At 60.0% G+C, this 42105-nt stretch carries 43 protein-coding genes (1 of these 43 only partly in view); 17 read left to right on the forward strand and 26 right to left on the reverse strand.

All coding sequences use genetic code 11. The features are described 5' to 3' along the window. Window positions 1-122, forward strand: the 3' portion of a protein-coding gene (locus tag D8U82_RS27010; RefSeq protein WP_125926184.1) for a DUF2269 domain-containing protein. 376 nt of this gene lie to the left of the window's left edge; only the last 122 of its 498 coding nucleotides appear in the window; its start codon lies off the left edge, out of view; the stop codon is at window positions 120-122. On the opposite strand, the gene D8U82_RS27015 is transcribed toward D8U82_RS27010, so the two are convergent. Beyond that, window positions 105-557: a thiol-disulfide oxidoreductase DCC family protein gene (locus tag D8U82_RS27015; protein ID WP_125926094.1), complete on the reverse strand. Its 453-nt coding sequence runs from the start codon at window positions 555-557 to the stop codon at window positions 105-107. The two genes, D8U82_RS27010 and D8U82_RS27015, sit on opposite strands and share 18 nt — an antisense overlap. Before the next feature lie 51 nt (window positions 558-608). Continuing rightward, complete coding sequence (locus tag D8U82_RS27020; protein ID WP_241668084.1) at window positions 609-1529, reverse strand: AraC family transcriptional regulator; 921 nt, start codon at window positions 1527-1529, stop codon at window positions 609-611. An 87-nt stretch (window positions 1530-1616) separates the two neighbouring features. Between D8U82_RS27020 and D8U82_RS27025 the strand changes: the two genes are divergently transcribed. Next, window positions 1617-2585 (forward strand): oxidoreductase, encoded by a 969-nt coding sequence (locus tag D8U82_RS27025; RefSeq protein WP_125926095.1) that lies wholly within the window; start codon window positions 1617-1619, stop codon window positions 2583-2585. Window positions 2586-2767: 182 nt separating this feature from the next. On the opposite strand, the gene D8U82_RS27030 is transcribed toward D8U82_RS27025, so the two are convergent. Beyond that, on the reverse strand, window positions 2768-3643 hold the full coding sequence (locus D8U82_RS27030; protein ID WP_130888058.1) for a LysR family transcriptional regulator: 876 nt from the start codon (window positions 3641-3643) through the stop codon (window positions 2768-2770). Window positions 3644-3741: 98 nt separating this feature from the next. On the opposite strand from D8U82_RS27030, the gene D8U82_RS27035 reads away from it, so the two are divergent. From D8U82_RS27035 to D8U82_RS27050, 4 genes are all read left to right on the forward strand, one after another. Then, a complete protein-coding gene (locus tag D8U82_RS27035) occupies window positions 3742-4911 on the forward strand; it encodes a mandelate racemase/muconate lactonizing enzyme family protein (RefSeq protein WP_125926097.1) in 1170 nt (389 codons plus the stop codon). Window positions 4912-5014: 103 nt separating this feature from the next. Next, the gene (dctA, locus tag D8U82_RS27040) at window positions 5015-6322 is read left to right on the forward strand and encodes a C4-dicarboxylate transporter DctA (RefSeq protein ID WP_016774313.1); all 1308 of its coding nucleotides are present in this window, start codon (window positions 5015-5017) and stop codon (window positions 6320-6322) included. Window positions 6323-6462: 140 nt separating this feature from the next. Then, entirely contained in the window at window positions 6463-6894 is a 432-nt protein-coding gene (locus D8U82_RS27045) for a MarR family transcriptional regulator (protein WP_016774314.1), read from the forward strand. Continuing rightward, complete coding sequence (locus D8U82_RS27050; RefSeq protein WP_277751233.1) at window positions 6891-7691, forward strand: NAD(P)-binding domain-containing protein; 801 nt, start codon at window positions 6891-6893, stop codon at window positions 7689-7691. The genes D8U82_RS27045 and D8U82_RS27050 overlap by 4 nt, the downstream gene beginning before the upstream one ends. Here the strand turns inward: D8U82_RS27050 and D8U82_RS27055 are convergent, their stop codons facing one another. The 7 genes from D8U82_RS27055 to D8U82_RS27085 all read right to left on the reverse strand — a co-directional run bounded on the left by D8U82_RS27055 (window position 7692) and on the right by D8U82_RS27085 (window position 14745). After that, entirely contained in the window at window positions 7692-8117 is a 426-nt protein-coding gene (locus D8U82_RS27055; protein WP_130903308.1) for a DUF1850 domain-containing protein, read from the reverse strand. Then, complete coding sequence (locus tag D8U82_RS27060; protein WP_130903309.1) at window positions 8114-10141, reverse strand: TRAP transporter permease; 2028 nt, start codon at window positions 10139-10141, stop codon at window positions 8114-8116. The genes D8U82_RS27055 and D8U82_RS27060 overlap by 4 nt, the downstream gene beginning before the upstream one ends. Before the next feature lie 68 nt (window positions 10142-10209). Continuing rightward, window positions 10210-11160 carry a TAXI family TRAP transporter solute-binding subunit gene (locus D8U82_RS27065; protein ID WP_130903310.1) on the reverse strand — a complete coding sequence of 317 codons (951 nt, stop codon included), beginning with the start codon at window positions 11158-11160 and terminating at the stop codon, window positions 10210-10212. Window positions 11161-11243: 83 nt separating this feature from the next. Further along, the gene (gene dctM / locus D8U82_RS27070; protein WP_016774319.1) at window positions 11244-12527 is read right to left on the reverse strand and encodes a C4-dicarboxylate TRAP transporter large permease protein DctM; all 1284 of its coding nucleotides are present in this window, start codon (window positions 12525-12527) and stop codon (window positions 11244-11246) included. After that, the gene (locus tag D8U82_RS27075) at window positions 12524-13156 is read right to left on the reverse strand and encodes a TRAP transporter small permease (protein WP_110599141.1); all 633 of its coding nucleotides are present in this window, start codon (window positions 13154-13156) and stop codon (window positions 12524-12526) included. Before D8U82_RS27075 ends, dctM begins: the two co-directional genes overlap by 4 nt. 62 nt (window positions 13157-13218) lie before the next feature. Beyond that, the gene (gene dctP / locus D8U82_RS27080) at window positions 13219-14163 is read right to left on the reverse strand and encodes a C4-dicarboxylate TRAP substrate-binding protein DctP (protein WP_224789932.1); all 945 of its coding nucleotides are present in this window, start codon (window positions 14161-14163) and stop codon (window positions 13219-13221) included. Window positions 14164-14487: 324 nt separating this feature from the next. Then, window positions 14488-14745 (reverse strand): DUF6555 family protein, encoded by a 258-nt coding sequence (locus tag D8U82_RS27085; RefSeq protein WP_039758965.1) that lies wholly within the window; start codon window positions 14743-14745, stop codon window positions 14488-14490. Window positions 14746-15190: 445 nt separating this feature from the next. Between D8U82_RS27085 and D8U82_RS27090 the strand changes: the two genes are divergently transcribed. After that, window positions 15191-15409 (forward strand): hypothetical protein, encoded by a 219-nt coding sequence (locus D8U82_RS27090; RefSeq protein ID WP_125916003.1) that lies wholly within the window; start codon window positions 15191-15193, stop codon window positions 15407-15409. Between the two features lie 272 nt (window positions 15410-15681). Here the strand turns inward: D8U82_RS27090 and D8U82_RS27095 are convergent, their stop codons facing one another. From D8U82_RS27095 to xylA, 6 genes are all read right to left on the reverse strand, one after another. Continuing rightward, a complete protein-coding gene (locus tag D8U82_RS27095; protein WP_130903311.1) occupies window positions 15682-17043 on the reverse strand; it encodes a cytosine permease in 1362 nt (453 codons plus the stop codon). A gap of 13 nt (window positions 17044-17056) precedes the next feature. After that, window positions 17057-17731, reverse strand: coding sequence for an isochorismatase family cysteine hydrolase (locus D8U82_RS27100; RefSeq protein WP_024012592.1), 675 nt, complete (start codon window positions 17729-17731; stop codon window positions 17057-17059). Between the two features lie 524 nt (window positions 17732-18255). After that, window positions 18256-19392 (reverse strand): sugar ABC transporter permease, encoded by a 1137-nt coding sequence (locus D8U82_RS27110; protein ID WP_024012594.1) that lies wholly within the window; start codon window positions 19390-19392, stop codon window positions 18256-18258. Beyond that, window positions 19393-20949, reverse strand: a complete 1557-nt coding sequence (xylG, locus tag D8U82_RS27115) for a D-xylose ABC transporter ATP-binding protein (RefSeq protein ID WP_130903312.1) — start codon at window positions 20947-20949, stop codon at window positions 19393-19395. 157 nt (window positions 20950-21106) lie between these two features. Further along, a complete protein-coding gene (gene xylF, locus D8U82_RS27120) occupies window positions 21107-22108 on the reverse strand; it encodes a D-xylose ABC transporter substrate-binding protein (protein ID WP_016774327.1) in 1002 nt (333 codons plus the stop codon). A 147-nt stretch (window positions 22109-22255) separates the two neighbouring features. Beyond that, entirely contained in the window at window positions 22256-23572 is a 1317-nt protein-coding gene (gene xylA, locus D8U82_RS27125; RefSeq protein ID WP_041480538.1) for a xylose isomerase, read from the reverse strand. A gap of 284 nt (window positions 23573-23856) precedes the next feature. Here xylA and D8U82_RS27130 point away from each other — a divergent pair, with 284 nt between their 5' ends. Then, window positions 23857-25032: a DNA-binding transcriptional regulator gene (locus D8U82_RS27130; RefSeq protein WP_016774329.1), complete on the forward strand. Its 1176-nt coding sequence runs from the start codon at window positions 23857-23859 to the stop codon at window positions 25030-25032. 12 nt (window positions 25033-25044) lie between these two features. Here D8U82_RS27130 and D8U82_RS27135 read toward each other — a convergent pair whose 3' ends face one another. Continuing rightward, the gene (locus tag D8U82_RS27135) at window positions 25045-26211 is read right to left on the reverse strand and encodes an MFS transporter (RefSeq protein ID WP_016774330.1); all 1167 of its coding nucleotides are present in this window, start codon (window positions 26209-26211) and stop codon (window positions 25045-25047) included. A gap of 95 nt (window positions 26212-26306) precedes the next feature. Between D8U82_RS27135 and D8U82_RS27140 the strand changes: the two genes are divergently transcribed. After that, the gene (locus tag D8U82_RS27140) at window positions 26307-27200 is read left to right on the forward strand and encodes a LysR family transcriptional regulator (RefSeq protein WP_122746499.1); all 894 of its coding nucleotides are present in this window, start codon (window positions 26307-26309) and stop codon (window positions 27198-27200) included. Between the two features lie 48 nt (window positions 27201-27248). Here D8U82_RS27140 and D8U82_RS27145 read toward each other — a convergent pair whose 3' ends face one another. Further along, window positions 27249-28025 (reverse strand): SDR family oxidoreductase, encoded by a 777-nt coding sequence (locus tag D8U82_RS27145; protein WP_130903313.1) that lies wholly within the window; start codon window positions 28023-28025, stop codon window positions 27249-27251. A gap of 208 nt (window positions 28026-28233) precedes the next feature. Here D8U82_RS27145 and D8U82_RS27150 point away from each other — a divergent pair, with 208 nt between their 5' ends. Continuing rightward, complete coding sequence (locus D8U82_RS27150; protein WP_130903314.1) at window positions 28234-29142, forward strand: LysR family transcriptional regulator; 909 nt, start codon at window positions 28234-28236, stop codon at window positions 29140-29142. 10 nt (window positions 29143-29152) lie between these two features. On the opposite strand, the gene D8U82_RS27155 is transcribed toward D8U82_RS27150, so the two are convergent. Continuing rightward, on the reverse strand, window positions 29153-30592 hold the full coding sequence (locus tag D8U82_RS27155) for an HD domain-containing phosphohydrolase (RefSeq protein ID WP_130903315.1): 1440 nt from the start codon (window positions 30590-30592) through the stop codon (window positions 29153-29155). Between the two features lie 88 nt (window positions 30593-30680). Between D8U82_RS27155 and D8U82_RS27160 the strand changes: the two genes are divergently transcribed. Together D8U82_RS27160 and D8U82_RS27165 are read left to right on the forward strand one after the other, a co-directional pair. After that, window positions 30681-31454, forward strand: a complete 774-nt coding sequence (locus D8U82_RS27160) for an alpha/beta hydrolase (protein ID WP_130903316.1) — start codon at window positions 30681-30683, stop codon at window positions 31452-31454. Between the two features lie 26 nt (window positions 31455-31480). Next, window positions 31481-33025, forward strand: a complete 1545-nt coding sequence (locus D8U82_RS27165; RefSeq protein ID WP_130903317.1) for a GMC family oxidoreductase N-terminal domain-containing protein — start codon at window positions 31481-31483, stop codon at window positions 33023-33025. Between the two features lie 35 nt (window positions 33026-33060). Here the strand turns inward: D8U82_RS27165 and D8U82_RS27170 are convergent, their stop codons facing one another. Then, window positions 33061-34002 (reverse strand): aromatic alcohol reductase, encoded by a 942-nt coding sequence (locus D8U82_RS27170; protein ID WP_130903318.1) that lies wholly within the window; start codon window positions 34000-34002, stop codon window positions 33061-33063. A gap of 93 nt (window positions 34003-34095) precedes the next feature. Here D8U82_RS27170 and D8U82_RS27175 point away from each other — a divergent pair, with 93 nt between their 5' ends. Then, window positions 34096-34554, forward strand: coding sequence for a helix-turn-helix domain-containing protein (locus tag D8U82_RS27175; protein ID WP_016774338.1), 459 nt, complete (start codon window positions 34096-34098; stop codon window positions 34552-34554). 11 nt (window positions 34555-34565) lie between these two features. Here D8U82_RS27175 and D8U82_RS27180 read toward each other — a convergent pair whose 3' ends face one another. Next, complete coding sequence (locus D8U82_RS27180) at window positions 34566-34979, reverse strand: PaaI family thioesterase (protein WP_130888041.1); 414 nt, start codon at window positions 34977-34979, stop codon at window positions 34566-34568. Window positions 34980-35111: 132 nt separating this feature from the next. On the opposite strand from D8U82_RS27180, the gene D8U82_RS27185 reads away from it, so the two are divergent. After that, a complete protein-coding gene (locus D8U82_RS27185; RefSeq protein ID WP_024012608.1) occupies window positions 35112-35567 on the forward strand; it encodes a GNAT family N-acetyltransferase in 456 nt (151 codons plus the stop codon). Between the two features lie 7 nt (window positions 35568-35574). Here the strand turns inward: D8U82_RS27185 and D8U82_RS27190 are convergent, their stop codons facing one another. The 4 genes from D8U82_RS27190 to D8U82_RS27205 form a co-directional block, all read right to left on the reverse strand. After that, window positions 35575-36204 carry a DUF3885 domain-containing protein gene (locus D8U82_RS27190; RefSeq protein ID WP_038861559.1) on the reverse strand — a complete coding sequence of 210 codons (630 nt, stop codon included), beginning with the start codon at window positions 36202-36204 and terminating at the stop codon, window positions 35575-35577. Window positions 36205-36252: 48 nt separating this feature from the next. Then, window positions 36253-37194: an AraC family transcriptional regulator gene (locus D8U82_RS27195; RefSeq protein WP_130903319.1), complete on the reverse strand. Its 942-nt coding sequence runs from the start codon at window positions 37192-37194 to the stop codon at window positions 36253-36255. Between the two features lie 284 nt (window positions 37195-37478). Next, complete coding sequence (locus tag D8U82_RS27200; protein WP_110599174.1) at window positions 37479-38303, reverse strand: oxidoreductase; 825 nt, start codon at window positions 38301-38303, stop codon at window positions 37479-37481. Window positions 38304-38491: 188 nt separating this feature from the next. After that, the gene (locus D8U82_RS27205; RefSeq protein ID WP_130903320.1) at window positions 38492-38824 is read right to left on the reverse strand and encodes a hypothetical protein; all 333 of its coding nucleotides are present in this window, start codon (window positions 38822-38824) and stop codon (window positions 38492-38494) included. Window positions 38825-39033: 209 nt separating this feature from the next. Here D8U82_RS27205 and D8U82_RS27210 point away from each other — a divergent pair, with 209 nt between their 5' ends. Beyond that, window positions 39034-39420 carry a MerR family transcriptional regulator gene (locus tag D8U82_RS27210; protein ID WP_056784936.1) on the forward strand — a complete coding sequence of 129 codons (387 nt, stop codon included), beginning with the start codon at window positions 39034-39036 and terminating at the stop codon, window positions 39418-39420. 76 nt (window positions 39421-39496) lie between these two features. Next, complete coding sequence (locus D8U82_RS27215) at window positions 39497-39883, forward strand: carboxymuconolactone decarboxylase family protein (protein WP_110599549.1); 387 nt, start codon at window positions 39497-39499, stop codon at window positions 39881-39883. A 37-nt stretch (window positions 39884-39920) separates the two neighbouring features. On the opposite strand, the gene D8U82_RS27220 is transcribed toward D8U82_RS27215, so the two are convergent. Next, window positions 39921-40835: a LysR family transcriptional regulator gene (locus D8U82_RS27220; RefSeq protein ID WP_130903321.1), complete on the reverse strand. Its 915-nt coding sequence runs from the start codon at window positions 40833-40835 to the stop codon at window positions 39921-39923. 157 nt (window positions 40836-40992) lie between these two features. Between D8U82_RS27220 and D8U82_RS27225 the strand changes: the two genes are divergently transcribed. Next, complete coding sequence (locus tag D8U82_RS27225) at window positions 40993-42003, forward strand: NAD(P)-dependent alcohol dehydrogenase (protein ID WP_130903322.1); 1011 nt, start codon at window positions 40993-40995, stop codon at window positions 42001-42003. The last annotated feature ends 102 nt before the right edge of the window (window positions 42004-42105 follow it).

A 42105-nucleotide genomic window follows, 5' to 3' on the forward strand; every position in this document is an offset into this window, starting at 1 on the left:
GCACGTACCGCTGGTGGTTCTGGATGGGCGTCGTCGGGTTCGCCGGGATGTTTGTCATCGTGCTGATGATGGTGACGAAGATGACGCCGCTGCAACTGATCGGGTCAGCCGTGGGCCTTTAGAAAACGGCTTTCGTGATCCGCAGTCGGCAGCAGACAAGTGTCGTACTTGCCGAACAGCCGATACCGATTCAGCGCGATGCGATCGTAAGCCCAGTCGCGCAGACGACGCGGGAAGATCCGCAGCAGTTTCAGCGGCTGCCAGCGCCCTGGCAGTTGCCCGACCACTTCGAGAAACGCATCCGAGCGTTCCCAATAATTGCGGTCGCGGATCACCGCCATGGTGTCGAACTCGTCCAGCGGCAAACCGGCCCACGCCAGCAAGGCCTGGCCCTCGGGCGATTGCACGGTCGCCAGCCGCACGCGGCGCTGACGGTCATACCGAATCAGAAAACGCGCCCAGCCGTTGCACAGTTTGCACACACCGTCGAACAGCACCACGGTTTCGCCTGGCTTGAGCAATGGCGCGGGGGTGGGGCGGGTTTTCATGGCAGGCATCGGCGGATGTCCTTGGCGGCGGTTGTCGCGATCATAACCTTGATCACCGGACTATAAGAGTGAATCGCGCCGGTATTGCCCCGGCGATATTCCGTGCACGCGGCGGAATGCAGCGCCAAACGCCGCGTCGGACAGATAGCCCAGTGACGCGGCGACAGTGGCCACATTGTCCCGGCCATTGCGCAAGCGGAACGCGGCCACGCGCATCCGCCAGCGCGTGGCGTACTCGACCGGCGCTACACCCATGCAAGTTTTGAATAACACCGCGAAACCCGATCGCGACATGCAGGCAATCTCGGCCATTTGCGTCAGTCGCCAAGGCATCTGCGGAGCAGCGTGAATGGCGCGCAACACGCCGGCAATCGCCGGTTCCCGCAGTCCACCCAGCCACGCCAGTTGTTCGGCATCCGCGCTGTTGATGTGATGGCGCAGCGCATGGATGAAGATCAGCCGCAGCAGGTCGTTGCACATCGCCTGCGAGCCAGGCTGATGCGACGGCCACTCGCGCCCCAGTTCATCCAGCAGCCAGCCGAACGACGAGGCGCCTGCGGTTTCGGCACGAATGATCAGCGAGGTCGGCAGCACGTTGAGCAGTTCGGTTGCGCCGGGTCCCGACAGCGACACGCTGCCGCCCAGCAACTCGACTTCCTCGCCGACACCGAACGTTGCCGAGGCGCCGTCATGGGCGAAAACATCCGCTGCGTTAATCGCTTCGACATCGGCGCCGCTGGCCAGAATGAACGGCGTGCGCGACACCACAAAACAGTCGCCGGCCTGCAACAGGCGCGCCGGCATGCCTTGCATGCGCAGCCAGCATTCGCCTCGTCGCACCACGTTGAATTTCAGTTCGATGGGTTGGAAACGCAGCGCCCAGACACCGCCCGCTTGTAAGCGAACCGAGCAGGCTGCGCGCAGTTCCGAGAGTGCCAATACGGCAGAAAGTGGGTCGCCAGCAGGATTTTGGATGATCACGACAGAAACCTGGATTTATCAGACTGGTTCGTCCCGAGAGCTTAGCCAAGAATGAAGGCCTTCGATAGCTCACTCAGGATTACGCCCATGGCCACGCTTCAACAACCTGTGCAATCACCGTTCAACGCCGCCAGCACAGCGGCTGAAGTCATGGCCGGCATCGATCTGCGCGGGCAGCTCGCTGTGGTCACCGGCGGCTATTCCGGCCTCGGTCTGCTGACGGTAAAAAGCCTCGCGGCGGCAGGGGCGCAAATTATCGTGCCGGCCAGAGATACCGCGCGAGCTGAGGCTGCATTGGATGGAGTGGACGGTGTCCGCGTGATGCCCATGGACCTCATGCAGGCCGAGTCGGTGGCGGCGTTCAGCCACAGCGTGGTCAGCGCGGGTCAGCCAGTGTCATTGCTGATCAACTGCGCCGGAATCATGGCCGCGCCGTTGCTGCGCGATGCCGACGGCCATGAAAGCCAGTTCGCGACCAACCATCTCGGTCATTACCGCCTGACCTGCGGCCTCTGGCCCGCGCTGGTCAAGGCTGGCCAGGCGCGGGTGCTGTCGGTGTCATCGCGCGGGCATCAGATTGCCGGGGTGGACTTTGCCGACATCGATTTCCTGCAACGGCCGTATGACAAATGGGTCGCCTATGGCCAGTCGAAAACCGCCAACGCCTTGTTTGCCATCGCACTCGATCAGCGTGGGCGTAGCCAAGGTGTTCGCGCATTTTCATTGCATCCGGGGCAGATTCTGACGGATCTGGCACGGCACCTCAGCACAGCGGAGCTTGCCGCATTCGACGCGCTGGATGAGCAGGGCCGGCCACGGCTGGATGCGCACAATGGACTGAAAACTGTCGAGCAAGGCGCGGCGACGGGGTTGTGGTGCGCGACCAGTGCATTGCTTGCGGATTTGGGCGGCGTGTATTGCGAAGACTGCAATGTTGCGCCGATCAATGAACCGGAAGCAGGCCGCAAGGGTGTTGCGAAATGGGCGGCGGATGCTGCGCTGGCTGAGCGACTGTGGGCGGTTTCGGAGCTATGGACGGGGCTCACGGTCGCATAAATCGAGTCAAAGGCCAAAAGCCCCTCACCCTAGCCCTCTCCCGGAGGGAGAGGGGACTGACCGAGGTGTTTAGTAGAAATTCGCCGACCTGCAATACCGGGTCGAACTCAGTTCTTGAACAGCACCCAGATCGGCTCCCTCTCCCTCGGGAGAGGGCTGGGGTGAGGGGCTGCTCGATAGAGTTACTCTTCCAGCTTCGCCCAGAATTCCTCCGCCGAAGGGCTGATCGGCGCGGTCGGGCGAGTCAGGTGTATTTCCAGTGGAATATCCCAACTTTCATCCAGCGCCCTGACCAGACGCCCATCAGCCATTTCCTGTTCGGTCAGGCTTTTTGGCAGCCAGGCCACGCCTTTGCTTTCCAGCGCCATCGACATCAGCACTGCGGCCAAGTGGCTGCTGAACAATGGTTTCAAGTGCAGATAATCAGCCTTGCCATGCAACCTGTGGGCGACGATTCGGCCCAGGCCCGATTCGTGGGTGTAGGCCAGATAGGGCAGGGTTTCAGGCGACGTGCCGAACTGGGCTGAAGCACTCGCCAGCGGCACAAGTACGTCCTCGCCGACCTTCTTGCCAATGAACTGATCTGGCGCCAGTAATGGCGGAACGTCGGGGTGGCGGTGGCACAGCAGGAACTGCACCTGGCCATGAATCAGCATCTGTTCGCACACGGCCATGCTGTCGGAATGCAGGCGAACCGCATCGATCGGCGCGCCACTTTCGGCGCTGCGCAACCAGCGTGGGAAGAAGGTGAATGACAGCGAATGAGTGGCGGCGAACTGCAAGGTTTTCGCCGCCATGCCAGCCACTTCCTGGGCCTCGGAGCGCATGCGGTAAAGGCGTCTGGCCGCTTCTTGGGCGCTGGGCAGAATCTGCCGGCCGGCCTCGGTCAACGTCGCACCTTGCGGGGTGCGCACGAACAATTCCACACCCATCCAGTTCTCCAGCGAGCGCACTCGGCGACTGAACGCCGGCTGCGTCACATGGCGCGCTTCGGCGGCCCGGACAAAGCTGCCGTACTCGGCCAGTGCTGAAAAATCCTCAAGCCAAACCAGTTCCAAGGGCAATGCCTCCTGTGCATAGGGCGCGGCATTAATAGCATTGGGCGGGTGTCGTCGCAAAGCATAACGTTGGGTCACCACAACAAGAGGAACCCGTCATGCGTATCGTCGATATCCGTGAAAAAACCGTCTCCATTGCTTCCCCGATCGCCAATGCCTACATCGATTTTTCGAAGATGACCTGCTCGGTCGTTGCGGTCATTACCGACGTGATTCGCGACGGCAAACCGGTCATCGGTTACGGCTTCAACTCCAACGGTCGCTACGGCCAGGGCGCGTTGATGCGCGATCGTTTTCTGGCGCGGATCACTGAAGCCGACCCGGAAACCCTGATCGATCACGAGAACAATAACCTCGATCCGTTCGCCATCTGGAAAACCCTGATGACCAACGAAAAACCGGGCGGGCATGGCGAGCGTTCAGTAGCGGTCGGCACCATCGATATGGCGGTGTGGGATGCGGTGGCGAAGATTGAAGGCAAGCCGCTGTATCGCCTGCTCGCCGATCGTTATCGCAACGGTGTGGCCGATGACAAAGTCTGGGTGTATGCGGCGGGCGGTTATTACTACCCAGGCAAGGACCAGAGCAAACTCAAGGCCGAAATGCAGAGCTACCTGGACCGTGGCTACGACGTGGTCAAGATGAAGATCGGCGCAGTGCCGCTGGACGAAGATATCCGCCGCATCGAAGCGGTGCTCGAAGTGGTGGGCGACGGCCAGCGCCTGGCGGTCGACGCCAACGGCCGCTTCGATCTGCAAACCGGTATCGCCTACGCCGAGGCGATCAAGAAGTACAACCTGTTCTGGTACGAAGAAGTCGGCGACCCGCTGGATTATGCGCTCCAGGCCGAGCTGGCCAATCACTACGAACTGCCGATGGCCACCGGCGAAAACCTGTTCTCTCACCAGGACGCTCGCAACCTGTTGCGCCACGGCGGCATGCGCCCGGACCGTGACTACCTGCAATTCGACTGCGCGTTGTCCTACGGGCTCGTGGAGTACATGCGCACCCTGAAAGTGATGGAAGAGCTGGGTTGGTCTTCGCGCCGCGTGGTGCCGCATGGTGGTCACCAGATGTCGTTGAACATCGCCGCCGGTCTGCACTTGGGCGGCAACGAATCGTACCCGGACGTGTTCCAGCCATTCGGCGGTTTTGCCGATGGCATCCGCGTGGAGAGCGGCTACGTCGGGCTGCCGGATATCCCGGGCGTCGGCTTCGAAGCCAAGTCTGCGCTGTATGCCGTCATGCGCGAACTGGGCGAGGGCTGATTCTGTTTCATCTGCGGCCTCGTTTTGCCGAGGCCGCAGCTTCAGGCGTCATCCTCGACGCCAAAGCCACATGCCCACCACAACAATAAAATGAGGTGCTTCCGTGGAAACTTCAAAATCACGCTGGTACAGCCAGCTCTATGTGCAAGTGCTGATCGGCATCGTCATCGGCGCTGCCATCGGTTACTTCGTGCCGGACATCGGCGCCAAGCTGCAGCCGTTTGCCGACGGTTTCATCAAGCTGATCAAGATGCTCCTGGCGCCGATCATCTTCGGCACGGTAGTGGTCGGTATCGCCAAGATGGGCAGTATCAAGGAGGTCGGCCGCATCGGTGTGAAAGCGCTGATCTACTTCGAGATTCTTTCCACCATCGCTCTGGTGGTCGGCCTGATCGTAGTCAACGTGGTCAAGCCCGGCGCCGGCATGAACATCAACGCCGGCACCCTCGATGGCAGTGCTGTCAATAAATACAGCCAGGCGGCGAGCGAGCAGGGCGGCCTCGTCGAATTCTTCCTCAATATCATTCCGCACACCTTCCTCGGCGCTTTCTCCAATGGCGTCATGCTGCAAGTGATTCTGTTGTCGGTGCTGATGGGCGTCGCCTTGGTGCAAATGGGCGAAACCAGCAAACCGCTGATCAACACCATCGATCTGTTCCTGCAAGGTCTGTTCAAAATCGTCGCGATGGTCATGCGTCTGGCGCCGCTGGGCGCCGGAGCTGGCATGGCGTTCACCATCGGTAAATACGGCATCGGCACTCTGCTGTCGCTGGGGCAGTTACTGGTCGCGCTGTACATCACCACGCTGATCTTCATCGTCGTGGTACTGGGCGCGGTGGCGCGATGGTCGGGCATGCCGCTGATGCAGTTTCTGCGTTATTTCAAGGATGAAATCCTGATCACCCTGGGCACCTGTTCGACCGAAGCGGTGCTGCCGCGAATGATGGTCAAACTGGAAAAGCTCGGCTGCAAGAAATCCGTGGTCGGCATGGTCCTGCCGACGGGCTACACCTTCAACGCGGACGGCACCTGCATTTACCTGACCATGGCGGCGATCTTCATCGCCCAGGCGACCAACACACCGCTGACATTCATGGATCAGATGATTCTGCTCGGCGTGTTCCTGCTGACCTCCAAAGGTTCGGCCGGTGTGGCGGGGGCAGGATTCGTGACCTTGGCGGCCACGCTCACCACCATTCACTCTATTCCTCTGGTGGGCCTGGTGTTGCTGTTGGGCATCGACCGCTTCCTCAACGAGGCGCGAGCGGTGACCAACCTGATCGGCAACGGCATCGGCACCATTGCCATTGCCAAGTGGGACAACTCCTTCGATGTCGAAGCGTGCGAGCGGGAAATCGCTGCCATGAAACACGCCAAAGCTGCACGCAAGGCGCTGCTGGCGCACAAGTAAACCAAGCGTGGCGATTAGCACCTCTGTTGGTGATCCGGATCGCTGACAGAGGTGCTGATCGACACCGCACGGGCTGCCTGGGTTGACACTCCTTCGTACTCATGAAATATATAGTGCACTATACAATAGCGAACTATGAAATGAGCTCGAACCGAAATCACGTGGGAACGCAGCTGTCGTTTGCACTCTACGCCGCTGCCAACCGTGTCGTGCGTTTGCACAAGCCGTATCTGGAACCACTGGGCTTAACCTTTCCGCAGTATCTGGTGATCCTGCAGCTTCTGGATGGCGCGCCATTGTCTGTGGGCGAACTCGGCACTTACCTGGCCATGGACGCGGGAACCATCACGCCGCTACTCAAACGTCTGGAAGGCGCCGGATTGGTCACGCGCAAGCGCGATCCGGCAGACGAGCGCCGCGTGCTGATCGACCTGACGCCCGAAAGCCGGGCCATGGAAGACGACATCAGAGCCATCACCGGCAAGATCAAGACGGCCTGCCAGCTCGATGAGCAGGGGATTGAGGCGCTTCGTCTGACGCTGGATGCGCTTGCCCATCCGGCGGCTGACTGAGCCCACCAGTCCAAAAGCGCGCTCAACCGGGCGATAACACACGTAACAGAGAGGGTTTTGAAATGAACATCGGAATTATCGGCGCCGGCCACATCGGCGCAACACTGGCGCGCAAGCTGGCTGCGTGCGGTCATAAGATCAAACTGGCCAACTCGAAAGACCCGCAAAGCATTCAGGCACTCGCTGAAGAAGTCGGTGCCAAGGCTGTCACCAAAGAGCAGGCTGTGTCCGATGTCGATGTGATCATCCTGTCGATTCCCTTCGCCCGATACCCTGATTTGAAGCAGACGCTGAGCCAGGTTGCCGAGCAAGTCGTGGTCATCGATACCTCCAATTACTATCCGCAGCGTGATGGGGCGATCAAGGAAGTGGACGAGGGCAAACCTGAAAGCGTCTGGGTCAGCGAGCAGATCGGCCGCCCGCTGATCAAAGCGTGGAATGCCGTACTCGCCGCTACGCTGGCCGATCAAGGTCAACCTGCCGAATCCGCAACTCGCATCGCCTTGCCAGTCGCCGGCGATGATGTGCGTGCTGAGGCGGTCGCGCAGGATCTGGTCGAAGAAACCGGATTCACCGCGCTCGCTGCGGGCAGCCTTCAGGAGTCATGGCGTCAACAACCCGGGACCCCGGCTTACTGCACCGAACTGACCTTGCCGGAACTGAAGCAGGCGCTCGAAGCTGCGGACAAGGCCCGCGCGCCGCTGAACCGCGATGCCTTGATGGCCCGATTCATGGCCCCCGACACTGAATTCACCCGCGAGCAGATGGTTGCGATCAATCGGGAGATGACCGCTTGATTAGAAATGAGCGGCTTGGCGTTCATGCGACGGCGATAGCGAAGTCATTTCGCAACCCCACAGCTGCAAAAACGGCTGGCTGATCCTGGCCGGCCCAACCCATCGGCTGACCAGTTCGCACTTGCCATCCATGCATAACTGGTAATCGCCGGCCTGCGGGGTTCGGCCCAATTGCAGTGGTTGCAGCGGCGGCAAGTGGCGTCGGAAATGCCAACTGCCGTTCTCCAGCCGGGCATCGTCGGGTATCTCCATGCCAGCGCCGTTGCCGCGAACCCTGGCCTGCTCAAGAACCAGCCCTTGGGCCGTGACGCGGTAGTCTTCCTCCCAGCGGATCTTTTCGATGCTGTGGTTCCATGCCAGGGTGAAGCTCGCTACCGGCAACTGTGCCCAAATGCTGCCGGCCAGACCCAGGCACAAGCCGATCATGCATTGGCCGCTGCGGCGCGCCGCGAGCGCCAGACGTGTTGCACGATGACCAGAATCCCGAGTGCGAAGCCGATTTCATCGGTCACGGGCAGTGCCACGATCAGCAGGGCGCCGGCGCCGAGACTGAGCACCCGTTCCCAGATCAGCATTTTCTGTTGCAGAAAACCGGTCGACGCCATGCCCCAGAGACCAACCGCGAGAAGAGTCTTGATCAGCATGTAGGCAGTCGCCCACAGGTTGTCGCCTTGCAGCATCAGCGCCGGGTTGTAGACCGCCATGAACGGGATGACGAAACCGGCCAGCGCAATGCGCACGGCCCACAGGCTGATCTTGAAGCCGCTTTCCTTGGCGATCGGCGCGGCGGCAAAACAGGCGAGGGCGACCGGCGGGGTCAGGTCGGCGAGGATGCCGAAGTAGAACACGAACATGTGCGACACGATCAGTGGCACGCCCAGCTCCAGCAGGGCGGGCGCGGCGATCGAGCTGGTGATGATGTAGTTGGGAATGGTCGGAATGCCCATCCCTAGCACCAAGCAAGTGATCATCGTCAGGATCAGCGACAGCAGCAGGTTGTCGCGGCCGATGGCGAGGATGTAGCCGGCAAACGTCGAAGCGACGCCGGTGAGCGAAACGATGCCGATAATGACGCCGACCAGTGCGCAGGCGATGCCCACCGGTACCGCGTGGCGGGCGCCCTCGACCAGCGCGTGCAGGCAGATCAGCAGCGTTTCGCGACCTCCCTTGATGAAAGCGCAGACCAGCACCAGGACGGCAATGACCGCAAAAATCACCGCGATGCCGAGCTGGAAAAAACCTGTGCAGAGCACGCCGAGTGCAATCCAGAACGCACAACGCAGGCCAAAGCTGTGCACCCGGAAAATGATCGCCGAGCCAAGAATCACGATGGCAGTCAATGCCAGGCCGACCATGCCCGAGAACAGCGGTGTGCGCCCGGAAAACAACAGGTACACCAGAACCAGCAGAGGAATCAGCAAATACCAGCGGGCTTTCACCGCGCCCCATGCGCTGGGGCATTGGTCTTTGGGCAGGCCCTTGAGGTTGGAGCGCTTGGCTTCCAGATGGACCATCCAGAATACCGAACCGAAATACAGCAGGGCCGGTATCAGCGCTGCCTTGGCGATCTCGACGAAGGGCACGTTGATGGTTTCAGCCATGATGAAGGCGACCGCGCCCATCACCGGAGGCATGATCTGGCTGCCCATGCTGGAGGTGGCTTCCACGCCGCCGGCGAACGCGGCGCGATAGCCAAAGCGCTTCATCAGGGGAATCGTGAATTGGCCGGTGGTGACGACGTTGGCAATCCCGGAGCCGGTGATTGTCCCCATCAATGCCGACGAGGCCACGGCCACTTTTGCCGGGCCTCCCAGCTTGTGCCCGAACAAGCCCATGGCGAAGTCGGTAAACAGCTTGATCATGCCGGCCTGCTCGAGGAATGCGCCAAACAGGATGAACAGGAAAATGTAGGTCGCCGACACATACGTCGGCGTGCCGTACAGCCCTTCGGTGCCGAACGACAGTTGATTGATGATCTGGTCGAAACCGTAGCCGCGATGGGCCAGTTCGCCGGGCAGGTATTCTCCGAACAGACCGTACGCCAGGAACAGCCCGCAAATCACCGGCAGCGCAATGCCCATGACCCGTCGCGCGGCTTCGAAGACCAGGCCAATCAACACGATGCCGATAGCCAGATCGGCCGACGTCAGATCACCGGAGCGCTGGATCAGATCGGCCTCGAACACCCATTGATACAGCGCAGTAGCGATGGCGGCCAGGCTCAGCAGCCACGCCAGCGGTTGCCACGGACGGTCTGCGCCGCGTACGGGATAACTGAGAAACACCACCCACAGCAGGAAACCGACGTGCACCGCACGCAGCACTTGGCTGGAGAGAGGAGAAAAGGCTGCGGTGACGATCTGGAAAATCGAGAACAGCAACGCTACGTAAAACAGGGTTTTCGGCCAGTCCCGTGGGTTCGCGGAAATACCGTGATGCTCGTCACTCATTGGCTGCCTTCCTCATGACCACGCAAAGGAATCGACGCTGCAGTGGCCGTCACGCCACTGCGCACAAGCTATAAAGCGCCTTTTTCCTTGTAGTAGCGTTCGGCGCCGGGGTGCAGCGCGATCGGCAGGTTTTTCGCAGCCGCTTCCAGCTTGATGTCCTTGGCCGCCGAATGGGAGTTACCCAAGCGCCCCAGGTTGTCGAACAGCAGGCGGGTCATGTCATAGACGACGTCATCCGGCAGGTCGGCGCGGGTCACCAGAATATTGGTGATTGCCACAGTGGGCACGGCTTCGGCCTGTCCGTCGTAGGTATTGGCCGGGATCATTGCGCTCTGGTAGGCCGGATTGCCGATTTTTGTCACCACCTCGCTCGGGATCGCCACGTAGTTCAGCGGCATTACCGACGACAGGTCGCGAATGGCGGCCATGCCCAATCCAGACGACTGCAAGGTGGCATCCAGTTGCCGGTTCTTGATCAATTCCACCGATTCGGCAAACGGCAGATATTGCACTTTGCCCATCTCCTGGTAGGTCAGGCCAGCCGCTTTGAATATCGCCCGCGCATTCAATTCGGTGCCGGATTTAGGGGCGCCGACCGAGATGGTCTTGCCCTTGAGATCGGCGAGGGTTTTGATCCCCGACTCTTTGCTGGCGACGATTTGAATGTAATTGGGATAGGCGCCGCCCAAGGCGCGCAGTTTGGTCAGTGGTGCTTTGAAACCGGCGTCCTCCACGCCGTTTTTGGCGTCGGCCACTGAGTCGCCCAAAGCCAGGGCCAATTCGCCGCGACCGGCCTGTAGCAGGTTGAGGTTTTCTACCGACGCTTTGGTGGCCTGCACCGATGTCTTCGAGCCGGCAATACCGTCGCTGTAGATTTGCGACAGACCGACCCCGATCGGGTAGTAAACCCCACTGGTTCCGCCGGTGAGGATATTGATGAACACGGGCGCGGCCTGCGCAGCACTGCTAAGGGTCAGCGTGGCGGCGGCCAGCAGGGCAAAGCGTGTTTTGACTCGCATGGGGGCACTTCTCCGTCTTGTTATGGTTTTAAGCAGAGTGATTGCACTCTAGCCGGTCCCGGCTGAACGTGATCGTCACGACGTCAGTTCATCCCCAGCCAGTTCGGCAGCACCAGTGAGATCCATGGCACGTAAGTAATCAGGATCAGGAACAACAGCAAAATCGACAACCACGGCATCGCGGCTTTGACTGTGGCGGGCAAGGACATGCCGGTCACCGCCGAGGTCACGAACAGGTTCAGGCCCACCGGTGGCGTGATCAGGCCGATCTCAAGGTTGACCACCATGATGATGCCGAGGTGAATCGGATCGATGCCCAGTTTCATCGCGATAGGAAAAAGGATGGGCGCCAGGATCAGGATGATCGCTGACGGTTCCATGAACGCGCCGGCAATCAGCAGCACAATGTTGACCACCAGCAGGAACGTCACCGGCGTCAGGCCGGCGTCGATCACCCAGGCAGTGATTTGTTGAGGTAACTGTTCGGTGGTCAGCACGTGGGCGAACAGCATGGCGTTGGCAATGATGAACATCAGCATGATGCTCAGCTTGGCCGAGTCGAGCAGAACCTTGGGTGTCTCGCGAAAGGTCAGATCCTTGTAGACGAACAGAGCGATGAAGGCCGAATAGACGGCTGCCACTGCGGCAGCTTCGGTCGGGGTGAACATGCCCGAATAGATGCCGCCGAGGATGATCACCATCAGCAACAGGCCCCATATTGCTTTGCGTGCCGTACTCAGAAACTCGCGAAGCGTCGCACGCGGCAAGGCGGGGAGATTTTTCTTCACCGCAACGATGTAGATCGCCACCATCAGTGCCGTGCCCAACAGCAGGCCCGGTACCACGCCGGCCATGAACAGCTTGCCCACGGAGGTTTCTGTAGCAGCGGCGTAAACCACCATCACAATCGACGGCGGGATCAGGATGCCCAGCGTACCGGCGTTGCAGATGATCCCTGCGCCGAACGCCTGCGGATAGCCGGAACGGACCATCCCGGCAATCGCAATCGAGCCCACCGCAGCGACCGTGGCGGGACTTGAACCGGAGAGGGCGGCGAACAGCATGCAGGCCAGCACCGCCGCGATGGCCAGGCCGCCGCGAATATGCCCGACACAGGCGTTGGCGAAGTCGATCAGCCGGCGGGCGACGCCGCCGGTGGTCATGAAGGCCCCGGCCAGCAGGAAAAACGGAATGGCCAGCAGCGTGTAGTGTTCCGAGGTCTCGAACAGTTTGATCGCCAGCGAGCGCACCGAGTCGGGACTGAAGAAAATGATCGTCAGGGAGCCGGCCAGGCCCAGTGAGATGGCGATCGGCACGCCGATGAACATCAAGGCGAACAGGGCCACGAACAGGAAGGCAATGGTCATGGCTTGTCTTCCTCGTGTTCGGCAAGTTTCAGCGCGTCGGCCGCCTCATCGGCCAGCCCGAGGCCGGTCTGACGATTGAGCAGGATGCGCAGGAGAATTTCAGCGAAGCGGATGAACACCAGCGCGAAGCCCAGCGGCACGATCAACCCGATATGCCACTGCATGACGCCGAAATGGCCAAGATCCTCGGCACCGATACCGGCGTTCATCAAGGTTTCGATCCATTCGAAGCTGGCGACGGCGAGCAGCCCCGCGTAGGCCAGACAGCACAGGCAGGCGAGGATGCCGATGTAACGCTGTACCGATCTGCGCGCCAGTTTGACCAGTGCGTCGACACCGATATGCCCGGCGGTGCGCACGCCATAAGCCAGGCCGAAAAAAATCAGCCAGCCGAACAGCGCTTTGGTCAGGGCAGTGCTCCAGGTCATGGCCTGCGCCATGCCCATGATCTGATCGCCAACAGCGAACAGCGGAACACTGGCCGCCGGCCAATGATCGGCGAGCCAGTAAAACAGGCTGTAGAAGTTATTGAGGATCACGTAGACAAACGTGACGAGGGTCATGGCCGCCAGAAGGAAGACGATGAAGCCTTCCTCGAAGTGTTCCCAGATTCGCCGAAGCGCTTTCATGGATGGCATCTCACGTCGAGTGAAGACGGGCAGGCGCCGACGCAGCGGCGCCTGCCTTGCGATTATTGCGCCTGGTTTGCGGCTTCGGCGGCAGAGATCAGCTCAGCGCCGATTTCGCCTTCGAACTTCTTCCACACCGGTTTCATCGCGTCGCGCCATTGCGCACGTTCTTCTGGCGTAAGCGTGATGATTTCCGTGGTTTTGGCGGCAAGGATGCGCTGCTTGTCACCCTCGTTCAGTTGCTGGGCTTCCTTGTTCACGTGGGTGGTGACTTCTACGACGATCTTGTCCAGTTCGCTGCGCACGTCGGGTGGCAGGCCGTTCCAGAATTTGGTGTTGGTGATCAGCATGTAGTCCAGTACACCGTGGTTGGATTCAGTGATGTATTTCTGCACTTCATGCATCTTCTGGCTGTAGATGTTCGAGTAAGGATTCTCTGCGCCGTTGACCACACCGGTCTGCAGGCCTTGATATACCTCGGCAAAACTCATCTTGCGCGGATTGGCGCGCACCGCCTTGAATTGCTCCTCCAGCACCGCCGAGGCCTGCACCCGGAACTTCAGGCCGCGCGCATCCGCCGGTACACGCAGTGGCTTGTTGGCCGACAGTTGTTTCATGCCGTTGTGCCAATAAGCCAGGCCGGTGATGTTTTTGCTTTCCATGGATTTGAGCAGGCCCTGACCCTGCGGGCTCAGTTGAAAGCGGTCGACAGCGTTGATGTCATTGAAGAGGAAGGGCAGGTCGAACAGCTGCACTGACTTGGTGTACTGCTCGAACTTGGCCAGCGACGGCGCAATCATCTGTACATCGCCGAGCAACAGCGCTTCCATTTCCTTGCCATCACCAAAGAGCGAGGAGTTGGGATACACCTCGACTTTGACCTTGCCCGGCAAGCGTTCTTCGACCAGTTTCTTGAACAGCAACGCACCTTGCCCCTTGGGCGTCTGGTCAGCGACCACATGCGAGAACTTTATGATCACCGGGTCTGCCGCCATGGCCGGGTTCATGCTGCTTACCGCCAAAGCGCAGGCAAGTGCGCTGAACAGAGATCTGAGCATCTGGGTGATTCCTCTTGTTTTTATTGTGATGACCGCTCGACGCGCTGAACGCGTTCAAGTGCCGAGACATGTTCAAGTCTAGGCAGAAATATCTGATTTGCCGGGGAATTGACCAGAAAACCGCAAAACAGTAGCGAGTGAACTGAGTACGTGGTTCCGTCAGGGCCGTGAACGGTATGGGGATTACCCGGCGACGAGTGATGTTTGAATTTCAAGTGCCCGCTGCTGAAGGTGAACCGGGCAGATAGGCCTCGGGTTGGCGGCGCGGGATTCTCATATCGCCAGGTCCTCGTCCCAACACACGGCCTTTGATTCGTGCCATTGCACGTCGGTGACGCCGAATCGCTCGGCCATCGGTTTCGAGAAGCGCTTCAATGGAGGCCGGCCTGGCTTGGGAATTGGCGTCAACCCGGCATCACAACTCGCCCACTGCCAGGCTTCTGCGTTGTTCATCAATTTGGCGCGGATAATGAAGGATTTGGGCACACCGTGAAGTCGGTACTTAATCATGTACAAATCTGTCTGGCTCATGAGGCTCTCCTGTTACTCATGAAAGAGGGATGTTCCTCGCGCCAGGAAATTCACAGTTTTTTCTAACATCTCGACATGCGTCCGCACCGGTTGAAAAATCACTTATACAAGCATGCGCTTGCGGTATAACAACGCTCCTTATGTGATTGCGAAAGTTTGAACAGCGTAACTAAGCGAAACGGCAAAATATATCGACACTTGTCCGGTGTGATGGCGTTTGAATGTCATTTGATATTGACGAGGAACATCGCTGCGTTTAACTAGCGCGTAATCTGTAGATCGCTGCCGATACTGTAAAATTGGTACGTTGGTGCAGTTAACCAGTGGAATATTTTAGTTAGCAAGCTTCGCAAGCGAGGCGATAAACGAACAATTTCCTGTACAGATTCAGCGAAGCTCATGTAATGGTTAATGACCCGATTGTGCCTTGACAGGAAGAAGGGCCATGGAAAACGACGAGCTGCGCCACACTTGTACAAAATGCAATAAGCTGTACAAAACCTCGCCGCAAGCGGAGCGTTATAAGGCAAGTGCCGGACATGCCGGGCTTTGTGAAAAATGTCTCAAAAACGAGCAGGAGCGGGTGATCAGTCAGCGCCTGGCCTTGTGTGCCGCGAAGATGTTGGACATTGATCGTCAGTTCAAGCCATCAGCGAAACGCTGATGTTCGCTTCAGCTCGCAAACGAGGCGGCTGATGAAATTCGGCAAGACTCAACGATTACCGCTGCGCTTGTACAACTGCAGAGAGTTGGGTTGGGCCGTTGATCATGTCCCTGACAATAAATCACTGCCAGTAATTGTTTTGACTTACGTATAAATCGAATCGTCCAGTTTCCCGGATGTTACACAAACTTGCACAGGAAGTAAGAGGCCCGTGAATACGGGCCTCAGTACTGTTCCGATAGAAGAGCACAAACGCTCTCAGCCTGCGAACATCAAACTTGCGATGCCTTGATCAACAGCGAACCGCGCCGGCGCATGAGGGCGTAGTAAGCGCACGCAGGGCACAGCAAGCCAACGACCCACGCCAGGTCTACGCCTTGCAGGCTGGTGGCAACAGGCCCGACGTACATGGAGGTGTTCATGAACGGAATTTCCAGAGCAATGGTGCAAAGGAATACTGCGATTGCTGTCCAGTTCACCCGACCGTAGATGCCTGCCGGATCGAAGATGTCGGCAATCCGGTAAACGCCTTTGCGCAGCGCGTAATAGTCGACAAGATTGATCGCCGTCCAGGGGATCAGAAAGTAGCTCATGAAAAAAATGAAATTCAGGAAGAACTGCAGAAAGTCGTCCTGCGCCAATGTGCATAAACCGGTTGCGATCGTGCAGATGATCAGCAGGAATCCCGCACGTACAGACGGGGTGATTTTGAGCGCAGAGAAAGGCTCGATCATCGTGATCGTCGACATGAAAGCGCCATACAGGTTGAACACATTGATGGCGATCTGGCCGTATAGCACGAATGCCACCATCAGCAGCGTGCCTCCTCCGAGCAGGCCTATCAGATGCAGCCCGACGTTATCGGAGAACCCCACCATGCCCTTGGCCAGCACGGCGCCTAACAGCATCATCCAGCTTCCGCCGATCACGGTACCGGCATAGCTGTACCAGAACACTTGGCGGGTGGATGTGTCGCTCGGCAAATACCGAGAGTAGTCCGCCACGTAAGGTGCGTAGGACAGTTGCCAAGTGACCGCGATGCTGACGGAGGCGAGGAAGCTGACCAGATTGAAACCCTGCGCGGTCCACTGGCCGGCCTCTATCGGCAGCGCGAGGGCGAGCAGGGTGGCGATGCCGAACACGGCAATCGAAATCAGCGAAAGCAGCTTCTGCACGCGATGAATCAGTTGGTAGCCGAACAGCGCGACCAGGAAGCATGCCGCGCCCAGCAGAGCGATGTTGCCAGCGGTGCTCAACGGGCTCAGGTCGCTCACCGCCTGAGCAGCCAACAGCGTGTTGCTGACGAAAAAGCCCATATAAATAAGCATGACGAACAGCAGCGGTACGATAGCGCCGAAAACCCCGAATTGTGCCCGGCTCTGGATCATCTGCGGAATACCCAGTCTCGGCCCCTGTGCGGAGTGCGAAGCCATGAAGATTGCACCAATCAGCGAACCGATAAGAATCGATAGCGCACTCCAGAAAAGATTGAGTCCCAGGCTGATGGGCAACACTCCAGCCGCTACCGTGGTGATGTTGGCGTTGGCACCAAACCAGACGAAGAACAAGGAACGGGGCCGACCGTGACGCTCGCTCTCAGGGATAAAGTCGATGCTGCGTTTTTCAACTTTCATGTCTGTTCTCCGTTCAGCAGGCGTCGACGAGGCGGCGTTGAAAGCGCGCTACGACTTGTGGGAATTCATCTGGCTGGAAGGCGAGGTGATCGGGTTCGGCGGTTCGAAGCGATGTTGCCGGCTCGTTGTTCCAGCGTCTCGACAACTGCTCGGTGGTGAAGAGCTCCAGCCCGTACAGCCAGTTGGAAAGGATGAACAGTGCCGAGTAATGCGCTCCCTCTGTAGTCGCACTACAGGCGTCAGCGACAAGGCTGATCTGGAAGTCGTGCTGATAGGCGTCGAACAGACTGCTCATGACACACACATCCGTCAGCACGCCGATGACCACCAGGTGCTTGATGCCTCGGCGGTTGAGCATCTGAGCCAAACGGGTGCCGTGGAAGGCGCTGTAGCGGCGTTTATCGATGACGACGTCAGCGTCTCGAGGCGCCAGAGCGTCAATGATCTCGATCGCAGATGTGCCGGCGCGGTAAGTCGTTGGCCTGCCTTGGTCGTCTACCGGTTCGCCCAGCGCCAGATCGCGGCCCGGAGCGTCGTTGACATGGCGGGTATAGAAAATCGGGATGTGCAACTGGCGAGCGCGATCGATCAGGGATGCGGCGTTATCGACCACTTGATCGAAGCGTTCGAGCGGGAAGCCATCTTCCTTTTGCATATCGATCACAAGCAAGGCGGTGTTTTGGTTCATCAGGTTTGTTCCGGATGCAGAGCGTCGGGCGAGCCGGAGGGACTCACCAGAAAACTCGGTAATGACGGTGCGCAGCGATCCGCCAAGGCGGAAACTGCGAGAGATCGAGAGAGACTCTCGTGGCGAGGTGTTACCTGACTATCTGCCAGAAACCGTTTTGCTTCGCGCTCACGCAGGATGGCAGCTGCGGCAGCACGATGGAGGACGAAGAGCGGAATCGACGGAGATAACGCGCCATGGCTGCGCACGGCAACGCACACACCGCGCTTGAAGAGCGGGTGTGAGCGTCGCCGAAATTTGCGGAGGATGCAGGCATGGCCATAGACCTTGAGCGCGATATGCACTGGAGGAGCAAGATACGGGCCAAGCTGTGCAAGGCCTTCGAAGCCATTGAGCCAGAGCGGACCAAGCGTTCAAAGCAATGTTTTGTGGTATCTGGTATTCCATAATATTGTGTTACGTAGCGTAGCAGCGGCTTGCGTTCTTGCTCCCTTTTGAAGCAGATCCCTCCAGGCTCGCGGCGATCAACGCCGCGCCGTACGCGTACTCACATCCACCCAGACCGCCAACACCAGAATGCTGCCCTTGACGATCATCTGCCAGTAGCTATCGACGTCGAGCATCGACATGCCGTTGTCCAGACTGGTGATCACCAGCGCGCCGAGGAGGGCGCCGTAGACGGTGCCGGAGCCGCCGCGCATGGAGGTGCCGCCGATGAAGCAGGCGGCGATGGCGTCGAGCTCGCCCATGCTGCCGGCGGACGGTGAGCCGGCGGCGAGGCGTGCGGTGTTGACCACGCCGGCGAGGGCGCACATCACGCCCATGATGCCGAAGATCCACAGCTTGACCGCCTGCACATTGATGCCTGACAGGCGCGTGGCTTCCATGTTGCTGCCGACCGAATAGACCCGGCGGCCGAACACGGTCTGGCTGGTGACGTAACTGAACACCCCGAGCAGAATCAGCAACAGCAGCACCGGCACGGGAATGCCGTCATAGCTATTGAGGGTCTGAACAAAACCGGCCAGCACCGCGCCGATCACCAGCACGCGCACAACATCACGAACCAGTGAATGCGCCGCCAGGCCATGCAGGGCGCGATTGCGTCGTTGTTTCCAGGTCAGGAACACTGTCAGCGCAAACAGCAGCACACCCAGGCCAGTGCCGATCGCGTGGGGCAGATAACCCTGGCCGACGTAGACCAGCTCCGGCGATACCGGGGCGATGGTGGTGCCGCCGGTGATCCCCAGCAAAATCCCGCGAAACGCCAACATGCCACCGAGCCCGACGATAAATGACGGTATGCGCAAGTACGCCGCCATGTAGCCGTTGGCGAGGCCGATCATCAGGCCGCACAGGGCGACCAGACTCAGATTCGCCAGCAACGGAATGTGATAGACCACGTCGAGTATCGCCGCGAGGCCACCCAGCAGGCCGAGCAATGAGCCCACCGACAAATCGATCTCGCCGCTGATGATCACCAGCACCATGCCGCAGGCGAGGATGCCGGTGATCGACATCTGCCGCAGCAGGTTGGAAAGGTTGCGCGGGGTGAGGAAGCCGCCCTCGGTCTGCCAGCTGAAGAACAGCCAGATCAGCACCACGGCGAATACCAGCGCGAGCATCTTGTAGCGGGTGAACAGTTGTTTGACCTGATTCATTTACGCGGTTTTCCGATCATTATTGTTATGCCTGCCCGGCTGGCTGAGGGCGGCGGCGAGTACCTGTTCCTGGGTCAGCCCGTGGTTGACGAAGTCGCCGCGCAACTGGCCTTCGCCGATCACCAGCACGCGGTCGGAGACGCCGAGCACTTCGGCCAGTTCCGATGAAACCATGATGATCGACACGCCTTCGGCGGCCAGCGCGCCCATCAACTTGTAGATCTCGTACTTGGCGCCGACGTCCACGCCTCGGGTCGGCTCGTCGAGAATCAGCACGCGGGGTTTGGCCAGCAGCATTTTCGCCAGAACGGCTTTCTGCTGGTTACCGCCCGACAGGCTGGTGATCGGCAGGGACGGACTTGCGGTCTTCAGATGCAGACGGGAGATTTCCCGGTCGATGCAGCCGAGTTCGGCTTCGGCATCGATGCGGGTCATTTTCGAATAGCTCTCGAGCACGGCGAGGGTGATGTTCTGGCCGACGCCGAGGTCGGGAATGATGCCCTGGCGCTTGCGATCTTCAGGCACCAGGCACAGGCCGGCGCGAATCGCTTTCAGCGGCGTGCGCGTGTCGATTGGCTCGCCGTCCAGCCAGACTTCGCCCTCGTGGCGGCCGGGGTAAGCGCCGGACAGAGCGGTGACCAGCTCGGTGCGGCCGGCCCCGACCAGCCCGGCAATGCCGAGAATCTCGCCGCGCTTGAGGCTGAAGGAAATGTCGTCGACCCGTTTGCGCTTGGGGTTGTCGACGTCGTAGCAAGTGATGTGGCGCGCCTCGAAAATCACCTCGCCAATCTCATGCGGCTCGCTGGGGTAGAGGTTGCTCATTTCGCGCCCGACCATCTGCGTGATGATCCGTGGAATGTCCATGTCGGCCATGGCGGTGGTGGCGATGTGTTTGCCGTCGCGGATCACCGAAATGGTGTCGCACACGGCGGCGACTTCATCGAGTTTGTGCGAGATGTAGACGCAGGCGACCCCCTTGGCTTTGAGGTCGCGGATGATGTCGAGCAGCACTTCGATTTCCGAGCGGCTCAGGGCCGAGGAGGGTTCGTCGAGGATCAGCAGACGCGCCTGTTTGTTCAGGGCCTTGGCGATTTCCACCAGTTGCTGATAACCACCGCCGTACTGCGAAACCGGCAGCGAAACGTTCATGTCCGGCACTTTCAATTCACGCATCAAGGCTTCGGCGCGGTGGATCATCGCCGGGTAGTTCATGCGCCCGCCCGGCAGCGTCAGCTCATGGCCCATGAAGATGTTTTCCGCCACCGACAGGTCCGGCACCAGGGTCAGTTCCTGATGGATGATGACGATGCCGGCGGCTTCGGTTTCGCTGATCGATTGCGCCCGGAGCGGTTGCCCGTCCCAGAGGATTTCGCCGTCCCAGGTGCCATGGGGATAGACCGCCGAAAGGATCTTCATCAGCGTCGACTTGCCGGCGCCATTCTCGCCGCACAGGCCCACGCATTCACCGGGCCGGACCTTGATGTCGATACCGTTGAGCGCTTTGACGCCGCCGAAGGTTTTGACGATGCCGTTCATTTGCAGCAGATAGTCGGACATGGAAAAGGCTCGTATACCAGGAACTCAAACACCACTGAACCTGTGTGGGAGCGAGCCTGCTCGCGAAGGGGCCTTTTCAGCCAGAGCTTTACTGACTGACACTCCGCTTTCGCGAGCAGGCTCGCTCCCACAGGTCTGATCAAGATTTACGACCGGATCACTGCCCGGCAATCTGCGCCTTGGTGTAGAAGCCGTCCTGTTCGAGCAAGTCGATGTTGTCCTTGGTCAACGGCGTTGGCGTAAGCAGGATGGTGTCGACCTTTTTGCTGCCGTTGTCGTACTGCGAGGTGTAGGCCGGTTTCTCGTTGCGTGCCAGTTGCACCGAGAGCTTGGCCGCTTCGGAGGCGATGAGTTTCAGCGGTTTGTACACGGTCATGGTTTGCGTGCCGGCGATCACGCGTTTGACGGCTGCGAGGTCGGCGTCCTGACCGGAAATCGGCACCTTGCCGGCCAGTTGCTGCGCGGCCAATGCCTGGATGGCGCCGCCAGCGGTAGCGTCGTTGGAGGCGACGATGCCGTCGATTTTGTTGTTGTTACGGGTCAGGGCGTTTTCAACGATGCTCAGCGCTTCGGTCGGGTTCCATTCCTTGACCCACTGCTGGCCGACGATCTTGATATCGCCCTTGTCAATGGCCGGTTGCAGCACCTTCATCTGGCCTTCACGGAGGATCTTGGCGTTGTTGTCGGTGGGCGCGCCACCCAGCAAGAAGTAATTGCCCTTGGGCGCCGCTTTCAGCACGCCGCCGGCCTGCATCTCGCCGACCTTTTCGTTATCGAAGGAGATATAGGCGTCGACATCGGCGTTGAGAATCAGCCGGTCGTAAGACACCACTTTGATCCCGGCTTTCTTCGCCTCGGCCACGGCGTTGGTCAGCACTGTCGCGTTGAAAGGCACGATGACGATCACATCGACGCCGCGAGAGATGAGGTTTTCGATCTGCGAAATCTGCTTCTGCTCGTTGGCGTCCGCCGATTGCACGAAGACTTTGGCGTCCATTTTTTCCGCCGCCGCGACGAAGTAATCGCGGTCGCGCGACCAGCGTTCCAGACGCAGATCGTCAATGGAGAAACCGATTTTCGGGTGGGTGGCGTCGGCCATTACCGGCAGGGCCAACAACGCCAGGGCACTGGCCAACAGCGTACGTTTCAAGTTCTTCATGGTGGTGCGTCCTTTTATTTTTGTTGGAAAGACACGGCCTGACGATGAATCGGGCTGGTAGAACTGTAGAGAATCTGCCGACGCAGCAGGCACAGAATTGTCGTGCAATTGTCACAGCGTTTTTGCGTCGGCAGCTTCCCTTGGCGATCAGCGATACAGGTAACGGTTGACGATGTTTTCGAGCATTTCCTGGCGGCCGCTGACGGCTTGCGGGTTCAACTCGTTGGTAAACGCGTGCTCTGCCAGTGACTCAAGATTGAAGTCTCCTGCCATCACCGCTTGCCCGAACGGCTGACGCCAGCCGGCGTAGCGTTGGTCCTTGAGGGTTTGCAATTGATCGTTCTCGACCATCGCGGCGGCGCGTTCCAGCGACAGGGCAAGAACATCCATGGCGCCGACATGGCCGTGGAACAGGTCGATCTCGTCGAGGCTCTGCCGGCGCACCTTGGAGTCGAAGTTGAAACCGCCATTCTTGAAACCGCCGGCCTTGAGAATTTCATAGGTCGCCAGGGTCATTTCTTCGACGCTGTTGGGGAACTGGTCGGTGTCCCAGCCGTTCTGCGGATCGCCACGGTTGGCGTCGATGCTGCCGAAGATCCCCAGCGAGGCAGCCGTGGCGATTTCGTGATGAAAGCTGTGGCCGGCCAGGGTCGCGTGGTTGGCCTCGATGTTGACCTTGATTTCCTTCTCCAGGCCGTACTGCTGGAGGAAGCCGAACACCGTGGCGCTGTCGTAATCGTATTGGTGCTTGGTCGGCTCCTGCGGCTTGGGCTCGATCAACAGGTCACCGGTGAAACCGATCTTGTGCTTGTGCTCGACCACCATGCGCATGAAACGCCCGAGTTGTTCGCGCTCGCGTTTCAGATCGGTGTTGAGCAGGGTTTCGTAGCCTTCACGGCCACCCCACAACACGTAGTTGGAACCTTTGAGCCGATGGGTGGCGTTCATCGCGCTGAACACTTGCGCGGCGGCGCAGGCGAACACTTCCGGATCGGGATTGCTCGCAGCGCCGGCGGCGAAACGCGGATTGCTAAAGCAGTTGGCGGTGCCCCAGAGCAGCTTGATGCCGCTTTGTTCCTGATGCTGTTCGAGGCGGTCGACCATTTGCGCGAAGTGTTCGCGGTACTCCTTCAGCGAGTTGCCTTCGGGGGCGACGTCCGTGTCGTGAAAGCAGTAGTAATCGATGCCCAGTTTGCTGAAGAACTCGAATGCGGCTTGAGCCTTGCCAATAGCCAGTTCCATCGGTTCGCCACTGCGTTGCCACGGGCGTTTGAAGGTTCCGGCACCGAACACATCGGAGCCCGGCCAGACGAAGGTGTGCCAGTAGCAGGCGGCCATGCGCAGGTGTTCACGCATGGGTTTGCCGAGGATCAGTTTGTCGGCGTCGTAGTGGCGGAAAGCGAGGGGCGAATCACTGTTCGGGCCTTCGTAGCGAACCGGCTCGATATTGGGGAAATACTGCATGGACCTTGTCCTTGTTGTTCTTGGCGGTGTCTCGATACTAGCAACGGCCCCGTGCCCGCTGATTATGAAAAGCCTCAACTGCGAGTGCGATTTTGCGTATTGAGCTTCAGCGCTCGCGGGCCTAGTCTGTGTCCATCGTCGCCGCGACATGGCGGCCCGGAACAAAAATAATTTGAGGCCGCTTTCGCGAGCAGGCTCGCTCCCACATTTGATTCGTGTCGTTCACAAAACCGTGTGGGAGCGAGCCTGCTCGCGAATGGCTTGACGCAAAATCCGGATACTGAATGAAGAGCCTACCGCCCGTGCACCGCATCGCCCTGTTGTTCAACGGCAGCAAGATCTACGACCGTGGAATCATCAGCGGCATTGGCAACTACCTGAGCAGCACCCGCGCTTCCTGGGACCTGTTTCTGGAAGAGGACTTTCTCTGCCGCTTGAAAGGCATCGAGCGCTGGCAGGGCGACGGGATCATTGCCGACTTCGACGACCCGCTGATCGGCGAGGCGCTGGCCGACATTCATTTGCCGGTGGTGGCGGTGGGCGGTTCCTACGAGGATGCACGCGCTTATCCGAAAGCGATCCCCTATGTCGCCACCGATAACAATGCATTGATCACTCTGGCTTATTCACATCTGGTCGAGGCGGGGTTGCAGCGCTTTGCCTGTTTCAGCTTGCCCGAGGCGCAGGCCAATCGCTGGGCGCAGGAGCGGGAAAAAGCCTTTCGCAAACTGATGCAACGCGACGGCCTCCACGCCGAGATCTATCGCGGCATGGGCACCAGCGCGCCGCTGTGGGACAGCGCCGTCGAACAACTGATCGCCTGGCTGCACAGCCTGCCGAAACCGATCGGCATCATCGCCGTCAGCGACGCCCGCGCCCGCCAGTTGCTGCAAGCCTGCCTGACCGCCGGCATCGCCGTGCCGGAGCAGGTCGCGCTGATCGGCATCGACAACGACCCGCTGACCCGCAGCCTGACTCGCGTACCGCTGAGTTCGGTGATTCAGGGCACCGAAACCATGGGCCGCACCGCGGCGCAATTGCTGCACCAGATGCTCCACGGCATGCCGTCCACCGGCACGCAGATTCTGATTCCACCGGACGCGGTCAACGTGCAGGTGTCGAGCTTGCATCAACCGCTGGGCAATCCCTACGTCATGCAAGCGCTGTTGTTCATCCGCCAATATGCCTGTCAGGGCATCAAGACCGCACAGGTGGCGGCCTATGTCGGGGTGTCGCGCTCGTCGCTGGAAGCGCATTTCCGCGCTGAGCGCGGTTGCAGCGTGCATGACGAGATTCTGCGTTTCAAACTGGCGGCGGCTACCAGCGGTTTGAAGAACACCGATGCGGCGATTGCCGACATTGCCCAGGCCTGCGGCTTCAAGTCTGCGCAATATCTGCACACGGTGTTCCGTCGCGAGTTCGGCTGCACGCCCCGCGAGTATCAGCAGGGCGGCGCATAGCGCTGCGAAGACTTACGCCAGCGCAGCGGCACTGGCTCTGGAGCGCCAGGCGAACGTCAGCACCATCAGCAGGCCCAGACCAGCCATCGCCGCGCCGGCCAGGGAAATCGCTGGATAACCCAGCCCGGCATTGATCACCGCGCCACCCAGCGCCGCGCCGATCGCGTTGCCGAAATTGAACGCACCGATGTTCACCGCCGAAGCCAGATTCGGCGCGTCTTTGGCCGCTTCCATCACGCGCATCTGCAGCGGCGGCACCAGAGCGAAGCTGGCGATACCCCAGATCAGAATGGCCACCGCGGCCGGCAGCGGCCAGCGCATCAGCACAGTGAATGCGAGCAACACCACAATCAATGCGCTCAGCGACACGATCAGGGTGCGATCGATCGAACGGTCGGCAGCCTTGCCACCCCACATGTTGCCCAGCGTCAAACCGATTCCGAACAACACCAGCATGGCGGTGATGAACGCGGCGGAGGCGTGGGTCTCGCTGCTGAGGATCGGCGCGATGTAGGTGAACACGGTGAACATCGCACTCGAGCCGACCACGGTCAGGGCCAGTGCGGCCAGCACCGGACCGCGGCCCAATACTCGTATTTCCGCCAGCGCACCCGCGCCTTGCTCTGCTTTCAGATTGGGCAGGGCGAACCACAAGGCGATCATGGTCAGCACGCCGAGACCGGTAATGCCCCAGAACGCCGTGCGCCAGCCAAACAGCTCACCGAACCAGGCAGCCAGCGGCACACCGCCAATGGTCGCCAGGGTCAGGCCCATGAACATCGCCGCGACGGCGCCGGCACGTTTTTCCGGCGCGACCACACTGGCGGCGACCACAGAGCCGACCCCAAAGAATGCGCCGTGATTGAGCGAGGTGATCACTCGGGCGACCATCAGGCTGTAGTAGTCGGTAGCCAGCGCCGACATCAGGTTACCCAGGGTGAAAATCGCCATCAGCCCGATCAGCAGATAGCGCCGGGGGATCTTGCCGGTGGTCAGGGTCATCAGCGGCGCGCCGAGCAGCACGCCCAAGGCGTAGGCACTGACCAACAACCCCGCAGCGGGAATGGAAACGCCGAGATCGGCAGCGATGCCGGGCAACATGCCCATCGGCGCGAACTCGGTGACACCGATGCCAAAGGCGCCGACAGCGAGTGCAACAAGTGGTGGATTGATACGCATGGAAAGTCTCCTCATCTATGCCGCCAATGCTACGATCCATCGTTTTCAGGCGGTAGATGGCGATTTTGGCAATCACCTTTGCGTAAGAGGCACGAATGGACTTCAACGGCAGGTCAGGGGAAATGAGCGTGTTCGTCACCGTGGCGCAGGAGGGCAGCCTTTCAGCAGCTGCGCGTGCGTTGGGGCTGACGCCTTCGGCGGTCAGTCGGATCATCGCCCGCGCCGAACAGCGACTCGGCACTCGTCTGTTGCTGCGCACGACCCGCGCGCTGACGTTTACCGCCGAGGGCGAGGCCTTCCTGCGCGGTGCCCGGCGAATTCTCGCCGACATGGACGAAGTGGAAGGGGCCATTACCGACCAAGGCGTACCCAAGGGCCGCCTGCGTGTCAGTGCCGCCCTTGGCCATGGACGGCTGACCATTGTGCCGCTGGTCGCAGCCTTCACCGCCCGTTACCCGAACATCGTCGTCGACCTCAGCCTCGGCGACGAAGTAGTCGACATCCTCGCCGGCCAGGCGGACGTCGCCATACGCTTCGGCCATCTGCCCGACAGCCCGTTGACCGCACGCCGCCTCGGCCACACCGGCCAAGTCGTGGTCGCATCGTCCGACTATCTGAAACGTCACGGCACACCTCTCGAACCGGAAGACCTGCTCAAGCACAACTGCCTGCGCTTCAACTTCCGCCGCGCCGAAGCCAACTGGCCGTTTATCCGCGATGGCAAGGAGTTCTCGCTGAAAGTCAGCGGCAACATCGAATGCAGCAGCGGCGAAGCACTGGCCCAGTTCGCCAGACTCGGCGCCGGAATTGCGCGGATTGGCGAGTTCACCGTCAGGGAAGACTTGCAGCGCGGCACGCTGATCCCGCTGCTGCAAACGTTTAACCCGGGCGATGAGGAACCGATTCACGCGGTGTTCGTCGGCGGCGCGGCGATGCCGGTGCGGGTACGGTTGTTTGTGGATTTTTTGCTGGAGCAGCATCGGATGTAAGCGTGCCCGTCGGATTCAGCGAGTCGTCCTTGACCCGCAGACTGGCGGCTAGATTGTCGGGATGGTCCCGCCGTCGATCACAAATTCACTTCCTGTGATCGAAGCCGCTCGCGGCGACGCCACAAACCCGATCAGCTCAGCCACTTCAGCTGGCGTCGATGGGCGGCCGAGCGGGATACCGCCCAAGGCTTGCATGATGATGTCCTTGCCACCCTGATAGTCAGTGCCTGCCTCCTGCGCGAGTCGCTCGGCCAATGCCACCGATGCTTCGGTTTCGACCCAGCCCGGGGAAACCCGAACCACACGGACCCCTTTGGGCGACACCTCTTTCGACAGGCTCTTGCTGTAGGTCGACAGCGCAGCCTTGGCCGCCGCGTACGCTGTGGTGGATTTCGGCAGTGGCAGTCGACTCTGGATGGAGGTGACATGGATCACCACGCCATTACGACGTTCGAGCATGTCCGGGAGCAGGGCGCGATCGAGGCGCACCGCTGGCAGCAAATTCAGATTGAGCTCGCGTTGCCACTGCTCCTCGTCCAGCGCTGCAAAACCACCACCGGGGGCCGACGAGCCACCCAGGACATGAACCACTATGTCGACGCCGCCCAGTTGCTGCTGGACCGCTGCGATGAGTACGTCACAACCTTCCCGGGTCGAAAGATCAGCCGCAACCAGCAGTGCGCCCGGCATTTCGACGTCCACTTGCCGAGCCGAAGTGATGACTTTTGCGTCCTCGGCCAGGAACCACTCGACCACTGCTTTGCCGATTCCCTTGGTGCCGCCAGTGACGAGGACCCGCTTGCCAGTCAATCCTGAATTCAGCATGGCGAGATCTCCAGCGCTCGGAATTGATGGATCGCGTCGTAGATTTCTTTCTCGTTGATGACCGTGACATACGTCTGCACGACGGCGGGAAGTTGAAGGTTCATTGGCTGACTCCTGATTGATTAACTGGAGTCATCTTGCTGGGCCGCACATAGTTTGTTCAACTGGGACAAACCTTAATGACCTATCCCGGAAATCAGGACAATCCATGGTTCAGGATCGCTTGGCCCTCAATGAACTGGACGCCGTCATAGCCGTGGCGCGAAGGGGGTCGTTTCGCCAGGCCGCCATTGATCTCGACGTCTCCACTACCGCGCTGAGCAACACCATTGCGCAACTGGAAGCGCGCCTCGAATCGCGACTGTTCAACCGCACCACCCGCAGCGTCGCCATCACCGAAGCGGGCAGGGTGTTTCTCGAACAGGTGGGGCCAGCGTTGCAAGATTTGCGTGCGGCACTCGACGCAGTGCGCTCGCAAAACGCCGGACCCTCGGGCACGTTGCGCATCAACGCCTTCGCCAGCGCTGCGCGTTCGGCGCTGCTGCCACTGGTGATCGAGTTTTTGCAGCAGCATCCGAAAGTCCATATTGATCTTGTAACCGAAGGCCGGCTGGTGGATATCGTGGCTGACGGCTTCGATTTCGGCGTGCGCTCGGCAGGCCTGGTGCCCAACGATGTGATTGTGGTCCCCGTAGGGCCGCCGCAGCGTTACGCAGTGGTCGGTTCGCCGGGGTATTTTGCACAACACGGCAAACCGCGCACGCCGTCCGATCTGCCCGGGCATCGATGCATCCGCGTGCGACTGCCGAACGGGGCGATTTTCCCTTGGTATTTCGAGCGGGACGGAGAAGTTACCCGTCTGGATGTGAACGGTCCGCTTACGCTGGATGAATCGAGCGTGGTCAAGGTCGCGGTGCAGGCGGGCATGGGGCTGGGCTTTTTCATGGAGCAGGACGTTCGTGACGAAATCCGCACCGGCGAGTTCGTGCAGGTACTCGAGGACTGGACCCCGCCCCGAGACAGGTTGTGCCTGTACTACCCGAACCGCCGCAATCCCTCTGCGGCCGCCAAGGCATTCATCGAACTGGCTCGCGCCAGGCAGGCTGATCAGGCTTGACCGGGCGGACTCAGGCGATCAAGCCCAGTGTCAGCCCCTTCAGGGTGGCGGCTGCCCGGGTCGAACACTGCAGTTTGCGAAAGATGCTTTCCATGTGCGTGCGTACCGTGCTCGGACTGATATCCAACAGTTGCGCGACTTGTTTGTTGCTGGCGCCACGGCTGATCTCCAGAAGAATGCGGCACTCACGGGCTGTCAGCAGCGTAGGCTTGGGTTGCCGCAGGCGACGCTCGCCACTGGCGGCAGCAATGACGGCTTCGCAGACATCGTTATCGAACAGACCACGGCCAGCATCCTGTTTGAGTAGCGTGGCTGCTGCCGCTTCGTCGTGGGCTGATCGCCAGGGCCGGGCCTGCCTCAACGCCACCCAGGCGACCGAGGTGGCGAACAGCCGATGTTCGGCATTCAGTGCATCACCCGCCACGCCGCGAAAATAGCCGCTGCCATCGAGCCGTTCATACGCGTGGGTGGCTATCTCGGCGGGCGCGGCCAGTTCCATTACCGGCCTGAGCGCCTGTTGCGTCCAGTAAGGCACCAGGCGCACTCGCTCTGCCGCACCGTAGGGCAGCGGCCCTGGGCTATTCCATAGGTGATTGGAAACGGCTGCGCGGCCGAGACCGTAAATCAGCGCGGACTTGCCAATGTTTGCCAAAGTCGGCTCATCCAGCCCCCACAGGCGCGCAGCTTCCACGGCGACATGGGCGACCTGACGCGAATGCCCGGCCAGCCATGGCAGCTTCAAGTCAATGATGTCTCCGACCAAAGTCAGTGAGACATGACGCTGCTCAGGCGCGGGTTCAACTTTTGTGCAAAGCGTTTCCAGATCCGCCAGCCAGTCCTTGGCATTAGCCACCAGCAACGACACCAGCGACGCAGGGTAGCGCCGATCCGACTGCTCGTTGATCCAGCGCAGCGCCGCGTCCAAGCCATGGGCGCGGGTGAGAATGTCCAGATCTCCGGCCATGACCACCTGATAGGCGACTTCCGGGATGTGCTCATGACTTACGCCCAGTGGTCGGCCAGTGCCGTCGTAAGTTTCGAACACTCGACACAGGCCCGCCTCAACGGCGGCCCCGAGCTGGAGGGTTTTGGCGATTGCACCGGACACTTCACAGTGCACCACGGCCAGCGGGGTTGCCTGATGCACCGCGTTCATCTGTTCATTGCCGAGGGTCAGATCGAGCATTGCGCGGCGACCATCGACGTCGTCGCCCAGCAGGTCGGCAAAGCCTTCGGCGTTGGCCGTGCACCCAGACCAGCGCAGCAAGGCAATCTGCTCTGCAACCTGCAAATGCTCACCGGCGCCGTGGCATGCCTGCGCGAGCATCCGCGCCAAAGCGGCAACGCGCCGGGAATGACCGAGCGGTTGCCCCATGCTGAGGTCACCGACCTGGGCGATGGTTGCCAGTGCGCCGTCCAGCGAGATGTCCAGTTGCAAGCCACTATCCATGAAAAATGCCCCGGGGTCGGATAATTGACCGATGCCCACAACGCAGGCCAGTCAGCAGAATCTGAACTCCCGAACAGGAGCTCATCCAATGAAAACAATCAAATCGAAATTCGCCACCGTCGCCTTTGCCCTGGCCAGTACCTTCTTGGCCGGCGCCAGCCACGCGCAGGATACAACGCCTTCGGTGGTGATCGTACACGGCGCCTTCGCTGACGGTTCCGACTGGGCCAAAGTCGTGCCACTGCTGCAAGCCAAAGGCGTGGCCGTGACCGTTGTGCAAAACCCGCTCACCTCGCTGGCCGACGACGTTGCCGCCACGCGCCGCGCGCTGAACAACCAGCAGGGCAAGGTGGTGCTGGTCGGTCACTCGTGGGGCGGCACGGTGATCACCGAAGCCGGCAACGACCAGAAAGTCAGCGCGCTGGTGTATGTCGCCGCCTTCGCGCCAGAGGCCGGGCAAACCAGTGGCGAACAGGGCAAAGGTGCGCCGACGCCGCCGGGCATCAGTCAGATCAAGGCTGACGGTAACGGCTTCCTCTATCTGACCCCCGAAGGCATGGCCAAGGACTTCGCTCAGGATCTGCCGGCCGCGCAAACTGCCGTCATGACTGCCACGCAAGGACCGATCAAGGCCTCGGCTTTCGAAGATAAAACCACCGTTTCGTCCTGGAAAACCAAGCCGTCCTGGTACCTGCTCGCTACCGAAGACCGGATGATTCATCCCGACGTCCAGCGGTCTGCCGCCAAGCGCATCGGTGCGACCCTCGCCGAGGTGAAGTCCAGCCATGTCCCGCAGCAGTCGCAGCCGGCGCAAGTCGCGGCGGTGATTCTCCAGGCCGTGCACGGCGTTGCTGAACAGTGATCGCGGCATCGAAGGGGAGCGGGCGTATGAATCTTCGGAGCGATCACGACTATGACTTCATTGTCTGTGGTGCCGGCACGTCGGGCTGCGTGGTCGCTGCGCGGCTTGCCGATGAGTCAGGCGCACGAGTTCTGCTGATTGAGGCCGGCGAAGACTATTCGGGCCCCGAGGTGACAGAACCGGCGCAATGGCCGCTGAACCTCGGCTCTGCGCGCGACTGGGCATTCGAGGGGCAATCCGATCCACGCCTCAACGGTCGACGGCTCCCGCTGAGCATGGGCAAGGGGCTCGGTGGAGGTTCGAGCATCAACGTGATGGTCTGGTCGCGCGGCCATCGCGCCGATTGGGAGCATTTTGCTGCCGAGTCTGGCGACCCGGCCTGGGGCTACGCATCGGTGCTCGATTACTACCGCAGGATCGAAAACTGGCAAGGCAGCCCGGACGCCACCCGGCGTGGTTCAGGTGGGCCGGTACATGTCGAGCAGCCGGCCACGCCTCAACCCCTTGCGTTGGCAACGCTGGAGGCGGCCAGCGATCTGGGCATCCCCCGATTCGACAGTCCCAATGGCGTGATGATGGAAGGGGCAGGTGGGATCGCTGTCACCGACTTGCGCATCAAACAGGGCAAGCGCGAGTCGGTTTACGACGCCTACATCCGGCCACACTTGCACTGTCCGAACCTGACGGTGATGACCGGGGCGTTGGTGACCCGCGTGTTGCTGGTCGGCACCCGGGCCGTCGGTGTCGAAGTGTTGATCGCCGGTGAGCGGCGCCGGTTTCATGCCGCAGCTGAAGTCATTCTGTCCATGGGCGCGGTGCAATCACCGAAAGTGCTCATGCAGTCGGGCATCGGCCCGGCGGATGAACTGCGAAAACACGGCATCGCACCGGTCGTTCATTTACCCGGTGTCGGCGAGAATTTGCAGGATCATCTGGCTTTCGGCTGCACGTGGGAATACCAACAACCCCAAGCGGTCGCTGGCAGCGGATGCGAAACCACCTTGTACTGGAAAAGCGACAGTCGCCTGGAAGCCCCGGATCTTTTGCAGTGTCAGCTGGCATTCGCGGTACCGTCTCCGCCTGAGGTCGCCATCGAGCCGCCGGAGCATGGCTGGACCATGTTCGCCGGGCTGGCCAGACCTGCCAGTCGCGGACGCTTGCGGTTGTCAGGTGCAGGGCCGCTGGATGCACCGATCATTGAGCCGAACTCCCTGAGCGAGCCCGAGGACATGGCCGCAGCCCATGCGTCGATCGAACTGTGCCGCGCACTCGGCAACAGCCAGGCCTTCAATGGGCTGATCAAGCGCGAAGTCGTGCCCGGTCCCAGAGAGCGTCGCGCTATGGAACAGTTCATCCGCAACTCGGCGATGACCTACTGGCACCTGTCGTGTACGGCAAAAATGGGCCGCGATGCGCTGTCGGTGGTTGACCATCAATTACGCGTATACGGGATCGACGGGCTGCGCGTTGCAGATGCCTCGATCATGCCGCGCATCACCGTTGGCAACACGATGGCGCCGTGCGTCGTTATTGGTGAGCGGGCAGCGGAGCTGGTGCTTGCGGGAGTATAAAGCGCCCACAACGCCCCGCTGCGCAAAATCTGCTTTCACTCGTTCGCAAGATTTTCCCGCGCCCACTGCTCGGCCGTCGTGACCTGTATCGCCCGCTGCTCATTGAACGTGCCCGCTTTCGGCCACGCCACACCTCGACCTTGGGCAAACACCGCGCGGTATTTTTTGATGTGGTGAGTGGGGTCTTTTTCCAGTTCCTGCATCAGGTGCGGCACCGTCCAGACGTTACGCTTGAAGGGCCGTCCGAGCACGCGTTCGAGAAGGCCCGCGACCTGTTCATAGGTCAGCGTGTCGCCCGACAGATACACGATCTCGTTGCGAAAAGGCGGTTCGAAGAAAACGATTTCTGCAGTCAGTTTGCCGATGTCGTCCGGGGTCGTCAGCGTCACGCTGGTGTCCAGGCTGCCCAGGGCGTTAACGGTGTCGTTGTCGAAATCAACGACTTCAAACACCGGCTCGAAGAGGAAACTGGTAAACATGCCGGTCGAGATGATCACCCATTCGGTTTTGTCCTGCGCGCGCAGCAGTTCGCGCACGTCGAGCTGAGCATCGAACAGATCCTGCGGACTGCCCCGGCCGATCACTTCGAAGTCCACGCCAAACTGCCAGGGAAAGTAGCGTTTGATGCCCGACTTGAGCGCAGCGGTCGCCAGCTTCATCGGCGTCTCACGACCAGCGACCATGCCGGCGCAGCCGATGACGGTATCGAAAGGTGCGAAGACTTCGGCCAGTTGGTCGATCGAATCGTTGACCAGATCTGCCGCCACCATCTGCACGCCGAGACTGCGCAGTTCATCGATTTCGGCTTTCTTTGCCGGCAACTGACTGTCGATCGTCGAGGCCCTGAGCAGGACGCTGATCGTGCTGCCGGGCGAGCGCTTTGCCACTCGCGCAAGGTTGCGCAAAACCGGCAGGCCGAGTTCGCCTGCGCCCAGGACAAGAATGGATTGCGGGGAAGGGTGGCTCAATTCGGTCATGATGTCTCCTGAGATCTGCATGTAAGATCGGCAAATGCTGGCACGATCGGGCAGCACTCAGAAGAAGGCACACGCGTGATACCAAGTGAAGAAATGACTGATCAGCAAGCGCTCAGTGAGGCAGAAGCAATCTGCCAGACGCTCAGACGAGACGATGATGGCGTGCGCCGCGAAGTGCTCGCGCACGCCGGCAGTCGCTGGTCTTTGGGCATCCTGCATGCCTTGGGGGTGTACGGCACGATGCGTCACGCTGAGATCAAACGGCAGATGACCGGCGTGACTCAGCGCATGTTGACCAAAACCCTGCGTGCGCTGGAACGCGACGGCCTGCTGACCCGGCGCGAGCTCGACCAGGTGCCGCCGCACGTCGAGTACGAGCTGACGCCATTGGGCATGGGCTTGCTGGTGCGGATGTCGCCGATCTGGACTTGGGTGGTGGAAAACGTCGAGGGTTTCCGCCAAGCGCGACGCACGTTCGATAGCCAGGTCGGCAAGAAACCCTCATGGCAAATTCCTGTTCCAGCGCGGGATGATTCTGAAGCGTCAGACTGAGGTTTCGCGCTTCAGCTCAGCGGCACCGCGAACACGGCACTGGCGCGCGCGACCGTTCGCTCACCTACGTGCAGACTGACGCCAGCAAACGCCAGTTGGCGGCCCTTTTTGGAGTGTTCAAGACGCACTTCGAGCCACTCGTTGATTTGCACCGCCCCGAGATAATCCAGGGTCATGCTCGCCGTAATCAACGGCTGCGGCGGATCGCTGGAAAAGGCCATGGCGTAGCCCATCCCGACATCGGCCAAAGTCGCCAATACACCACCATGCAAAGTGCCGCGACCATTGGCGTGGCGGGAGTCGGTCAGCAAGCCCAGTTCCAATTGCAGGCCGTGGCCTCTGGCGTAGATCGGGCCGAGCAGATCCAGCAACGGACTGCTGCGGGTGAATGGTGTGAAACCTTCGGGAATGGCCGTGGTGTTCATGATCCCATCCTGATGCAGGTGGCTGACCTGTTTGATTGGGCGGGGAAACACAGAAGGGGGCAAGCACTATGCGGATGGGGAATTTGCTGCGATAAGTGCTGTACACGGAGCGGACAAGCAAGGAGCTACTGGGTGGATATTCAAATTCACATCGCGAGAGATGCGGATGCATCGGCTATCAGTGAAACGATCATCAAGACGCTCCGTGAGAGCAATGCTCGGGACTATCCTCCCGAAATCATCGATCGAGTGATTGAAAGTTTTTCGCCCTCGAAGATCCTTCGTTTTTTGACTGAGCGTCAGGTGCTGGTCGCTACGCTCGACAGTCAAATCGTCGCAACGGCAAGTCTCGATCGAGACGTTGTTCGAAGCGTTTTTGTCGACCCGGACTTTCAAGGAATGGGTGTCGGAAGACAGCTGATGAAGAGCATTCAATCACTCGCCATGGACACAGGTTTCAATCTGCTGCGCGTTCCTTCCTCAGTCACCGCAGAAGGCTTCTATGCTTCGCTCGGCTTCAAGAAAATCAGAGATGAGTTTCATCAGACGGAGCGCACGATCATCATGGCGAAGAAGTTGAAACGATAGCGTTCACCTAACGTTTCAGCCTGCCGAATGTGGCTTCCATCGCTGCGCGGTCATGGTCGAGCAACCAGGCATGATGTCGTTGATAAAGCTGCAAAAGTAGTTCGGTGTTGGCTCCAACCACGTCCATGCCTCGGTCGTCATAGGGAAAGACCATGACTCGCTTGGGCAGATTGAACAGGTAGACAGCACAGTTCGCACGCGGTTGGATAGCACCGAAGTCCTTGGCCAATGCGCACCAGAGTAATGCTTGAATGCTCGCCACAGACGCTTCGAAGGCGACGTTGACCCAATATTCCGGCTCTTCCTCACTGAACCATTCCTCGTTATCTATTTCTTCGCTCCAGATGCACAGCGCTGATGGAGTATCGATGCCAGCAGATTTAAGGGCGCGAAGAGTACTGCGATGGGCGAATCGATTGCGACCGGAATGAATGCGCAGGCATGCGACAAACGATTCGTCCCCTTGGAAAACGTCGCCGCAGATGGTTATGGATTTGCGCATAGCGGTCAGGAATTGCTCGATCATTCCGCCCGTTTCGGAGAGTTCGAAACGCAATCCTCCGGGCCAGGAATAGAAAAGCGGGCGGGCGAATGCCTGGGGTCCAAATGCGTTTTCGATCTCAGCTCTCAGATTCACTTTCTTCCCTTCAATGTGGATTTCTGTTTGTTCAAGACGCGGGTGAAGTCAGTGCGACGACACAAACGGCGAAGCAGTCGTCGGTGCCGGCAGCGCATAGGCCTGTTTCATCCACGCAACTTCCGCTAGCGGTGTGCGGCCGAAGAGGCGTTTGAAGTCGCGGCTGAATTGCGAGGCGCTTTCGTAGCCGACCAGAAATGCAGTTTTTGCCGCGGTCAGGTCGTTACGCAGCATCAGCAATCGCGCCTGGTGCAGCCGCGTCGACTTCAGATACTGCATCGGCGAGGAGTCGGTGACCTTGCGAAAGTGCAGATGAAAATTCGGCACGCTCATCTGCGCTTCCTCGGCCAGGGTTTCTACGTCGAGATGCTGGTGATAACAGCTGTGGATCTTGTGGATGGCGCGGGTCACTTTGCCGAACTGACCTTGCTGGGCGATGGCGGCACGCAGGGTGCCGCCTTGTTCGCCGGTGAGGATGCGGTAGTAGAGCTCGCGCAGCATCGCCGGACCGAGGATTTGCGCGTCGGCATCGTCGCTCATCACTTCAAGAAAACGCAGGGTTGACCGGCGTAGCGGTTCGTCGAGCGGCGAGGCGTACATGCCCATCGGTTGGGATCTGGGGAAATCCCACAGTTCATCGACCTGCTGAATCAGCTCGCCAGCCAAAGCGAAATCCAGGCGCACGTACACCGCGAGCATTGGCTCGGCTTCGCTGGCGTCGGTTTCCATGGTGAAGGGTACCGGCACCGACACCACCAGATAATGCTGAGCGTCGTAGACGTAGACTTCATCGCCGAGATAGCCGCGTTTACGCCCCTGACAAAGGATCACGATGCCCGGTTCGTACAACACCGGCGTGCGGGTCAGCGGTCGGTTGGAGCGCAGGAAACGCACATCCTCCAGCGGGCTCAGGTTGTAACCTTCCAGCGGGGCGAGCTTGCTCATTAGCTGGACCATGCGCGCTGTGATTAGGTCTTTCGGTTTCGGCATGGGCTGTGGGTTTCCTTGTGAAAAGGCGGGTTTGAACCTGTCTGGCTGATTGGCGGGGTGTCAGACAGAGCCCTCACCCTAGCCCTCTCCCAGAGGGAGAGGGGACTGACCGTGGTGTTTGATCGGGATCTGCCGACCTGAAATATCGCGCCGAATGCTGACCGCGCTGTTCTAGAGTAATAAGCCCTGCGGAAATCTTCGAGGCAGGCTCAGGAGTTGAATCCACCCGCGATCGGCTCCCTCTCCCTCCGGGAGAGGGCTGGGGTGAGGGTGCTTTTGATCTTTCAGCCATCCGTCGAGCGGCTAAGCGCTGCCCATTGCTCAATACTCTCCGCCGTGCGCTGCAACTTGTCACGCACCAGCGCCAGCGCATCACTGCCCAATAGCAGGTGAGCCGGCGGGTTTGGACTGTCGATGATCGTCAGCATGACCCGTGCAGCTTTCTGCGGATCGCCCAACTGATGGCCGCTTTTCTCCTTCCGGGCCTTGCGCACCGGATCGAAGCTTGCGTCGTAATCACTGATACTACGAGGCGTGCGCTGCATCGAGCGGCCTGCCCAGTCGGTGCGAAACGATCCCGGCGCCACAGCGGTGACAAAAATATTGAAGGGCGCAAGCTCCTTGCTCAAGGTGTCAGAAATCCCCTCCAGAGCGAACTTGCTGCCGCAGTAATAGGCGATCCCCGGCATGGTGATGTAGCCACCCATGGAAGTGATATTGAGAATATGCCCTGCGCGGCGCTGGCGGAAATACGCGACGAAAGCCTTGGTCACCGCCACCGCGCCGAACACGTTGACGTCGAACTGGCGGCGCAGTTCCTCCAGCGATGACTCTTCGAAAATCCCCTCATGGCCATAACCGGCGTTGTTGACCAGCACGTCCACCGGGCCGTGGCGATCCTCCACTGCCGCAACCACCCCACCGATGGCATCGAACTCGGTAACGTCCAGCAGCACCCCATGCGCGCGCTCGGGCGACAGCGCTTCGAAGGCTGCCAGAGCGGATTCACTGCGCACTGTGCCGATAATCCTGTGACCTTGAGCGAGCGCTTCCTTGGCCAGCGCCTGGCCGAAGCCGCTGCTGACACCGGTGATGAAAAGGGTCTTCATGAATCTGTACTCCAGCAGGCAATTGGAGAGGCCATGCTAGGGCGGATAACGCTGGCGGACGATGCCGAATCGGATCGAAGTATTGCCTGTTCCTATCAATAGGGTTTTCGATCAGGTCTTGCCTCAAAAACGGAAAAGTCCTGCAGGTCTCAAACCCGCAGGACTTTTCCTGTCTCGGCAACACGCGCTTAAGCTGCGCGACGACCCGGTGTACGGTCCGATCCATCAGCGGCGAGGGCCTCACCCAATGGGGTGCGGTCTGAGCCGTCGGCCGCGATGGCCTGGCCTTGTGGGGTCTTGTCATAACCGTCTTCAACCAGGCCGTGTTCCTCGAGGCGGTTGCGGCCGTTTTCAGCCAGAGCCTGGCCTTGGGGCGTACGTTCCGAGCCATCGGCAGCAACAGTCTGCTGTGGTTCGTTGACCTGGGTGAAGAAACGATCTTCCTGATTGCTCGGTACGGCGAATGCGCTGGCGCTGAGGGCGAAAGTGGCGACGGCGATCAGTTGGCTTACAGTTTTCATGGCGGTGACTCCGGTCAAGTTGAGGTTGCGGTCCGGGTCGTTCAGATCAGTCTCTGGTTAACCCGTTGCAGTGGTGTGTTCTGCATGGGTTCAGATTAGGGGGCAGGGCGGTGTCGGCGTTAGGCGGATACTGTTGGCGATTTGCCTGATTCTGCTCGATGGAAAATAGCCATTGACTTAGAGCGCACTCAAACCTTTACGGTGATGACATGAATCCAGAACTGACAATTTCACAGTTGGCCAAGCGCCTTGATCTGAGCGCTCACACGATCCGCTATTACGAGCGCATCGGGCTGTTCGACCCGGTTGGGCGCGGTGGCAATGGCCACCGGGTGTACGCCGAGAAGGATGTGCTGTGGGCCGAGTTTCTGCTCCGGCTGAAGGCGACCGGAATGCCGATCCAGCAAATGCTGCGGTATGCCGAACTGCGCCGTTCAGGCGACTCTACCCTGGCAGAACGCCGCGAACTTCTCGAGCAGCATCGCCGGGACGTGCAAGCGCAGATCAGCCAGTTGAGCCAGTCCCTGGAGGTTCTGGATAACAAGATTCAGATCTACCACCAACTCGAGCAAAAGGAGCATCACCATGATCCGTAAACTTCCCGGTTTCAATCGTTTGCTGTCCGCCACACTTATTGGTGCAAGCGTGACCAGTGTCGCAGCGCCCGTGGAGATGACTGATCGTCGAGCGCGCGGAGAAGCCGCTCTAACGCAGATTACTGGCGGACCTGGTCAGGCAGTGGTTGATTCATTGAAGGATACTGCTCCAGAGCTTGCGGACTGGATTCTGAGTTTTGCCTACGGCGATGTCTTCGCCCGCCCCGGCCTCGACCACTGCACTCGTGAGCTGGCAACCGTTGCGGCATTGACCGCACTGGGCAACGCACAGCCACAACTGAGAGTGCATATCGGCGGAGCCCTGAACGTCGGGTGCACACCGGAGGCGGTGGTCGATGTGATCTTGCAAATGACGGTATACGCAGGGTTTCCCAGTGCCTTGAACGGTATAACGGCTGCGCGTGAAGTCTTTGCTGCTCGCGGGATCAGTGTTAAATCCTAGGTGCGCACGCTGCAGAAACTGCGCGATAAAGCCGGATTCAACCTTCCACCCACCCCGCATACAACTGCACAAACCGCACCTGCAACCATTCGATAAACACCTGCACCTGCGCCGGCAAATGCGTGCGGCTCGGGTACAGCAGCGATACCGGCCGAGGCGTCGGGCGCAGCTGTTGCAGAATTTCCACCAGAGCACCGCTAGCCAAATGCTCGGCGACCGCAATACCCGGTGCCTGGATGATGCCGAAGCCCGACACGCCACACTGCACGTAAGCGTTCGACTCGGTGACGGTAATGCCTTTGCGGCTGACGTAGCTTTTCTGTTTGCCCTCAACTGAAAACTGCCAGGGCAGAGTGCGGTTGTTCTGGCCCGAGAGAAAGATCACGCCTTGATGGTTCGCCAGATCTCCAAGCGTTTCCGGCGTGCCGTGCTCGCGCAGGTATTCGGGCGCGGCGCAGGTGACCATGGTCGCCAAGGCGATAGGGCGGGCGATCAGGGTTGAGTCGGGCAGCTCGCCGATGCGCAGCGCACAGTCGATGCCTTCGCCGACCAGATCAACCGCACGATCGGTGACGCCCAGCACCATGTCGATGCCGGGGTAGGTGTCGGTGAATTCGCGCAGGCTCTTGATGAATTCCAGTTGCGCGAACGCAGTGGGGATATCGATGCGCAGGCGGCCGGACAGCGTGGCTCCGGTGCGATCGAACATCGTGGTGGCGGCGGTGATCTCGGCGAGGATTTCCTGGACCCGCTGATAGAAAAGTTCACCCTCGGCGGTGAGTGCGACTTTCCTCGTAGTGCGCTGGAACAGGCGCACGCCCAGCGATGTTTCCAGTTCCTGAATATAGCGAGTGACCTGCGGCCGGCCGATATCCAGCGACTCGGCGGCTTTGGTGAAACTGCCCAGCTCCGCCAGCCGGGCGAACAGGCGCATCGAATGCAGTAATTCCATGACTTTTCCGCTGAGCTTCAGTATCTGGATTTGTTGCCTGAGAATAGAACAATCCTGTCTGTTTCCAAGCATTTATTGCGCTGGTGTAAAAGCCAATCATGGCCCCAAGGCAAACCTGCTGAGGGTTTGCGGCCAATAACGCATTTGGAGACTCACCATGAAAGCATGGTTACTGAAAGATTTCGGGCTCGACAATCTGCAACTCGGGGAGACGGAAACGCCGCAACCCAAGCCCGGCGAGCTGCTGGTCAAGGTCGGCGCGGTGTCGCTGAATTTTCGCGACAAGGCGATCGTTGACGGCATCTATGAGCCGCACATGGTGCCAAAACCGTTGATTCCGGTCAGCGATGCCGTCGGCACGGTGGTTGCGATCGGCGACGGCGTGACACGCTTCAAGGTCGGCGACCGGGTCAATTCGCATCTGTACTCGCGCTGGCTTGACGGCGAGCCGGGGCCGAACGAGCCGGATTACTGCTTCGGTTCGCCGCTGCCCGGTGGCCTCGCCGAGTACATGATCATTCATCAGGACAGCGCCGTCGGCGCGCCGGCCAACATGAGCGATGAAGAGGCGGCGACGCTGCCGATCGCCGCACTTACTGCGTGGTATGCGCTGGTGGATTTCGGCGCTATTCAACCGGGGCAGACCGTGTTGGTACAGGGCACCGGCGGCGTATCGATCTTCGCCGTGCAGATCGCCACCGCGCTGGGCGCCAAAGTCATCGCAACCTCAAGCAGCGATGAAAACCTGCACGCGGTAAAACGTCTGGGTGCGGTCGCCGGTATCAACTACCGCAGCACGCCGAACTGGGCGGACGAGGTGCTGAAACTCACCGAGGGAAAGGGTGTGGACCTGCTCCTTGATGTGGCGGGAGGCAATGGCATCAATCAGTCGGTAGCAGCGACCAAGGCCTCGGGGCGGATAGCGCAGATCGGCTTTCTGACAGGGCAGACTGTCGAGCTGAACCTGATGCCGCTGATCTTCCGCCAGACCACCATTCGCGGCATCGCGGTGGCACCGCGTTCATCGTTCGACCGGATGAACGTGTTCCTCGCCGAGCACGACATTCGCCCGGTGATCGACCATGTGTATCCGTTCGAACAGGCGCGTGAGGCCTATGAGCATCTGGCGAAGGGGGCGTTTGGCAAGATTGTGATCAAGGTGAGCTGACAACGAAAAAGGCGCCGATCAAGGCGCCTTTTTTGCCGGTCTGGTTTTTTACGGTTCGCCGCGCTCAACCATCGCGCGCCATTGCTGCACACTCGGACGTTG

Source organism: Pseudomonas sp. Sample_23, assembly GCF_004307595.1.
GTDB classification, from domain to species: Bacteria; Pseudomonadota; Gammaproteobacteria; order Pseudomonadales; family Pseudomonadaceae; genus Aquipseudomonas; species Aquipseudomonas atacamensis.

Coding starts and splice junctions, on each gene's coding strand:
- D8U82_RS27215 (WP_110599549.1), top strand. CDS start 39,497: ATGACTGATCGTCGAGCGCGCGGAGAAGCCGCTCTAACGCAGATTACT.
- D8U82_RS27210 (WP_056784936.1), top strand. CDS start 39,034: ATGAATCCAGAACTGACAATTTCACAGTTGGCCAAGCGCCTTGATCTG.
- xylF (WP_016774327.1), bottom strand. CDS start 22,108: ATGAAGAACTTGAAACGTACGCTGTTGGCCAGTGCCCTGGCGTTGTTG.
- D8U82_RS27150 (WP_130903314.1), top strand. CDS start 28,234: ATGGTTCAGGATCGCTTGGCCCTCAATGAACTGGACGCCGTCATAGCC.
- D8U82_RS27075 (WP_110599141.1), bottom strand. CDS start 13,156: ATGAAAGCGCTTCGGCGAATCTGGGAACACTTCGAGGAAGGCTTCATC.
- D8U82_RS27180 (WP_130888041.1), bottom strand. CDS start 34,979: ATGAACACCACGGCCATTCCCGAAGGTTTCACACCATTCACCCGCAGC.
- D8U82_RS27110 (WP_024012594.1), bottom strand. CDS start 19,392: ATGAATCAGGTCAAACAACTGTTCACCCGCTACAAGATGCTCGCGCTG.
- D8U82_RS27060 (WP_130903309.1), bottom strand. CDS start 10,141: ATGAGTGACGAGCATCACGGTATTTCCGCGAACCCACGGGACTGGCCG.
- D8U82_RS27160 (WP_130903316.1), top strand. CDS start 30,681: ATGAAAACAATCAAATCGAAATTCGCCACCGTCGCCTTTGCCCTGGCC.
- D8U82_RS27205 (WP_130903320.1), bottom strand. CDS start 38,824: ATGAAAACTGTAAGCCAACTGATCGCCGTCGCCACTTTCGCCCTCAGC.
- D8U82_RS27165 (WP_130903317.1), top strand. CDS start 31,481: ATGAATCTTCGGAGCGATCACGACTATGACTTCATTGTCTGTGGTGCC.
- D8U82_RS27035 (WP_125926097.1), top strand. CDS start 3,742: ATGCGTATCGTCGATATCCGTGAAAAAACCGTCTCCATTGCTTCCCCG.
- D8U82_RS27090 (WP_125916003.1), top strand. CDS start 15,191: ATGGAAAACGACGAGCTGCGCCACACTTGTACAAAATGCAATAAGCTG.
- D8U82_RS27015 (WP_125926094.1), bottom strand. CDS start 557: ATGCCTGCCATGAAAACCCGCCCCACCCCCGCGCCATTGCTCAAGCCA.
- D8U82_RS27155 (WP_130903315.1), bottom strand. CDS start 30,592: ATGGATAGTGGCTTGCAACTGGACATCTCGCTGGACGGCGCACTGGCA.
- D8U82_RS27175 (WP_016774338.1), top strand. CDS start 34,096: ATGACTGATCAGCAAGCGCTCAGTGAGGCAGAAGCAATCTGCCAGACG.
- D8U82_RS27100 (WP_024012592.1), bottom strand. CDS start 17,731: ATGAACCAAAACACCGCCTTGCTTGTGATCGATATGCAAAAGGAAGAT.
- D8U82_RS27170 (WP_130903318.1), bottom strand. CDS start 34,002: ATGACCGAATTGAGCCACCCTTCCCCGCAATCCATTCTTGTCCTGGGC.
- D8U82_RS27195 (WP_130903319.1), bottom strand. CDS start 37,194: ATGCCGAAACCGAAAGACCTAATCACAGCGCGCATGGTCCAGCTAATG.
- D8U82_RS27145 (WP_130903313.1), bottom strand. CDS start 28,025: ATGCTGAATTCAGGATTGACTGGCAAGCGGGTCCTCGTCACTGGCGGC.
- D8U82_RS27085 (WP_039758965.1), bottom strand. CDS start 14,745: ATGAGCCAGACAGATTTGTACATGATTAAGTACCGACTTCACGGTGTG.
- D8U82_RS27130 (WP_016774329.1), top strand. CDS start 23,857: ATGAAGAGCCTACCGCCCGTGCACCGCATCGCCCTGTTGTTCAACGGC.
- D8U82_RS27045 (WP_016774314.1), top strand. CDS start 6,463: ATGAGCTCGAACCGAAATCACGTGGGAACGCAGCTGTCGTTTGCACTC.
- xylA (WP_041480538.1), bottom strand. CDS start 23,572: ATGCAGTATTTCCCCAATATCGAGCCGGTTCGCTACGAAGGCCCGAAC.
- xylG (WP_130903312.1), bottom strand. CDS start 20,949: ATGTCCGACTATCTGCTGCAAATGAACGGCATCGTCAAAACCTTCGGC.
- D8U82_RS27220 (WP_130903321.1), bottom strand. CDS start 40,835: ATGGAATTACTGCATTCGATGCGCCTGTTCGCCCGGCTGGCGGAGCTG.
- D8U82_RS27025 (WP_125926095.1), top strand. CDS start 1,617: ATGGCCACGCTTCAACAACCTGTGCAATCACCGTTCAACGCCGCCAGC.
- D8U82_RS27200 (WP_110599174.1), bottom strand. CDS start 38,303: ATGAAGACCCTTTTCATCACCGGTGTCAGCAGCGGCTTCGGCCAGGCG.
- D8U82_RS27140 (WP_122746499.1), top strand. CDS start 26,307: ATGGACTTCAACGGCAGGTCAGGGGAAATGAGCGTGTTCGTCACCGTG.
- dctM (WP_016774319.1), bottom strand. CDS start 12,527: ATGACCATTGCCTTCCTGTTCGTGGCCCTGTTCGCCTTGATGTTCATC.
- D8U82_RS27065 (WP_130903310.1), bottom strand. CDS start 11,160: ATGCGAGTCAAAACACGCTTTGCCCTGCTGGCCGCCGCCACGCTGACC.
- dctP (WP_224789932.1), bottom strand. CDS start 14,163: ATGAACCCGGCCATGGCGGCAGACCCGGTGATCATAAAGTTCTCGCAT.
- D8U82_RS27225 (WP_130903322.1), top strand. CDS start 40,993: ATGAAAGCATGGTTACTGAAAGATTTCGGGCTCGACAATCTGCAACTC.
- D8U82_RS27095 (WP_130903311.1), bottom strand. CDS start 17,043: ATGAAAGTTGAAAAACGCAGCATCGACTTTATCCCTGAGAGCGAGCGT.
- D8U82_RS27055 (WP_130903308.1), bottom strand. CDS start 8,117: ATGATCGGCTTGTGCCTGGGTCTGGCCGGCAGCATTTGGGCACAGTTG.
- D8U82_RS27135 (WP_016774330.1), bottom strand. CDS start 26,211: ATGCGTATCAATCCACCACTTGTTGCACTCGCTGTCGGCGCCTTTGGC.